Source organism: Micromonospora sp. NPDC050795, from assembly GCF_044456785.1.
In the GTDB taxonomy this organism is placed as follows: Bacteria; Actinomycetota; Actinomycetes; order Mycobacteriales; family Micromonosporaceae; genus Micromonospora.
In genome coordinates this window covers 113823-165410 of the sequence record NZ_JBITGE010000014.1, presented here as the reverse complement: position 1 = coordinate 165410, position 51588 = coordinate 113823, and the positions used below count along the sequence as shown (strand labels likewise).

54 protein-coding genes and 1 tRNA gene (1 of these 55 cut by a window edge) are annotated in these 51588 nt (G+C 71.1%); 27 read left to right on the top strand and 28 right to left on the bottom strand.

The features are described from left to right. From ACIBEF_RS15305 to ACIBEF_RS15295, 3 genes are all read left to right on the top strand, one after another. Positions 1 to 195, top strand: a 195-nt coding sequence (locus ACIBEF_RS15305) for a transposase family protein (RefSeq protein ID WP_396793933.1), incomplete at its 5' end; no start/stop codon positions are given. 138 nt (positions 196 to 333) lie between these two features. After that, a complete protein-coding gene (locus ACIBEF_RS15300) occupies positions 334 to 573 on the top strand; it encodes a hypothetical protein (RefSeq protein WP_396793932.1) in 240 nt (79 codons plus the stop codon). Positions 574 to 588: 15 nt separating this feature from the next. Next, a complete protein-coding gene (locus tag ACIBEF_RS15295) occupies positions 589 to 1374 on the top strand; it encodes a phosphotransferase (protein ID WP_396793931.1) in 786 nt (261 codons plus the stop codon). 233 nt (positions 1375 to 1607) lie between these two features. Here ACIBEF_RS15295 and ACIBEF_RS15290 read toward each other — a convergent pair. Both ACIBEF_RS15290 and ACIBEF_RS15285 read right to left on the bottom strand, forming a co-directional pair. Then, a tRNA-Val gene (locus tag ACIBEF_RS15290) sits at positions 1608 to 1679 on the bottom strand. A 50-nt stretch (positions 1680 to 1729) separates the two neighbouring features. Beyond that, on the bottom strand, positions 1730 to 2371 hold the full coding sequence (locus tag ACIBEF_RS15285) for a PGPGW domain-containing protein (RefSeq protein ID WP_396793930.1): 642 nt from the start codon (positions 2369 to 2371) through the stop codon (positions 1730 to 1732). A gap of 273 nt (positions 2372 to 2644) precedes the next feature. Between ACIBEF_RS15285 and ACIBEF_RS15280 the strand changes: the two genes are divergently transcribed. Continuing rightward, positions 2645 to 3076 (top strand): SsgA family sporulation/cell division regulator, encoded by a 432-nt coding sequence (locus tag ACIBEF_RS15280; protein WP_007457244.1) that lies wholly within the window; start codon positions 2645 to 2647, stop codon positions 3074 to 3076. Between the two features lie 99 nt (positions 3077 to 3175). Here ACIBEF_RS15280 and ACIBEF_RS15275 read toward each other — a convergent pair whose 3' ends face one another. Then, positions 3176 to 3952, bottom strand: coding sequence for a glucose 1-dehydrogenase (locus tag ACIBEF_RS15275; protein WP_396793929.1), 777 nt, complete (start codon positions 3950 to 3952; stop codon positions 3176 to 3178). Between the two features lie 202 nt (positions 3953 to 4154). Here ACIBEF_RS15275 and ACIBEF_RS15270 point away from each other — a divergent pair, with 202 nt between their 5' ends. Beyond that, positions 4155 to 5147 (top strand): helix-turn-helix domain-containing protein, encoded by a 993-nt coding sequence (locus ACIBEF_RS15270; protein ID WP_396793927.1) that lies wholly within the window; start codon positions 4155 to 4157, stop codon positions 5145 to 5147. Positions 5148 to 5154: 7 nt separating this feature from the next. Further along, positions 5155 to 5610, top strand: coding sequence for an Rrf2 family transcriptional regulator (locus ACIBEF_RS15265; RefSeq protein WP_030333674.1), 456 nt, complete (start codon positions 5155 to 5157; stop codon positions 5608 to 5610). A gap of 12 nt (positions 5611 to 5622) precedes the next feature. On the opposite strand, the gene ACIBEF_RS15260 is transcribed toward ACIBEF_RS15265, so the two are convergent. The 7 genes from ACIBEF_RS15260 to ACIBEF_RS15230 all read right to left on the bottom strand — a co-directional run bounded on the left by ACIBEF_RS15260 (position 5623) and on the right by ACIBEF_RS15230 (position 11174). Continuing rightward, positions 5623 to 6234 carry a malonic semialdehyde reductase gene (locus ACIBEF_RS15260; protein WP_396793926.1) on the bottom strand — a complete coding sequence of 204 codons (612 nt, stop codon included), beginning with the start codon at positions 6232 to 6234 and terminating at the stop codon, positions 5623 to 5625. Continuing rightward, the gene (locus tag ACIBEF_RS15255) at positions 6231 to 6791 is read right to left on the bottom strand and encodes a flavin reductase family protein (RefSeq protein WP_396793925.1); all 561 of its coding nucleotides are present in this window, start codon (positions 6789 to 6791) and stop codon (positions 6231 to 6233) included. The genes ACIBEF_RS15260 and ACIBEF_RS15255 overlap by 4 nt, the downstream gene beginning before the upstream one ends. Continuing rightward, positions 6788 to 8122: an LLM class flavin-dependent oxidoreductase gene (locus ACIBEF_RS15250; protein WP_396793924.1), complete on the bottom strand. Its 1335-nt coding sequence runs from the start codon at positions 8120 to 8122 to the stop codon at positions 6788 to 6790. Before ACIBEF_RS15250 ends, ACIBEF_RS15255 begins: the two co-directional genes overlap by 4 nt. A gap of 11 nt (positions 8123 to 8133) precedes the next feature. Beyond that, complete coding sequence (locus ACIBEF_RS15245) at positions 8134 to 9006, bottom strand: ABC transporter permease (RefSeq protein ID WP_396793923.1); 873 nt, start codon at positions 9004 to 9006, stop codon at positions 8134 to 8136. After that, positions 8999 to 9928, bottom strand: a complete 930-nt coding sequence (locus ACIBEF_RS15240) for an ABC transporter ATP-binding protein (protein WP_396793922.1) — start codon at positions 9926 to 9928, stop codon at positions 8999 to 9001. The genes ACIBEF_RS15245 and ACIBEF_RS15240 overlap by 8 nt, the downstream gene beginning before the upstream one ends. Next, positions 9925 to 10956: an ABC transporter substrate-binding protein gene (locus ACIBEF_RS15235; RefSeq protein ID WP_396793921.1), complete on the bottom strand. Its 1032-nt coding sequence runs from the start codon at positions 10954 to 10956 to the stop codon at positions 9925 to 9927. The genes ACIBEF_RS15240 and ACIBEF_RS15235 overlap by 4 nt, the downstream gene beginning before the upstream one ends. A gap of 140 nt (positions 10957 to 11096) precedes the next feature. Continuing rightward, complete coding sequence (locus ACIBEF_RS15230; RefSeq protein WP_349881247.1) at positions 11097 to 11174, bottom strand: putative leader peptide; 78 nt, start codon at positions 11172 to 11174, stop codon at positions 11097 to 11099. Between the two features lie 248 nt (positions 11175 to 11422). On the opposite strand from ACIBEF_RS15230, the gene ACIBEF_RS15225 reads away from it, so the two are divergent. After that, positions 11423 to 11602: a DUF4236 domain-containing protein gene (locus ACIBEF_RS15225; RefSeq protein ID WP_030333600.1), complete on the top strand. Its 180-nt coding sequence runs from the start codon at positions 11423 to 11425 to the stop codon at positions 11600 to 11602. A gap of 299 nt (positions 11603 to 11901) precedes the next feature. On the opposite strand, the gene ACIBEF_RS15220 is transcribed toward ACIBEF_RS15225, so the two are convergent. After that, positions 11902 to 12786 carry a hypothetical protein gene (locus ACIBEF_RS15220; protein ID WP_396793920.1) on the bottom strand — a complete coding sequence of 295 codons (885 nt, stop codon included), beginning with the start codon at positions 12784 to 12786 and terminating at the stop codon, positions 11902 to 11904. 24 nt (positions 12787 to 12810) lie between these two features. Then, entirely contained in the window at positions 12811 to 13332 is a 522-nt protein-coding gene (locus tag ACIBEF_RS15215) for a VOC family protein (protein ID WP_396793919.1), read from the bottom strand. Between the two features lie 49 nt (positions 13333 to 13381). Here ACIBEF_RS15215 and ACIBEF_RS15210 point away from each other — a divergent pair, with 49 nt between their 5' ends. Both ACIBEF_RS15210 and ACIBEF_RS15205 read left to right on the top strand, forming a co-directional pair. Beyond that, positions 13382 to 13843: a MarR family transcriptional regulator gene (locus ACIBEF_RS15210; RefSeq protein ID WP_357201485.1), complete on the top strand. Its 462-nt coding sequence runs from the start codon at positions 13382 to 13384 to the stop codon at positions 13841 to 13843. 57 nt (positions 13844 to 13900) lie between these two features. After that, positions 13901 to 15529 carry a tetratricopeptide repeat protein gene (locus ACIBEF_RS15205; RefSeq protein WP_396793918.1) on the top strand — a complete coding sequence of 543 codons (1629 nt, stop codon included), beginning with the start codon at positions 13901 to 13903 and terminating at the stop codon, positions 15527 to 15529. Positions 15530 to 15837: 308 nt separating this feature from the next. On the opposite strand, the gene ACIBEF_RS15200 is transcribed toward ACIBEF_RS15205, so the two are convergent. Together ACIBEF_RS15200 and ACIBEF_RS15195 are read right to left on the bottom strand one after the other, a co-directional pair. Beyond that, positions 15838 to 17262 (bottom strand): sensor histidine kinase, encoded by a 1425-nt coding sequence (locus tag ACIBEF_RS15200; RefSeq protein ID WP_396793943.1) that lies wholly within the window; start codon positions 17260 to 17262, stop codon positions 15838 to 15840. Between the two features lie 74 nt (positions 17263 to 17336). Beyond that, entirely contained in the window at positions 17337 to 17993 is a 657-nt protein-coding gene (locus ACIBEF_RS15195) for a response regulator transcription factor (RefSeq protein WP_355007020.1), read from the bottom strand. Between the two features lie 95 nt (positions 17994 to 18088). Between ACIBEF_RS15195 and ACIBEF_RS15190 the strand changes: the two genes are divergently transcribed. Further along, positions 18089 to 19216, top strand: coding sequence for an outer membrane lipoprotein carrier protein LolA (locus tag ACIBEF_RS15190; RefSeq protein ID WP_396793917.1), 1128 nt, complete (start codon positions 18089 to 18091; stop codon positions 19214 to 19216). A gap of 67 nt (positions 19217 to 19283) precedes the next feature. Here the strand turns inward: ACIBEF_RS15190 and ACIBEF_RS15185 are convergent, their stop codons facing one another. Continuing rightward, positions 19284 to 19910 (bottom strand): SGNH/GDSL hydrolase family protein, encoded by a 627-nt coding sequence (locus tag ACIBEF_RS15185; RefSeq protein ID WP_357201494.1) that lies wholly within the window; start codon positions 19908 to 19910, stop codon positions 19284 to 19286. A gap of 146 nt (positions 19911 to 20056) precedes the next feature. On the opposite strand from ACIBEF_RS15185, the gene ACIBEF_RS15180 reads away from it, so the two are divergent. Then, positions 20057 to 22387 (top strand): HelD family protein, encoded by a 2331-nt coding sequence (locus ACIBEF_RS15180; protein ID WP_396793916.1) that lies wholly within the window; start codon positions 20057 to 20059, stop codon positions 22385 to 22387. A 97-nt stretch (positions 22388 to 22484) separates the two neighbouring features. Here the strand turns inward: ACIBEF_RS15180 and ACIBEF_RS15175 are convergent, their stop codons facing one another. Continuing rightward, positions 22485 to 22904: a hypothetical protein gene (locus ACIBEF_RS15175; protein ID WP_396793915.1), complete on the bottom strand. Its 420-nt coding sequence runs from the start codon at positions 22902 to 22904 to the stop codon at positions 22485 to 22487. A 191-nt stretch (positions 22905 to 23095) separates the two neighbouring features. On the opposite strand from ACIBEF_RS15175, the gene ACIBEF_RS15170 reads away from it, so the two are divergent. Further along, the gene (locus tag ACIBEF_RS15170) at positions 23096 to 25138 is read left to right on the top strand and encodes a glycerophosphodiester phosphodiesterase family protein (protein ID WP_396793914.1); all 2043 of its coding nucleotides are present in this window, start codon (positions 23096 to 23098) and stop codon (positions 25136 to 25138) included. Positions 25139 to 25316: 178 nt separating this feature from the next. Next, positions 25317 to 25694, top strand: a complete 378-nt coding sequence (locus ACIBEF_RS15165) for a hypothetical protein (protein WP_145784774.1) — start codon at positions 25317 to 25319, stop codon at positions 25692 to 25694. A gap of 64 nt (positions 25695 to 25758) precedes the next feature. Here ACIBEF_RS15165 and ACIBEF_RS15160 read toward each other — a convergent pair whose 3' ends face one another. The 3 genes from ACIBEF_RS15160 to ACIBEF_RS15150 all read right to left on the bottom strand — a co-directional run bounded on the left by ACIBEF_RS15160 (position 25759) and on the right by ACIBEF_RS15150 (position 28216). Next, positions 25759 to 26721, bottom strand: a complete 963-nt coding sequence (locus tag ACIBEF_RS15160) for a sporulation protein (RefSeq protein WP_396793913.1) — start codon at positions 26719 to 26721, stop codon at positions 25759 to 25761. A gap of 422 nt (positions 26722 to 27143) precedes the next feature. Next, positions 27144 to 27356, bottom strand: a complete 213-nt coding sequence (locus ACIBEF_RS15155) for a DUF397 domain-containing protein (protein ID WP_396793912.1) — start codon at positions 27354 to 27356, stop codon at positions 27144 to 27146. Further along, positions 27353 to 28216, bottom strand: coding sequence for a helix-turn-helix domain-containing protein (locus tag ACIBEF_RS15150; protein WP_396793911.1), 864 nt, complete (start codon positions 28214 to 28216; stop codon positions 27353 to 27355). Before ACIBEF_RS15150 ends, ACIBEF_RS15155 begins: the two co-directional genes overlap by 4 nt. Before the next feature lie 329 nt (positions 28217 to 28545). On the opposite strand from ACIBEF_RS15150, the gene ACIBEF_RS15145 reads away from it, so the two are divergent. Together ACIBEF_RS15145 and ACIBEF_RS15140 are read left to right on the top strand one after the other, a co-directional pair. Then, entirely contained in the window at positions 28546 to 28818 is a 273-nt protein-coding gene (locus tag ACIBEF_RS15145; RefSeq protein WP_357231512.1) for a DivIVA domain-containing protein, read from the top strand. 41 nt (positions 28819 to 28859) lie between these two features. After that, entirely contained in the window at positions 28860 to 29141 is a 282-nt protein-coding gene (locus tag ACIBEF_RS15140) for a hypothetical protein (protein WP_396793942.1), read from the top strand. A gap of 21 nt (positions 29142 to 29162) precedes the next feature. Here the strand turns inward: ACIBEF_RS15140 and ACIBEF_RS15135 are convergent, their stop codons facing one another. Both ACIBEF_RS15135 and ACIBEF_RS15130 read right to left on the bottom strand, forming a co-directional pair. Continuing rightward, entirely contained in the window at positions 29163 to 29939 is a 777-nt protein-coding gene (locus ACIBEF_RS15135; protein WP_396793910.1) for a DeoR/GlpR family DNA-binding transcription regulator, read from the bottom strand. 1 nt (position 29940) lies between these two features. Beyond that, positions 29941 to 31959 (bottom strand): beta-galactosidase, encoded by a 2019-nt coding sequence (locus tag ACIBEF_RS15130; RefSeq protein WP_396793909.1) that lies wholly within the window; start codon positions 31957 to 31959, stop codon positions 29941 to 29943. Positions 31960 to 32241: 282 nt separating this feature from the next. Here ACIBEF_RS15130 and ACIBEF_RS15125 point away from each other — a divergent pair, with 282 nt between their 5' ends. From ACIBEF_RS15125 to ACIBEF_RS15095, 7 genes are all read left to right on the top strand, one after another. Next, positions 32242 to 33570, top strand: a complete 1329-nt coding sequence (locus tag ACIBEF_RS15125) for an ABC transporter substrate-binding protein (RefSeq protein WP_396793908.1) — start codon at positions 32242 to 32244, stop codon at positions 33568 to 33570. A gap of 21 nt (positions 33571 to 33591) precedes the next feature. Then, a complete protein-coding gene (locus ACIBEF_RS15120; protein WP_357263776.1) occupies positions 33592 to 34548 on the top strand; it encodes a sugar ABC transporter permease in 957 nt (318 codons plus the stop codon). Then, positions 34545 to 35459, top strand: a complete 915-nt coding sequence (locus tag ACIBEF_RS15115) for a carbohydrate ABC transporter permease (protein ID WP_396793907.1) — start codon at positions 34545 to 34547, stop codon at positions 35457 to 35459. Before ACIBEF_RS15120 ends, ACIBEF_RS15115 begins: the two co-directional genes overlap by 4 nt. Further along, positions 35456 to 37591, top strand: a complete 2136-nt coding sequence (locus tag ACIBEF_RS15110; protein ID WP_396793906.1) for an alpha-galactosidase — start codon at positions 35456 to 35458, stop codon at positions 37589 to 37591. Before ACIBEF_RS15115 ends, ACIBEF_RS15110 begins: the two co-directional genes overlap by 4 nt. A 94-nt stretch (positions 37592 to 37685) precedes the next feature. Then, complete coding sequence (locus ACIBEF_RS15105; protein WP_396793905.1) at positions 37686 to 38087, top strand: YciI family protein; 402 nt, start codon at positions 37686 to 37688, stop codon at positions 38085 to 38087. Positions 38088 to 38090: 3 nt separating this feature from the next. Next, the gene (locus tag ACIBEF_RS15100) at positions 38091 to 39377 is read left to right on the top strand and encodes an RNA polymerase sigma factor (RefSeq protein ID WP_396793941.1); all 1287 of its coding nucleotides are present in this window, start codon (positions 38091 to 38093) and stop codon (positions 39375 to 39377) included. 637 nt (positions 39378 to 40014) lie between these two features. Continuing rightward, on the top strand, positions 40015 to 40335 hold the full coding sequence (locus ACIBEF_RS15095) for a multidrug efflux SMR transporter (RefSeq protein ID WP_112585076.1): 321 nt from the start codon (positions 40015 to 40017) through the stop codon (positions 40333 to 40335). Positions 40336 to 40390: 55 nt separating this feature from the next. Here the strand turns inward: ACIBEF_RS15095 and ACIBEF_RS15090 are convergent, their stop codons facing one another. Further along, positions 40391 to 41740: a cellulase family glycosylhydrolase gene (locus tag ACIBEF_RS15090; RefSeq protein ID WP_396793904.1), complete on the bottom strand. Its 1350-nt coding sequence runs from the start codon at positions 41738 to 41740 to the stop codon at positions 40391 to 40393. Between the two features lie 375 nt (positions 41741 to 42115). Here ACIBEF_RS15090 and ACIBEF_RS15085 point away from each other — a divergent pair, with 375 nt between their 5' ends. Genes ACIBEF_RS15085 through ACIBEF_RS15075 form a run of 3 tightly spaced genes read left to right on the top strand, consistent with a single transcriptional unit; the run spans position 42116 to position 44075 of the window. Continuing rightward, the gene (locus tag ACIBEF_RS15085) at positions 42116 to 43078 is read left to right on the top strand and encodes a TIGR03557 family F420-dependent LLM class oxidoreductase (RefSeq protein ID WP_396793903.1); all 963 of its coding nucleotides are present in this window, start codon (positions 42116 to 42118) and stop codon (positions 43076 to 43078) included. Next, entirely contained in the window at positions 43075 to 43950 is an 876-nt protein-coding gene (locus ACIBEF_RS15080) for an alpha/beta fold hydrolase (RefSeq protein ID WP_396793902.1), read from the top strand. Before ACIBEF_RS15085 ends, ACIBEF_RS15080 begins: the two co-directional genes overlap by 4 nt. Next, entirely contained in the window at positions 43947 to 44075 is a 129-nt protein-coding gene (locus tag ACIBEF_RS15075) for a hypothetical protein (RefSeq protein WP_256443305.1), read from the top strand. Before ACIBEF_RS15080 ends, ACIBEF_RS15075 begins: the two co-directional genes overlap by 4 nt. 13 nt (positions 44076 to 44088) lie before the next feature. Here ACIBEF_RS15075 and ACIBEF_RS15070 read toward each other — a convergent pair whose 3' ends face one another. The 6 genes from ACIBEF_RS15070 to ACIBEF_RS15045 all read right to left on the bottom strand — a co-directional run bounded on the left by ACIBEF_RS15070 (position 44089) and on the right by ACIBEF_RS15045 (position 49375). Then, positions 44089 to 44898: an endonuclease/exonuclease/phosphatase family protein gene (locus ACIBEF_RS15070; protein WP_396793901.1), complete on the bottom strand. Its 810-nt coding sequence runs from the start codon at positions 44896 to 44898 to the stop codon at positions 44089 to 44091. A gap of 11 nt (positions 44899 to 44909) precedes the next feature. Further along, on the bottom strand, positions 44910 to 46400 hold the full coding sequence (locus ACIBEF_RS15065; protein WP_396793900.1) for a phosphatase PAP2 family protein: 1491 nt from the start codon (positions 46398 to 46400) through the stop codon (positions 44910 to 44912). Positions 46401 to 46468: 68 nt separating this feature from the next. Further along, positions 46469 to 47470 carry a YihY/virulence factor BrkB family protein gene (locus tag ACIBEF_RS15060; protein WP_396793899.1) on the bottom strand — a complete coding sequence of 334 codons (1002 nt, stop codon included), beginning with the start codon at positions 47468 to 47470 and terminating at the stop codon, positions 46469 to 46471. After that, positions 47463 to 48467: a diacylglycerol/lipid kinase family protein gene (locus ACIBEF_RS15055; RefSeq protein ID WP_396793898.1), complete on the bottom strand. Its 1005-nt coding sequence runs from the start codon at positions 48465 to 48467 to the stop codon at positions 47463 to 47465. Before ACIBEF_RS15055 ends, ACIBEF_RS15060 begins: the two co-directional genes overlap by 8 nt. A 93-nt stretch (positions 48468 to 48560) precedes the next feature. Then, entirely contained in the window at positions 48561 to 49139 is a 579-nt protein-coding gene (locus tag ACIBEF_RS15050; protein WP_396793897.1) for a Clp protease N-terminal domain-containing protein, read from the bottom strand. Then, positions 49139 to 49375, bottom strand: coding sequence for an HTH domain-containing protein (locus ACIBEF_RS15045; protein WP_030336062.1), 237 nt, complete (start codon positions 49373 to 49375; stop codon positions 49139 to 49141). The genes ACIBEF_RS15050 and ACIBEF_RS15045 overlap by 1 nt, the downstream gene beginning before the upstream one ends. A gap of 152 nt (positions 49376 to 49527) precedes the next feature. Between ACIBEF_RS15045 and ACIBEF_RS15040 the strand changes: the two genes are divergently transcribed. After that, positions 49528 to 50388, top strand: coding sequence for a universal stress protein (locus tag ACIBEF_RS15040; protein WP_396793896.1), 861 nt, complete (start codon positions 49528 to 49530; stop codon positions 50386 to 50388). Positions 50389 to 50456: 68 nt separating this feature from the next. Further along, a protein-coding gene (locus ACIBEF_RS15035) for a phosphoketolase (protein ID WP_396793940.1) crosses the window boundary here: on the top strand, positions 50457 to 51588 show its start. The gene runs 1262 nt beyond the window's last position; 1132 of the gene's 2394 nt are visible here — the first part of the coding sequence; its start codon is at positions 50457 to 50459; its stop codon lies off the right edge, out of view.

Genomic DNA, 51588 nt, shown 5'->3' with positions numbered 1-51588 from the left:
CCAAAGCTGTCACGCAGGCAGAAGGCCGTGAACCGGGCCCACGCGAAGATCCGCGCCCGCGGAGAACGAGCGATCTCCACCCTCAAGACCTGGAAGGTCCTGGTCAAGCTGCGCTGCTGTCCACGCCGAGCCACCGCGATCGCGCAAGCCATCCTCGTCCTGCACCACGTCGAAGCGAACCGCTACGCAGGATGAAAATGGCTCAATGACACTGGACGGGATATGCACGTCGAAGAGGCCCGAAGGACCAGCCTGATGGTGGTGGTGGTTGCCCCTGAACACGCGCACGATCAGCGGGAGCCGACGGATTAGTCCTTAAACCGACGGTGATCCGTGGCTTCCGTCGCAGATCCGACGATATTCGGCACTTCGCCGGGCATCGGTGCAGCAGACCCGATCGCGGGCCACTACGTGCGCCATCGGCCGATCGTGACCGAGGCCATGCAGGACGCCACCGCCATCACCTACACACTCGCGGGGCTGCACGCGACCGGCTACCGGGTCGACATGGAATTCTGGGGCGGCGAGGCCGAGTCCTGCTGTCCGCCGAATCCGCCTCAACCGGGCACGTAGCAGAGGGGAGATCCGATGCGCAGCGACTGGACCGCTCTGCCGGAGAGTGTCACGGCAGGGATCGCCGAACGGGTCGGCGGAACCTTCGACGTCACCTCGGCTTCCAGTGGCAACCACGCCGAGATCGCCTCGACGGTGACCGGACCCGCCGGGCGGATCTTCGTCAAGGCAGCCTCCGGCGAGCTGAGCGTTCGGTCGCTGCGCTACGAACTCGCGGCCACCCGAGCCATCGACCGGCACCCGCCCGCGGTCTTGTGGCAGTTCGAATCCGATGGCTGGCTGGTGGTGGGGACCGAACATCTTGCCGGCCCCCACCCCGACCTGTCACCCGGCAGTAGAGACCTCGATCTGCTCCTCGCCGCGCTGAAAGCACTTCAAGAGACGCCTGCGCCTGGCGAGATGTGGTTCACCCCGGCAGCCCGGCTCGGGTTCGCGCACCCGGCGATGGATGGCGAGACGCTTATCCATTCCGACCTCAACCCGGCCAACTTGATCGTGACGCCACGCGGCCTACGGATCGTCGATTGGGCGTGGGCAACCAAGGCCGCGGCATGGGTCGAACTCGCGCTGCTCATCCCATGGCTGATCGGCAGCGGCCACCGCGCGAAACAGGCAGAACAGTGGCTGGCCGAGCTTCCCGCATGGACGGCGACTGACCGTCAGGTCCTGGACCACTTCGCGTCAAAGAACGCAACAAAGTGGGCCGTCAAGTCCCGGCAGAGCGCCGAGCTCTGGGTACACGACCTCGCCTTATGGGCCACCCATCGGACCTACGGCCGCCGGTCACCCCATGAGCCATAACCGGGGCCACCCTCTCGCCGCGCGGCACCGGCAGCGGTCGGCCCAGCTCCTCAACTAGCCGGCAGGCCCGCTCGGCACCGCACGTCAGGTCACTCAACCGGACGGGTCCATGGCGGCCCGAACCCAGAAGCAGCCGCGCTGCTCCCAATCTGCTCCCAGTGTAAGCAGCACTTACGGCGAAGCCCGTTACCGACTGATCCGGCAACGGGTTTCTGACCTGCGAAAACTGAGAGTGGGCGATGCTGGTATCGAACCAGCGACCTCTTCGGTGTGAACGAAGCGCTCTCCCACTGAGCTAATCGCCCTCAGCGCCACTGACTCTACCCGATCGTGGAACCGGACCGGAAATCCGGGGTCAGTGCGTCGCCAGGTACTGCATCGCCTCGGCGACCACGTCGATGCCGAGGCTGTACTTGAGGGACAGCCAGACCACCGTGGCCACGAAGACCAGGCCGACGGAGCCGAGCACGATTCGCACCAGCAGCGACTGCCTTGTCACCCAGCGTGTCCAGCCGTGGACGTGGCGGCGGGTGAAGCCGAGCAGCCGTCGAGCCCAGTGGTATTCGACGGCCCAGATGCCCAGGCCGGCGATCACCAGCAGCCAGCCCGGCCCGGGGAGCGGGATGAGGGCAATGCCGATGGTCACCACCAGCGCCCCGGCGATCGCGATGAAGATCTTGAGTGCGATCCGCCCGGTGGGGTTGGCGCGGATGAGGTCGAGGGTCAGCGAGATCCGTTCGCGCCAGCGAGGCCGGCGCGGAGGATCCTGCACGGCGATTCCGCCACCACCAACGGCGGCGTCGCCACCGGTGGCAGCGTCGTCACCACGACCAGCACCGGCGCCACCACCGGACCGACCGGCGTCGGACGCCGGCCGACCGGCCCGTTCGGGCTGCTCCATCGGCACTCCGTACCCCCGCTTTTCGGCTGCTCGGACCGCGACTTTCGGCGGGCCGGGTGCCGCCGCCGGATCCACTGAGGATTGCTTGGTCACCATTTCACCCCCCAGTGTCGCTCGGGCCCGTCACTGCAACGGCCGACTGGACGTTACCGGAGTAAGTCGACGACTGAGCCACCCGATACCGGGCGGGATCACGCACTGGGCAGAACCGGAAATCCTACATGAATGCTCACATTCACGCGGCCTTTCCGTCCCCCTTCCCACCACTGGGTGAAGTCAGCGTATGGCGGAGCGTAGCCAGAGGTAGCACCTGAGTATGGGAAAAGCGGGACACGCGCGTTCCGCAGCGGTGCCGGGGGGAGAACGTCCATGAGTGTCATCCGACCGACGACCGTAGAGGTCGAGACGTCGCTAAGGCTCGTCGCACCTGACGCCACCGCCTTGCCGGTGCGTGCCAGTCTGCGTTACGACCCTGCTGACCCGTATGCGGTCCATGTCCTGTTCCATGCCGAATCGGCAGGGGGCGAGGCGGTGAGCTGGTCGTTCGCTCGCGAACTTCTGGTCACCGGCCTGGACGAGCCGGCCGGCATCGGGGACGTTCGGGTCTGGCCCTGGGCCACACCGCGCGGCGACTTCGTCGCGCTGGCCCTCTCGTCACCGGACGGCAACGCCCTCTTCGAGGTGCCGCGCAGCGTCCTGGTGCGTTTCCTTCGACGGACCTACGTCGTCGTCCCGCGCGGCCGTGAGGCCGAGCACCTGGACGTCGACACGGCGGTGAACCGGCTGCTCGCCGGTCGCTGACCGCCCGAACGGGCAACACCGGCCACACCGGGGCCGCGCGGATCTGCCGAGTCCGCGCGGCCCCGGCACGCGGGCAGCCCGCCCCGGGTCGGCCGGTGCTCAGCCGTGCGTGGTGATGCCGCCGTCGACGGGGATGACCGCTCCGGTCAGGTACGAACCGGCGCGCGACGAGAGGTAGATGGCCGTGCCGGCCATGTCCTCGGGGCGCCCGATGCGGCCGAGCGGCACCTGCTGCTCGATGGCGGCCCGGCTCGCCGGGTCGTCGAGCGCGAACGCCATCATCTTGCTCTCGAACGGGCCGGGCGCGATCGCGTTGACGGTGATCTGCTCCCCGGCGAGCTGGTGAGCGAGACTGCGGGTGAGCATGTGCACGGCGGCCTTGGTGGCCGAGTAGGCGTACACCTCCATCATCGGCACCCGGATGCCGTCGATCGACCCGATGTTGATCACGCGGGCCGGGTCGTCGGCGCTGGCGGCGGCGCGCAGCGCCGGCAGCAGCGCGGTGGTGAGGCGGAAGACGGCCTTGACGTTGACCGCCCAGAGCTTGTCGAACGCGGCCTCGGGGTAGTCCTCCAGAGGTGCGCCCCAGGTCGCTCCGGCGTTGTTGACCAGCACGTCGAGGCGGCCGAAGCGCTCGCGAACGGCGGCGGCCAACGTCTCGGCGCCGGCGTCGTCGCCGAGGTCGGCGGGGATGGCCTCGCAGCGACCCTCGGTGGACAGGGTGGTGGCGACCGCCTCGCAGACGTCAGCCTTGCGGGACGAGATGATCACGTGTGCGCCCGCTCGGACGAAACCCTGGGCGATCATCAGCCCGATCCCCCGCGAGCCGCCGGTGACCAGGACCGTCTTACCTTCGACCGAGAACAGCTGCGTCATGCCCATCCCATCGCGAGTCGGCGGGTGCCGCCGGCTGGTCGGGTGACCGGCGGATACCGGGTGGACCGCGGACCGACGGCGCTACCGCCGGGTAACGTAGCCCGGCCGCCGGGACCGGGACAAGCCCGCAGCTTGCCGCGGATTCCGCTGCGAACGTCGATCGGGATGCGGTGACCTGCGGTTCGGGCTACCGTCGCAGGCGATGGTCTCCACCGATCCCTCCCCCGCGCCATCGATCGGAACGGCGTCTCCGGTCACCGACGAGATAGCCACGTTCGCGCTGGCCGATCTTGCCGGTGCCCCGGGCTGGCGTCGGCCGGTGATCGTCGAGCGGGAGCTTCTGATTCTCACCACGCGTGGGCACGGCGACGCGGAACTCGACTTCCACCTGCTGCCGTGCCGGCCCGGCACGCTGCTGCGGGTCCGCCCCGGCCAGGTGCTGCGCTGCGCCGGCCCCCAGTTCGACGCCACAGTGGTCGCCTGGGACGCCGAGGCGCTGCGCGGCCTCGACGTCGACCTGACCACGACCGCGACCTGGCGGCAGTTGGCAGGAGAGGACGAGGACGCGGTGATCAGCGAGGTGAGCCAGTTGGCGGTGGACTGCCGGCGGCACCCCGACAGCCCCACCGCCCGCGCGCTGCTCCGGCATCAACTGGCCGTGCTGCTGCTGCGGCTGGCCGTGGCCCGCGACGACCGGCCGCCCTCCCGACCCGAGGACGAGACGTTCCGGAGGTTCCGCCGCGAGGTGGAGAACGGCTACCCGCAGACCCGGCGGGTGGAGGATTACGCGGCCGGGCTCGGCTGCTCGGTGCGGACCCTGACCCGGGCCTGCCTGGCCGTCACCGGTCGCAGCGCCAAGCAGGTCATCGACGAGCGGGTCGCGTTGCAGGCCGGCCGGTTACTGGCCGCGACGGATCAGCCGATCGCCCAGATCGGACGGCGGCTCGGCTTCTCCGAACCCACGAACTTCGGCCGCTTCTTCACCCGCGAGGTCGGGGTCAGCCCCGGCGCGTTCCGGGCCGCCCGGGATCAACCGGCGGCCGGCCGGGTGGTCCGGCCTCGACCGCCGGCCGAGTCGACGGGCGTCAACAGCGGCTGGTTCCGCCCCGGCACCCTCGGCGAACCCGCCAACGGGGGGCACGCCACGAGACCCGGGCCGCCCGCCGGAGGGCTGGGCGGCACCGGCCGGGCATGATGGCAGGGTGCAGATATCCGCGCGCGGCGACTACGCGGTACGGGCGGCGTTGAGCCTCGCCACCGCGTACCCCTCGCTGTTGTCCACCCAGGCCATCGCCGCGGAGCAGGACATGCCCCGCAAGTTCCTGGAGGCGGTCCTGGCGGATCTGCGCCGGGCCGGCATCGTCCGCGCCCAACGCGGCGCCGAGGGCGGCTACACCCTCGCCCGCCCACCCCGCGAGGTGACCGTCGGTGCGGTGCTGCGCGCCGTCGAGGGCCCATTGGCCGGGGTACGCGGGCTGCGCCCCGAGGAGACCCGGTACGAGGGCTCGGCGGAGAACCTGCCCGGCCTGTGGGTGGCGGTCCGCGCCGCCGTGCGGCGGGTCGTCGACGAGGTGAGCCTCGCCGAGATCGTCAGCGGTCGACTGCCCGCGCACGTCCGCAAGCTCACCGCGCTACCCGATGCGTGGGAGCCCCGCTGAGCGTCGGCCGGCTCACAGCGTCCACACCACCTCCTCGGTGCTGAGCCGGGGCAGCCGCCGCTCCCAGGCGTCCGGGCCCGGGTGGCCCAGGTTGAGCAGCAGCAGCGCCTCGTGCCGGCCGTCGGGAAAGAACTCGCGGGTCACCCCTGCCGCGTCGAACCCGGCCATCGGGCCGGCGGCCAGCCCGGCGGCGCGTACGCCCACCAGCAGGTAGCCGATCTGGAGGGTCGCGCTGAACCGGGCCTGCTCGGCGCGAGCGGGACGGTCACTGAGCCAGTCGCGGGCCTGCGGCCGGTGCGGGTACAGCTCGGGCAGCCGCTCGTGGAAATCGACGTCGGCGGCGAGCACCGCCACCAGCGGCGCCGTGGCCGTCTTCGGCCGGTTGCTCGACGACACGTACGGCAGCAGCCGGGCCCGGGACTCCGGCGAGCGCAGCAGCAGCACCCGCAGCGGCTGACCGTTGTACGCGGTCGGCCCGTACCGGATCAGGTCGTGGATCGCCGCGACCTGGGCGTCGGTGACCGGCTCGTCGGTGAACGTGTTGGCCGTGCGGGCCGCCCGGAACAGCAGGTCCTGGGCGGCCCGGTCCAGCGCGAGCAGGTCCTGCTCGGCGGGTGCGGTCATGCCGGAGCAGCCGTGGTGTAGCCGCCCCGGTGGTGGACCAGTGGCGGGCCGTCACCGCCGTCGCCGAGCGCCAGCGGCTCGGCGATCACCAGTGTGTGGTCGCCGGCCGGGACCCGGTGCACCACCCGGCAGAGCAGCCGGGCCAGCACCCCGTCGAGCAGCGGCACCCCGAACGGCCCGGACGTCCAGTCCGGGTACGCGGCGAACCGGTCGATGCCGCTGGTCGCGAAGACAGTGGCGGCCTCCCGCTGCCCGGCGCCCAGCAGGTGCACGGCGACGTGCTCGGCGCGGGCGAGCACCGGCCAACTCGACGACGCCACCCCGAGGCAGAACGAGACCAGCGGCGGGTCCAACGACACCGAGGTGAACGAGGTGGCGGTGAAGCCCGCCCGGATGGGCGCGCCGATCCCACCCAGGCAGGCGGGGTCGGTGCCGCGGGCGACCGCGGTGACCACCGTGACGCTGCTGGCCTGCCGCCGCAGCAGAGCTCGGAACAGGTCCCGGTTCACCGGTCGCAGCTCGGCGATGTCCGCCGAGGGGCGCTCCACGGTGGTCACGCCGACACCAGGGTCGACGCGGCGTACGCGCTGGCCGGTCGGGGCAGGCCGTAGTGCTCGCGCAGCGTCCGACCGGTGTACTCGGTGCGGAACAGCCCACGGGAGCGCAGCACCGGCACCACGTGGTCGACGAAGTCGGCGAGCCCGCCGGGCAGGTGCGGCGGCATGATGTTGAACCCGTCGGCGGCCCCCTGGGTGAACCACAGCTCGATCTGGTCGGCGATCTGCTCCGGCGTACCGGCGACGACCCGGTGACCCCGGCCGCCGCCGAGTCGGCCGATCAGCTGCCGGATGGTGAGCTGTTCCCGGCGGGCCAGCTCGGTGACGAGCTGGTAGCGGCTCTGGTGGGCCTGCACGGTGCCGGCGGTCGGCAGCTCCGGCAGCGGACCGTCCAGCGGCAGACCGGTCAGGTCGGTGCCGAGCATCCCGGAGAGCTGGGCGAGGGCGTAGTCGGGGACGATCAGCTCCTCCAGCTCAGCGGCGAGCGCCAGCGCCTCGGCCTCCGTGCCGCCGAGCACCGGCGCGATGCCGGGCAGGACCTTCACCAGGTCCGGGTCCCGACCGGCGGCGGTGACCTGTCGGCGCAGCTCGGCGTAGAAGCTCTGCCCGTCGGCGAGGGTCTGCTGCGCGGTGAAGACCGCCTCGGCGTAGCGGGCGGCGAAGGCGATGCCGTCCGGCGACGAGCCGGCCTGCACCAGCAGCGGTCGGCCCTGCGGCCCCCGGGGGATGTTCAGCGGGCCGCGGACCTGGAACTCCGGCCCGCGGTGCGCCACCTCGTGCACCCGGTCGGTGTCGGCGAACACCCCGGCGCCGGTGTCGAAGACCAGCGCGTCGTCCTCCCAGCTGTCCCAGAGCTTGATCGCCACGTCGACGAACTCGGCGGCCCGCCGGTAACGGTCGGCGTGTTCGGGGTGGCTGTCCCGGTTGAAGTTGACCGCCTCCCGCTCCTGGGCGGAGGTGACGATGTTCCAGCCGGCGCGACCGCCGCTGAGGTGGTCCAGCGAGGCGAACTTGCGGGCCACGTGGAACGGCTCGTTGTAGGTGGTGGAGACCGTCGCGATGAGACCGATGTGTTCGGTCACCGCGGCGAGCGACGCGAGCAGGGTCAGCGGTTCGAAGACGGCCTGGATGTTGTGCCGGGGGTTCGGCCCGACCGAGAGACCGTCGGCGAGGAAGAGCGAGTCGAGGGTGCCGCGTTCGGCGATCCGGGCCAACTCCTGGAAGTGGCGTACGTCGGTGACCCGACGCGGGTCGGTGCGGGGGTGCCGCCAGGCGGCCTCGTGGTGGCCGACGCCCATCAGGAACGCGTTGAGGTGCAGGGTGCGGGTCATTGGTGACCGTCCTATCCGGCAGAGACGTCGACGCGCCAGGTGGAGAAGCGACGTTCGAGGGCGACGAGGAGCTGGTTGACGACCAGGCCGATGGCGGAGATCGTGATGATCCCGGAGTACATGTCGGCGATCGCGAAGTTGTACTGCGCGTAGTTGATGAGGTAGCCGAGCCCGGCCTTCGCGCCGACCATCTCGGCCGCGACGAGGACCAGGATCGAGTACGCCCCGGCCAGTCGGACGCCGGTGAAGATGGTCGGCACCGAGGCCGGCAGGATCACCTTCTGGAACAGCCGCAGGTGGTTGAGCCCCATCGAGCGGGCCGACCGGATCAGCAGCGGGTCGACGCCCTTCACCCCGGCGATGGTGTTCAGCAGGATCGGCCAGGAGCACGCGTACAGCACCAGGGCGATCTTGGAAGTCTCGCCCAGGCCGAGGATGAGCACGAACACCGGCAGCAGGGCCAGCGCGGCGGTGTTGCGGAACACCTCCAGCAGCGGGCTGAGCAACTCGGCGAGCGGCCGGTACCAGCCGATCAGCAGCCCGAGCGGGATGGCGGTGAGCACCGCCAGGCCGAGCCCGGCCAACGACCGGGTGAGGCTCGCGCCCACGTGCTCGGCGAGCTGCCCGCTGCGCAGCAACTCCCACCAGGCCACCAGCACCTCCGACAGCGGCGGCAGGAAGACCCGGTCCACCAGCCCGAGCCGGGGTGCGCCCTCCCAGATCGCGGCCAGCGCGAGAATCGCGACGCTGCGGTGCAGCGCCTTTCCGCCGACGCCGAGCAGCCGACCGGCAAGGCCACCGGCACCGGGCCCGGCGGCGGCCACCGCGTCCGGCACGGCCGCCGGGGCCGCCAGCCGGGTGGGACGTTCGGCGATGTCAACCAACGCGGGCCTCCTCGGTGTGGGCCGCCGCCGGCGCCGCGCGCCGCGCGTCCGCTCCGGCGACGACGGGAGTACGAGCACCACCTGTTCCGGTGTGGGCGGTGCGGCTGCCGGTGGCGCTCTCGGCTGCCTGGGCGGCCCGCACCTCGTCACGCAGCAGGGTCCAGATCTGGTGGCGGTGGTGGCGGAACGCGTCGGTGGAGCGCACGTCCTCGACCGCGTCCCGGTCGCCGAGGTCGATGTCGATGACCTGTTTGAGCCGCCCGGGCCGGGACGTCAGCACCGCCACCCGCTGACCCAGGTAGACGGCCTCGTCGATGCCGTGGGTGATGAACACGACGGTCTTGCCGGTGCGGGCCCAGATGCGCACCAGCTCGTCCTGCAACGAGTCGCGGGTCTGCGCGTCCAGTGCGGCGAACGGCTCGTCCATCAGCAGCACGTCCGGGTCGCACGCGAGGCTGCGGGCGATGGCCACCCGCTGCTTCATCCCGCCGGACAGCTCGTGCGGGTAGCGGTCGGCGAAGCCGCGCAGGCCCACCAGGTCGAGGTGGTGCTCGATCAGGGCGGCGCGCTCGGCGCGGGGCACCCCCTTGGCCTCCAGACCGAACGCGACGTTGCCGGCGGCGGTGCGCCAGGGCAGCAGCGCGTACTGCTGGAAGACGATGCCCCGGTCCAGACCGGGACCGGTGACGGGCCGACCGTCGACGAGCACCCGCCCCGCAGTCGGCTCGGTGAGCCCGCCGAGCAGGTCGAGCAACGTGGACTTGCCGCAGCCGCTGGGGCCGACGACGACCAGGAACTCGCCGGGGCGTACCCCGAGAGTGACCTCGTCCAGCGCGGTGACCGCGCCGGCGCCACCACGCCGGCTGGCGCGGACCGGGAAGGTCTTGCTCACGCGGTCGAAGAGGATCTTGTCGGCGCTCACGCGTTCCCCCCGTCGACAAAGGGGTTGAACCGGTTGGTGTAGATGTCGGCGGGCTTCGGACGGTCGCCCTTGAGCTCGCCCTCGGCGGCGAGCCAGTCGATCCAGGTGGCGAACTCCTGCTCGCCGATCACACCGCCACGGCCGGCGACGCCACTGCTCTTCCAGTACGCGACCAGCGACGGGTCCTCGTTGCGGCCACGCATGCCGATGATGTCCCGCATCCGGGCGACCACAGTCTCCCGGGGTTGGGTGCGGGCCCACTCGATGGCCTTGCCGACCCCGGTGACGAACGCCTTGACGGTCTCCGGGTTGCGCTTGATGAAGTCGTCGCGGAAGACGTAGGTGCCGCCGCTGAAGGCGCCGAGCAGCTCGTAGTCGGTGAAGATGGTGCGGATGCCGCCACCGGCGACCGCCTTGTCCCGGATAACCCCGCCGAGCACGGCGACGTCGATCTGCCGCTGCCGCAGCGACTGCTCGGTGTTGACAGGTGGCAGGGCGACCAGCTCGACCTGCTTGATCTCGGCGGGGGTGAGCCCGCCGCGGGCGAGCCAGGTCTTGAGCACGGCCTCGGCGTGCGCGCCGAGGGTGTTCATGCCGACCTTCTTGCCGATCAGGTCACGGGGGCCGCGGACCGGGCTGTCGTCGAGCACGTAGTAGCCCTGGAAGGTTTGCGCGTCCGAGCCGTAGTAACTGATCACGGCGGTGATCGGGGCGTTGGCGGCGGCGAGCTTGACGATGGCGCCGTTGAACGCGCCGCCGAAGTCGCTCTGCCCGGTGGCCGTGGCCTGGATGTCCTGCGGACCGCCGGTGACGTTGCCGATCCAGTTGAGCTTGACGTCGCCGAGGTAGCCGAGGTCGGCGGCGAGTTCGGGAAGGGTGACCTGGCCGACCGAGCCCTGGTAGCGCAGCTCGCTGGCCTGGGCGCCGTCGGCTGCCGCGTCACCGCCGCAGCCGGCAGTGGCAGTGAGCGCGACCAGCGCGGCAACGGCGGCGAGGGTACGCAGAATGGCACGACGGGGTGGGGACATGAGGAGTCTCCTGATCTGTCCACGATGGGAGCGGGGACGCCCGGATGAGGGCGTGCGGGCACGCTGCTCCGCGTTGAGCGGGCGGGCGGGCGGGCGGTGGAGAGTGCGGCGCTGGAACCGAGCCGGATGGACCGGTCAGCTCAACAGAGCGCGCTCGCGTGCCGGACCAGGTCGACGTGCACACGAGCGGTGAGGAGAAGCTCATCCCGCTGCGACATGACCCCATGCTGCCCGGGATCGGAGCGAGCGGTCAACGGCCTTCCAGAAGATGAGACTTCTATCGCTGCCGATGTTACGAAGCGCCCCGGCCAGCGTTTACCGTGCCGCAACACCTATCTGTTGGATAGAGATTGCGATGCCCGCCTGGCGACCGTCCAGGACGGACGGCGAGAGGGTTTCAAAAGTCGCCGGTTCGGGAATGTTCGATCTCGACACGGCAGGGAACGGTGACGAGGGGAGACCTCCGATGGGCCTCATGTTTCGCAAGCGCAAGAAGTACGGTCCGATCATTCTGAACTTCACCGAGAACGGCTTCTCCTCGTGGAGCATCAAGATCGGTCGCTGGTCCTGGAACTCCAAGGCCCGTGCACACCGGGTCGACCTGCCGGGTCCGCTCTCCTGGAAGCAGGACAAGTCCCGGTCGTAATCATCCCGGGAGTCGAGCGGGGTGCCGGTGATTCACCGGCACCCCGCTCGGCGTCTACACCCCCCACCCAGTCCCCGCCCGTCCCCGCGCGCCCCGCCCGCCCGCGCGCCCCGCGCGCCCCGCGCGCCCCGCGCGCCCCGCGCGCCCCGCCCGCCCCGCCCGCCCCGCCCGCCCCCGCGATCTTGCAGTTTCGGTTGCCGATTCGCGAGGGATGCCCCATGTGTCACCGCAGAAAGTGCAAGATCGCGGGGGCGGGGGGCGGCGGGGACGGGGTGGGGTGGGGACGGGGTGGGGTGGGGTTAGGGGATTGCTCTGAGGGTTTCGTCGCCGGCCAGGCGGCGGGTTTCGCGGTCGCGGCTCAGGGCGCCGGCGTCGAGCAGGGTGGTGAGGGCGCGGTTGGCGTCGGCGGCACGGTAGACGGTCGCGGTGAGGGTGTGCCGGCGGAGCTCGGTGACCTGCCGTGGCCCGCCCGCTCGCAGCTCGGCCAGCAACTCGTGGGCCAGCGGTTCGAGGTCGGGGTCGTTCACCACGTCGACAGTCGTGCCGGTCGGGTCGAGTGGGTCGCGCAAGCGTACGTCGAACTGCGTGCCGACCGTCCAGAGCGCGTCGCGTACCGCCTCCAGACTCCGGTCGGAGCGGCTGCCGAACGCGACAACGCCGGCAGCCTCCCCGTCGGGCAGCACCGGCGCCACCTCGGCGACCAGGGGAAAGCCGGCGGAGACGAGCACGTCTCGGGCGCTGTCGCCGGTGTGCAGCAGCAGCTCACCGGTCCGGCCGTTGGCTGCGGCGGTGAGCACCTTCGGCGTCACCGCGCCGGGCAGGTCCACGAAGGAGAACAACGGCGCGCCGGCCGCCCCGGCGGCCTTCACCGCGACCGGCAGCCGGTAGGCGTCGCCGGGCAGCAGGTGTACGGTGACCTCGGCGGGCAGCTCCGCCTCGATCGGGCCGAGCCGGGTTGGCAGCTCCGGCGCGCCGTCGGCCAGCACCACCACCGTCACCTGCCGGCCGCGCACCTGGTCGCCGTGCCCGCCGACCAACCGGAGCGCGGCCTCGGTGGCTGCCGCGTCGACCCCGGCGAGCGCGACGGTGGCCCGCCGGGAGCGGTGCAGGGCCGCGGGCAGCCAGGTCGTCAACTGGCGGACCAGCAGCTCGCGGAGGAAATCAGTGGTCCGGTCGGTCGGCATCGGTCCGTTCTACCCTACGGGCGGTCAGACCGGGACGGAGATCCCCACCCCGCCCCGGGTCTGCCCGCCGTAACGCTGCCGCTCGGCGTTCAGGTCGAGACGACCGATCTGCTTGCGGGCGGCCAGAGCGGTGTCGTCGAGCAGGTCGGCCGGGATCAGCCAGACCACCTCGAACTCCAGGCCGTCCGGATCCTTGCCGTAGAGGCTCTTCGTGGTGCCGTGGTCGGAGCTGCCGGCCAGTGCGCCGGCCGCGGCGAGCCGCTCGGCGGTGGCGGCCAGCTCGTCGAGCGTGTCCACCTCCCAGGCGAGGTGGTAGAGGCCGACGGTGGACCGACCGGCGGTGGACCGACCGGCGCCGGCGCCGATCTCGAAGAGGCCGAGGTCGTGGTCGTTGGTGGAGTCGGGGGCCTGGAGGAAGGTGGCGCCCCGGAAACCGTCCGGGGTCATCGCCACCGGGCGGAAGCCCAGCACGTCGCTGTAGAACGCAACGCTGCGGGCGAGGTCACTGACGTAGAGGACCGCGTGGTTGAGCCGGTGGATACCCATGATCCGAGACTAGCGCGGTTTAGTTGAGCTTTCAACTATCGAGGGTATGATGGCGGTCATGACCCGCTGGTTGGACCCCGACGAGCAGCGCACCTGGCGCGCGTACCTCACCGCCTCCCGGGTGCTGATGGACACTCTCGACCGCGAGCTGCAACGCGACGCGGGCATGCCGCACGCGTACTACGAGATCCTGGTCCAGCTCTCCGAGGCCCCCGGTCGTCAACTGCGCATGAGCCAGTTGGCGCAGGCCGCTGGGTCATCCCGCAGTCGGCTCTCGCACGCCGTGGCCCGACTGGAGGCCGCCGGCTGGGTGCGCCGCGAGGACTGCCCCACCGACCGGCGGGGGCAGATCGCGCTGCTCACCGACGAGGGTTTCGCCACCCTCGCGGCCGCCGCACCCGGCCATGTCGAGGGGGTACGCCGACACCTGTTCGACGCGTTGAGCCCCGCCCAGGTCGATCAGCTGCGCCGGATCAGCGAGACCCTGGCCGAGCATATGACCGGATCCTGACCAATCGACACCGGCGCGGGTCTTGTACTTACCGTCGTCGAATGAGCACGATGGGGCGTGTCTTCCGGCTTCGGTGAACTGACTGATCAGGCGCACCACCTCGTGTCCTCCGGCGATCTTGCCGGCGCACAGCAACTGCTGTCCGACGCGCTCACCGACGCCGACCCCCGCCCGGCCAACGCCACGCCCGAGCTGGCCGACGCGGCCAGCCTTCAGGCGCGGGTGCTGATCGCCCTCGGCGAGCCGCACTCGGCCCGGGGTTGGGCCGCCTTCGCGTACGCGGCCACCACCCGCCTGCACGGCCGCGCCGACCCGCGCACGGTGGCCGCGGCGGCAACTCTGGCCGCTGTGCTGCACCGGGTCGGCAGCCACTCCCGGGCGGCGCGGCTCTACCAGGAAGTCATCATCGAGCTGACCGCACAGGACGGCCCGGAGTCACTGCGGGTGCTCGCCGCGCACGCCGACCTGGCCACCGTCGAATACGCGCGCGGCCAGTGCACCGTGGCCCGCGACCGCCTCCAGGACGCCTGGGAGCTGCACCGCGAGGTGTACGGCGACGGCCACCCCAGCGGCATCAAGATGCTGGCGCGGCTCGGGGCGATGCAGCGCGACTGCGGGCAGTTCGCCGAGGCACACGACAACCTGGCGCTTGCCCGCGAGCTATGCCGGCAGCACCTGCCCGCCGACGACCCGCTGGCCACCCAGGTGGCGGCCCTGGCCCGGGCGGCGGCCAATCCCGACCACGCCTGCGCCGACAACCCGCCGACAGCTCGGGACGCTCCGGTCGTGCCGGCCGCCCGCGTCCCACCGCACGACGACGGGCCAGCCGAATCCGGCTACCACCCGCAGGCAGCCGCAACCCACCACGCCGGGGCGGTGCCGAACCCCCGGCTGCCCTCCGACGAGGCGGTCGGATCGATGGGCAGCAGGTGGTCGCCCGAACCGGCCGACGACCCCTCACCCCACCCCACCGACCCTCCGGTGCCCCCGTCGGTGGTCGGGTTGGCCGGCGGCACGGAGGAGCAGCCCGGGGTGTACCGGCTGCACCGCACCGCCGACCCGTACGGGTCGCGCGACCCGAACCCACCCTCCGACCAGCACCAACCGTCCGACCCGTACGCCCGGCCCGACCCGTACGGGCAGGTCGAGCCGTACACGCCGTCGCGGCTTCTGCCGGTGCCCGTGCACCGCGCGCCGCCGGAGCAGCGCAACCGGCTGGTACCGGTGCTGGTGGCCGGTGTGGTCGTGGTGCTCCTCGGCGCGGCAGCGGTGATCGCCGGGGTGGCCCGGGTCGACGGCGACGACGAACCGACCCCGCCGCCGGCCAGCGCCTCCCCCACCGCCGGCGCGCCGGCCAGCACCGCGCCCGCCCCGGGCGGCACGGCACCTACGTCGGCTGCCGCCGCGGCCCCGCCCGGCACCCCACCCAGCGCGGTGACCCTGCGCGACACCCGGGACAGCATCGCGCTGAACTGGACCTACCCGGCTGGCGGCGAGGGCCCGGTGGTCATCGCGGGCGGTCGCACCGGCCAGTCCCACAACATCTTCGCGACGCTGCCCGCCGGCACCACCAGCTTCGTCATCTACGCCCTCAACCGCACGAACGACTTCTGTTTCACCGTCGCAGTCGCCTGGTCCACCGACACCGTGGCCCGGTCCAAGCAGGTCTGTACCCGCCGCCGCTGACCCGCCGCCGCTGACCCGCCAGCACTGCCCCGCCTCGTGGCCGCGCCGCGCCGACTTCACCGAGCGTGGCATTGGCCGTTGCGGAGCCCGCCGTGACAAACCGTCACCGCCGACGCACCGCACCGCAGTCCGGCACAGCCTTTGCTCTGCTTACCTATCTGCACCACCTCGGATGACCAGCTGAAACGTCTCGGCCACCGCTTCGACACGCGCCGACAGCCATCGCGTTGCGTAGCTGTCGCACCCGCGGGTGCAGAGCAAAGGGGAGCATCGGTGGGCGATGGGGGAGGGTCACCGTCACGGCCCGTCTACCTGTGGCCGTCCTCGGCCGGCAACGCTGGCAGGAGCAGGCACACCCGCAGGCCTCGCTGCTCCGGCGCGTCGGTCACTGTGATGGTGCCGCCCGCGCGTCGCACCAGCTCCCGGACGATGGCCAGCCCCAGGCCGGCGCCCCCGTCGTCGCGGGCCCGTCCGTCATCCAGCCGGGTGAACCGGTCGAAGACCCGCTCCCGGTCCGCCACCGCGATCCCCGGGCCGTCGTCGGTCACCGTCACCAGGTGGTACGTCCCGACGCCGGGTCCGAGCCCCGCCCCGGCCATCGACGTCTCGCCGGCCATCGACTTCTCGCCGGCCCCGGACATCGCCTCGCCCATCGACGTCGCCTCGGCCGCGAGCACGACGCTGCCGTGCGCGTGCCGTACCGCGTTGTCGACCAGGTTGGCCAGCACGCGACGCAGCTCCTCGACGGTGCCGATCGTCCAGAGCGGGCCCGTCGGCGGCGTCACCCGCACCGGCGACGACGGGTAGCGGGCGGCAACCTCGGTCAGCAACGCGCCCAGCTCCACCGGGCCGGTCCCCCGGGTCGGCGGAGTCTCGTCCAGGCGGGCCAGCAGCAGGAGATCGTCGACCAGGCGGCTCAACCGCTCGGTGTCGGCGAGCAGGTTGGCCGTCACCGCCGTCCAGTCCGTCCGGTCGGCGAGGTGCTGGGCCACCTCCAGCTCCGTCCGAATGTTGGTCAACGGGCTGCGCAGCTCGTGCGCGGCGTCGGAGACGAAGGCCCGCTGCCGGACGCGGGCGGACTCCAGCCGGCCCAGCATGCCGTTGAGGGTGACCGCCAGACGGTGGATCTCGTCGGCCGACGCCGGCACCGGCAGCCGGCCGGCGCCGGCCCTCCCGGTGATCTCCTCGGCACCTCGACGTAAGGCCTCGACCGGCCGCAGGGTCGCCCCCACCACCCGCCACGCAACCCCGGCCAGCACGGCCACCAGCAGCGGGAACGCCACCAGCAGGATGGTCCGGACCACGTGGGTGCTGTGCCGCACGTCGGCCATCGAGCGGGCGACCAGCACGGTGAGCGGGTCGGCCGCGGTGCCGGCGGGTACGGCGACCACCCGGACCGGGCCGACGAGCCCGACCCGCTCGGCCGGCACCTCAAGCCGCTGCCGACCGTCGCGGTTCAGCCGCTCCGGGCGGACCATCGGCACCAGACGGTCGGCGTCGATCGAGGCCGCCCGGATTCGGCCCTGCCCGTCGACGACCTGCACGCGGACCTGCCCGCCGGCCACCGGCAGCGGGTCGGGCAGCGCGTCCTCGGCGGCGAGCAGGGCGACCGCGTCGGCGGTGCGGAACGCCTCGGTGTCGACAGTGCGCTGGAGCACGAAGCCGAGCGCGCCGAGCAACACCACCCCGCCCACGGCCAGCCCGATGGTGAGACCGACCACACCGATCGCCATGAGTCGCCCGCGCAGCCCGAGGACCGGCATCCAGCCGGGCCTGGCCAGACGGGTGGTGGCCGGGCTGTCGACGGTCACGTCGCCAGCCGGTAGCCGGCACCCCGGACCGTCTCCAGCCGGTCCCGGCCGAGCTTGCGGCGCAGGTAGCCGACGTACACCTCGACCGCGTTCGGCGCGGTCTCCAGGCTGGCGTCCCAGACGTGGTCCAACAACTCGACCTTGGAGACGACCTGGCCCGGACGGCGCATCAGGTAGTCCAGCAACGCGAACTCCCGCGCGGTCAGCGCCACCTCGGTGTCCGCCCGGGTCACCCGTCGGCGGGCCGGATCCAACCGCAGGTCACCGACGGCGAGGACGGTCGGACGTTCCGGCGCGCCCCGACGCAGCAGGGCCCGAAGCCGGGCCAGCAGCACCACGTACGAGAAGGGTTTGGTCAGGTAGTCGTCGGCGCCGCAGTCGAGGCCGTCGGCCTGGTCGTACTCGCCGTCCTTGGCGGAGAGCATCAGCACCGGCAGCCAGTGCTGTTCCGCGCGCAGCCGCCGGACCAGCTCGTACCCGGAGAGGCCAGGCAGCATCACGTCGAGGATCATGGCGTCGTACCCGCCGTGCCGGGCGGCGTCCAGGCCCGCCGGGCCGGTCGTCGCCACGTCCACCGCGAACCCCTCCGCCTGGAGACCGCGTTGCAGCGCAGCCGCCAACCGGGCCTCGTCCTCCACCACCAGCACCCGCACAGCTCAAGGGTGCCACCCGGGTCAATCGGGGCGGTTCGCTGTCCTCAGCGCGTTCACAGCACGGACGAGGCAAGATGGCCGCAGGAGGTGCCACCATGTCCGTCCTGAGAAGCCGTTCCGTCCTTCGCTGGCTGGTTCCGGCCACCGCGGCCGTCGCCGTCATCGGCGGTGGCGCAGCGATCGGCACGTTCGCCGCCGAGGCCGAGCCGAGCCTGCCGCCCCGAACCGCCGCTCAGCTCCTGGTCGACCTGCAGACATCCCGGCTGGAGGGGTTGTCCGGGACCGTCGTGCAACGCGCCGACCTCGGCCTGCCGTCCCTCGTCGGGCTGGTTCCCGGCAACGAGCTGACCACCCTACTGACCGGCACCCACACCCTGCGGGTCTGGTATTCCGGGCCGGACAAGCAGCGGGTCGCGCTGATGGACACGCTGGGCGAGCAGGACATCATCCGCAACGGCCAGGACCTGTGGACGTGGCAGAGCCGCAGCAACACCGCCACCCACCGCGTGCTGGGCGGCGACGCCGGAGCCTGGAAGCCCGCCCCGGAACCGGCAGCGAGCCTGCCGGCCACCCCGCAGCAGGCCGCCGACCTGGCGTTGACCGCGATCGACCCGAGCACCGAGGTCAGCGTGGGCCGGTCGGCGACCGTCGCCGGACAGGACGCGTACGAGTTGGTGCTCCAGCCGCGCGACCAGGCCTCCCTGGTGCACCAGCTGCGGATCGCCATCGACGCCAAGCAGCACGTGCCGCTGCGCTTCGAGGTGCTCGCGAAGGGCAGCGACCGGCCGGCGTTCGAGGTGGCCTTCACCCAGGTCGACTACCGCCGCCCGGACACCGACCAGTTCCGCTTCAACCCGCCGCCCGGCGTGACCGTCGCCGAGGAGAAGGCCGAGCGCCCGACGGGCAAGCCCGGTCACGTCGGGCCAGCGGGTGACCCGCAGGTCCGCGCGGTGGGCGACGGCTGGACGACAGTGCTCGTCAGCCGCCTCGACGGGGCCAGTGCCGACCGGAAGCCCGCCCCGAAGCAGGCAACTCTCCCGGCCGGAGCCGCGCCGGACCTGGACATGTCGAAGCTGCTCGGCGGGCTGCCGGCGGTCAGTGGTGACTGGGGCAGCGGTCGCCTCCTCACCAGCAAGCTGTTCAGCGTGCTGCTCACCGACGACGGCCGGGTGCTCGCCGGAGCGGTGACTCCGGAGCGGCTCTACGAGGCCGCGCGCGGCTGATCTCCGCGGTGTTCGCGCCGGGTCGACCTCACGGTCGGCCCGGCGCTTCGCTGTGGGTCGGCCCGGGTCAGGAGACGCCGAGGGCGCTGAGATACGCGTCGGCGAGGACCGCGTGGCCGGGCAGGTACGGGTGGACCCGGTCGTCGGCCCAACGCGTCGCCGGACTCACCGCCAGCACCCGGTCGAACGCCGCCTGGTTGGGCACGTGCACCGCGTCGAATTCGGTCGCCAGCCCCGCCATGACCGCCGCGTACCGGTCGGTGTCCGCGCGTTGCGGGACGCTCCGGTCGGGCTCGATGAAGAACGGGTCGCCGAGGATCAGTCGGCAGCCGGTGGCGTCGACCGCCCGACGCAGCAGGTCGCGCAGCGTGCGCTCGTACTCCTCGATGCCGACTGCCTCATCCGGCCGGTCACCGTAGTGCCGCCAGATGTCGTTGATGCCGATCAGCACCGCGAGCCAGTCGGGGCGCTCGGCGATGGCGTCGTCGTCCCAGCGGGCGGCCAGGTCCCGCACCGTGTCGCCGCCCACACCCCGGTTGACCCATTCCAGCTCCAACTCCGGGTGCCGCGCGTCGACCAGGGCGCGCACGAGACTCACATATCCGCTGCCGTAGGGCGCGGCGACGTCACGTCGACCACAATCGGTGATGCTGTCCCCGATGAAAACCACCCGTTGGCCGGTCCGCAGGATCATCTGCCGTCACCTCGCGATCACCGGCGCGCCGGACCGCCCGGCTTGGTGAGAACCGGCGGAACGCGCTATCTTCAACAGTTCGAAGGCACAAAAAAGAACGGCTAAAAGCCGTTCCTGCAAAGGATTCTAATCTTTAGGGAGACGGCTTGTCAAGGCACTCCGGCGGTTCCGGCGAATTGCCGCTCGACGACGAGATCGGTCGCGAGCAGGAGTACGTCTCGATGCTCTACAACCGGCTGGACCAGCTGCGTCAGCAGGCCGCCCACCGGCTCACCGCCGAGCTGCACAACACCGGCGGCACCCTCCAGGACCGCTCGCAGCGCGACAGCTCGGTAGCGATGTACGCCGATCAGGTCGAACAGTTCTCCGCCGTGGAGAACGGGCTCTGCTTCGGTCGTCTCGACGGCGACGACGACTCCCGCCGCTACATCGGCCGGATCGGCATCTTCGACACCAGCGGTGACTACGATCCGCTGCTGATGGACTGGCGGGCACCCGCCGCCCGGCCGTTCTACCTCGCCACCGCCGCGAACCCGCAGGGCGTACGCCGTCGCCGGCACCTGCGTACCCGGCAGCGCAAGGTGACCGGGCTCAACGACGAGGTGCTCGACATCGACACCGCCTCCCCCGGCGCCCACGAGGAGCTGACCGGTGAGGCGTCGCTGCTCGCCGCGCTCAACGCGGGCCGTACCGGCCGGATGCGCGACATCGTCGAGACCATCCAGGCCGAGCAGGATGAGGTCATCCGCGCGGAACTTCCGGGCGTGATGGTGGTTCAGGGCGGCCCCGGCACCGGCAAGACCGCTGTCGCGCTGCACCGGGCGGCGTACCTGCTCTACACGCACCGGCGGGAACTCTCCAGCCGTGGCGTGCTGCTGGTCGGCCCGAACGCGACCTTCCTGCGCTACATCTCCCAGGTGCTGCCGACGCTGGCCGAGACCGGCGTGCTGCTGCGTACCCAGGGTGATCTCTTTCCCGGGGTGAGCGCCCAACGGACCGAGCCGGCCGAGACCGCGGCGCTCAAGGGCCGGGCGGTGCTGGCCGAGGTGTTGGCGCTGGCCGTACGGGATCGGCAGTGGGTGCCGGACGAGCCGCTGGAGATCGAGGTCGAGCGGGAGACGCTGACCCTCGATCCGGAGATCGTGCGCGCGGCCCGCGATCGGGTCCGGCGCGCCGACCGACCGCACAACCTGGCTCGCGCGTTGTTCGACGTGGAGATCGTGCACGCGCTCGCCGACCAGGTGGCCGAGCGGATCGGCGCCGACCCGCTCGGCGGGGACAACCTCCTCGACGAGGCGGACCGCGCCGAGATCCGTCGCGAGCTGCGCGAGGAGACGGAGATCCAGGCCGCCCTGGACCGACTGTGGCCGGTGCTCACCCCGCAGCAGCTGCTCGCCGACCTGTACGCCGACCCGGACCGGATCGCCGCCGCCGCGCCGATGCTCAGCGAGGACGAGCGGGCGCTGCTGCGCCGCGAGCGCGGTGGCTGGACGCCGGCCGACGTCCCGCTGCTGGACGAGGCCGCCGAACTGCTCGGCGAGGACGAACGCGCCGCCGCCGCCCGGCGGGACCGCATCCGGATGATGGAACGGGAGTACGCCGAGGGCGTGCTGGAGATCGCCAAGGGTTCCCGCTCGATCGACGTCGAGGACGAGGCCGAGGGCGGTGAGATCCTCGGCGTGACCGACCTGATCGACGCGGATCGACTGTTGGAGCGGCAGGAGGAGGCCGACCGGCTGACCACCGCGCAGCGGGCCGCCGCCGACCGCACCTGGGCGTTCGGCCACGTGATCGTGGACGAGGCGCAGGAGCTCTCGCCGATGGCCTGGCGGCTGCTGATGCGCCGCTGCCCGAGCCGGTCGATGACGATCGTCGGCGATGTGGCACAGACCGGGGCACTGAGTGGCACGCCGTCGTGGGCGGACGCGCTCGCCCCGTACGTCGAGCAGCGGTGGCGGCTCACCGAGCTGACGGTCAGCTACCGCACTCCCGCCGAGATCATGGCGGTCGCCGCCGAGGTACTGGCCGAGATCGACCCGGCACTGCGGCCGCCGCGCTCGGTGCGGGAGAGCGGCGTACCGCCGTGGGACCGGGCGGTCCCCGACGGTCGGTTGGCGGCGGAGCTGGTCGCCGAGGCCACCCGGGAGGCGGCCGGGCTGAGCGAGGGGCGGCTCGGAGTGCTCGTGCCGGCCGGCCTGGTGGGTGAGTTGGGTGCGGCGGTGACCGCCGCCCTGCCGGAGGCTGCCGTCGGCGAGCATCCGGAGCTGGAGAGCCGGGTGGTGGTGTTGACAGTCGCCCAGGCCAAGGGGTTGGAGTTCGACTCGGTGCTGGTGGTCGACCCCGACCGGATGGTGGCCGAGTCCCCCCGCGGACGCAGCGACCTCTACGTGGCCCTGACCCGCGCCACCCAACGCCTAGGCGTCCTCCGCCCCACCCCCACCCCCACCCCCACCCCCACCCCCACCCCCACCCGCTGAGTCGATCATGAGGTTGACGTGGACTGTGATCTTCCACAGCCACGTCAACCCCATGATCACGCCGTCAAGGGGGCGGTGGGTGGGTGGGGCAGTGGGGTTAGTCGGTTGATCTGTCTCTGATGGACTTTGGCGGGGCGGTCGCCGACGTGGATTGGTCGCTGGTGCCGCCGCCCATCGGGGTGCTCAGGCCGCCGGTGGTGGCGTCACCTGTGGTGGTCGGGGCAACCTTGCCGCGATGCCGCTCCGGCTGTCGGGCCACCCGGCGTACGCTCGCCGGCCCGGCGGTGCCACCGGTGGTGGTCACCGCGCCCTGCCCGCCGACCGGGCCACCGTCGCGCAGCACCTGTGGGTCGATCCGTTCCTTCGCCGGGTCGAACGGGTCATCGCGCTGGATCTGACTGTCCACATCGGTGCGGGGCACCGTCACCTCGTCGAGGGCGCCCTTGCCGTACACACCGCCGGCGATCCGATCCTCGGCCTCGCGGGCGGCGTCCTGCCGCATGTCGTCCTCACGCACGTCCATCACCTCGCAGAAGCTGTGGAACTGACTGCGTGCCCGACCGTCGGCCGACCAAACCCGGGGTGACCGGGAGGTCGTCCACGGCGGTTCACCGTCACGCTGCCCGCTGGCCGCCTGCCCGCAGCCCGAGATGTCCATGCTGTCCCGCGACCGGTGGGAGATGCCCGCCGGCAGGAGGGGATGACAGCGTGCGCACAGTACGCCGTACCGCCGTCGCGGCGCTGGTGGCCGCGACGGTGACGACCGGGCTCGCGGTGCCCGCTCAGGCGAAGCCACGACCGGACCGGACATTCGACGTGCAGGCCCACCGGGGCGGCCTCGGGCTGCGGGTGGAGAACACCCTCGCCTCCTTCGGCAATGCCCTCCAGCTCGGGGTGAGCACCCTCGAACTGGACGTGCAGATCACCGAGGACGGTCAGGCCGTCGTCACCCACGACCGGAAGGTCACCGGCACCAAGTGCGTCGACACCGCTCCGGTAACGCCCGGCGACCCGGAGTTCCCGTACGTCGGGAAGTACATCAACACGCTCAGCCTGGCCCAGGTGCGCTCGCTCGACTGCGGGTCGAAGACGCTGTCGGACAAGCCCGGCCAGGTCGCCGTCCCCGGTGCCCGGATGCCGCTGCTGCGTGAGGTCTTCGCGCTGGTCAACCGCTACCGGGCCAAGGACGTGAAGCTCAACGTCGAGACCAAGGTCGAGGCCGGCGCGCCGACCGAGACCGCCCCCCGCGAACAGTTCGTCCGGGTCACCGCGGGCGAGATCCGCGCCGCCGGGCTGCTCAATCAGGTCACCATCCAGAGCTTCGACTGGGGCGCGCTGATGCGCATGCGTCAGGTCGAGCCGAAGTTGCCGCTGGTCGCGCTGACCAACTACGACTTCCTCCAGACCGGTCAGCCGGGTGCGTCGCCGTGGCTGGGCGGGCTGGACATCGACGACTTCGGCGGCGACCCGATCACGGCGATCCGCAGCTTCGGCGCCAGCGCCTTCTCGCCGGTGCACGGCATGCCGCAGAACGGCACTGTCACCGACCCGGGCTACCAGCCGTACGTCACGAAGGAGATGGTCGCCCAGGCACACCGCTACGGGATCAAGGTGATCCCGTGGACGGTCGACGACGTGCCGACCATGACCAAGCTGATCGACGACGGTGTGGACGGCCTCATCACCGACTACCCGGACCGGTTGCGGGGCGTGCTGGCACAGCGCGGTTACCGGCTGCCGAAGGCGTACGCCGCGCCGTTCGACATCCAGGCGCACCGGGGTGGCCGGGCCACTCGGCCGGAGAACACCCTGCCGGCGTTCGCCAACGCGCTGTCCAACCGGGCCATCTCGACACTGGAGCTGGACACCAACGTGACGGCCGACGGCAAGCTCGTGGTGCTGCACGACCGCACCGTCAACGGGTCGCACTGCGTCGACACCAAGCCGGTGCGCCGCGGTGACCCGGAGTTCCCGTACGTGGGCAAGCCGGTGCACGAGTTGACTCTGGCGCAGCTCAAGACCGTCGACTGCGGCACGAAGACGCTGCCCGAGCTGCCCGCCCAGGTGCCCGCTCCCGGTGCCCGGATCCCGACCCTGGACGAGGTATTCGCCCTGGTGAAGGCGAGTGGCCGCACCGACATCGGCATGAACATCGAGACGAAGATCAGCCCGGTGGTGAACGACACCGAGCCGTACCGCAGCTTCACCCGCAAGCTCGTCGACGCGATCCAGCGGGCCGGCTTCACCAGCCGGGCCACCATCCAGTCGTTCGACTGGCGCACCATCACGTACGCACGGCAGCTCGACCGGCGGATCGGCACTGTCGCCCTGGTCTGGCAGTACGGCCCGGCCGAGTGCGCGACCCTCGCCGACGAGTGCTCGCTGGAGGCGGTCTACGGCAACCCGTCGGTGAAGAGCCCCTGGACCGGTGGACTGGACTGGTGGAAGTACCAGGACCTCGGCAAGCCGACCCGGGCCGCGGGCGCTGGCACGGTCTCCGCCAACTGGCAGGTGCACGACCCGAAGCAGGGCACTGTCGCCTCGGCCGACTGGTACCTGCGGGAGAACCCGGCATACTTCCACGGACCGGACGTCCGGACCCTCCAGACGCGCGACAAGCTGAAGGTGATCCCGTACACCGTCGATGACGCCACCGTGATGCAGCGGGTCATCGACCTGGGCGTCGACGGCATCATCACCGACGACCCGGGCCTTCTGGTGAGCGTGGCGATGCGCAACGGCCTGCGCTGACCTGCCGACCACCCGATCGCCGGCCGGATTTTTCCGGCCGGCGATCGGTGTTACCTGCTCCGGGGCCTCGGGTAGTCGGGGGTTGTCCCCGCCACGAAAACGAACCGTGCCGTGGCCGAAACGCGGTATCGGGGCGAGGAGATGCAGGTACGACTCATCGCATCCTGAGGAGGACCAGATGAGCACGCAGGCTGCTTCCACCCGGCCGATGAACCGGCCCATGAACGACCCGCAGAACCCCGCTCAGATGCGGGACATGCAGACCCAGCAGATGCCGGTCATGCATGACGGGCGCCGCAACGACATGCAGGCACCCGGTACGGAGACCAAGCAGGCGTTCAAGACTACCGAGTTCTGGATCTACCTGATCGCGGTGGCCGCCGTACTGGGCGCGTCGCAGGTCGTCGGGCAGAACTCCGCTGGGGTGGACATCTTCCGGGCCGACAACGCCTGGTTCCTGATCACCCTGCTGACGCTTGGCTACCTCGGTAGCCGAGGCCTGGCCAAGGCCGGCAGCAACCACCGCAGCAGCGAGGAGCGCAAGGCCCGGCACTGACCGGCCTTAGCTCACAGTGGCCTCCGGGAGACTCTCCCGGAGGCCACTGTCGTGCGTGGACCCGTTACTCGTCGCCGCCGAAGTCGCCGAAGTCGCCCTCGAACGCGTCTTCCATCATCTCGCCGGCGATCATGCCGCCGGCGACACCGAGCGCCGCACCGGCCACCACGCCACCAACGCCCATCCCGCCGCGGCCGTGACCGTGGCCCGAGCCGTATCCGTGGCTCGGACCGTACTGGGAGCGCAGGCTGCCGTAGCGGGACGTGGTCTCGCGCAGCCAACCGTCGACGACCTGCGCCCAGTCCACCCGGTCAGCGTCGGTGTGCGCCACCTGGTAGCGGCCGAACGCGTCGTGCCCGGCGCTGAGGAACCCACCGCGCTTGTCGCACTCCAGGATGACCTCCACACCGCGCTGGCTGGTCACGAAGGTCAGCTCGACCTCGTTGATGGTGCTCGCGTACTGCGGGGAGGCAAAGAACTCGATCTCCTGGTAGAACGGCAGCGTCTGCTGCACACCCCCAATGTGCCCACGCTCCAGGTCGGCGTGCTTGAACCGGAAGCCGAGCCGCTGGAACGCCTCCAGGATCCGCTCGTGCACCGGCAGCGGGTGTACCGCCACCTGGTCCAGGTCGCTCTTGTCCACGGCGCGGGCGATCGCCAACTCGGTGCGCAGACCCATCGTCATGCCGTGCAGGCGCTGGCCGTACACGTCGGTGATCGGGGTCTCCCACGGCACCGGCAGCTGGAACGGGATCGAGAGCTGCTGCTTCGGGGCGAGCTGGAGCGCACCGCTGACCGCCATGCGGTGGAACTCCATGGTGCCCGCGTACTCGGTGTCGTGTCCCTCGACCTCGACGCGGGTGACGAGACCGATCACCACCTGCTCGATGGCTGCTTCAGCGTCGCCGCCGACGAGGTTGACCTGCCCGTCGAGGGTCAGGCCGGGCCGGGTGTTGGGGTTGGTCAGCACGGTGTCCACGCTGGGACCGCCCACACCGAACGCGCTCAACATCTTCTTGAAGACCATCGGAACTCCTGTGCGACGCCGACCGCTCCAGGTTGGAGTCGGACGTTGACTCGAACGGCACCCTATCCGGCACCCCTGTGAGGTGGCTGTGAAGCGCCACGCGATGGCGCGTCCCGCTCGGGGCACTTGATCGATGCCCGCCTTCCGTTCAGCGTCGGCGGAGGGCGGACGTCAGTTGGTGAGCCTTTGGAGCTGATGTCGCAAACGAATCAGGCCCTCGGCCTTCCGCTGTGCAGCACAAAGGGACCGGTCGGAGCGTCGACGGCGACGCGAGCCGCCGAGCGCCGCTCCCGGCCAGGGTTCCGCACCGCCGGCATGCGGAAAGGTGGCACCTGCAAAGGTGATCGACTCGCGTTCACGGAAGTCGGGGTGTCCTGGTCGCGGTGATGCCCCGACTTCCTGCAACGCGAGTCGATCACGCATCACGGGGCGAAATCGCCGACCTTCACCCCGTTGACGAAGGCCATCCAGCCGCCGGCGGGGTAGACGAGGGTCGCTGCGGCGCGATCCTTGCTGTCGCGCACTGCCACTCGGCCGGAACCATCCAGGACGGGCCCCGCCTCCACACAGCTACCGCCGTTGCTGTCACTCCTGCTGCTGATGTGCCAAGCCACTTCAAACATGCTCTCGCTCATGACAACTCCTCCGCGATGCTCGTGATCAACTTCGTTGACTCGCTCTCGCTGAGCGCAGAATCCAGCAGAAGACCAAAGGCGCGAACGAAGCGCTCAGCCTTCGGCGACTCCAGGTAGAGCCGCCCTCCCAAGGACTCCACGTAGGCAACCGCAGGATACGGCTTTGGCAGACGGAATATCCAGAACGTACCGTCGAGCCCTTGGTGCAGGGCCATGCCGAACGGCATGACTCTGATTGCCACATTACCCAGTCGCTGCGCCTGCGAGAGGTGCTGTAGCTGTCGGCGCCACACCTCCGGCCCGCCGACCATCCTCCGCAGCGCAGCTTCGTCGATCACCGCAGAAATCATGAGTGGGCGGCGTCGCCTCAGTACCTCTTGGCGGGTCATCCGAAGCGCGACCCAGCGGTTGATCGTCGCTTCGGTAACCCCCGGTTCTGCCGCATTGCGAATCACGGCCTCGGCGTACTCACGGGTCTGAAGCAGTCCCGGCACCAGGGTGAGGTGAAAGCAGCAGACCTGCTCCGCGCGACCTTCCAGCCAGGGATATTCGATGAAGGACGCGTCCACGACGTCGCCGTAGTCCTCGTCCCACCGGTCGGTGCGCCAGACCTCCTCGGCAAGCGCCAGCAGGCGAGCCCGTTCGGCCGCGTGGTGAAATCCGTAGAGATCCAGCAGCGCGATCACGTCACCCTTGCGGATCGGCCAGTCCGCGCGTTCGTACCGACCAAGCGCGGACATGTCGCGTTGCAGATGCTCGGCGACCAACTTCAAGGTCATCCCCCGTTCCTCCCGCAGGATCCGCAATTGCTGACCCAGCCATTGCGCACGCAGGGTCCGGATGAACGGCTTGTGCGGCATGGTCCACCTCTCAATTCGTTGGCGACGCCCGCGTAGGAACCATTGCTCCAGTTCCGAGCGACTGGAAACGTGGCCTGCGGGTGAGGGTGATCGCCGGCCCCCGGGGACGCCCGGTGCAAACACGGCAACCGCGGCTGTGCCAACAGCCGAGAAGGTGACGAGAGACGGCCTCGCGAGTGGCATCCGCATACCGGCTCTCGTCGGGTCTCAACTAGAGCGTCGGGATGTGCGAATCCCGGCTCCGAACCGACTTGAACGAATAACTACCACGGCAAAGGGCCCTTCGCGACCCTGACCCGCCCATCGGTCGACGACGCGTGAGGTGATGAATGACCCGAGGGACGATCTACGACGGCACGCTCAACGGCAGCGCCCGGCTGGCTCGGCTGCACCCGAGCCAGGTCCGCGACCGGCACTTCACCGTCGTCGGTTTCGGCCGGCGAGGCCTGGACCCCGGGGAGGTACGACGGTTCCTGCACCGCGTCGCGCTCGACCTTGCGACGTTGCACCACGATGTCGCTCGGCTCAGCGAGGAGAACGCCCGGGTCAAGCGGGCGTTGCGCGACTGGCAGAGCGCCTGGTCCGAGCGGGGTCAGCCGTGAGCCCGGGCTGGGAGCATCAGTACAGCGGGCTCTTCACGCCGATGCCGCGGTTCGCCGTCGAGACGTACCCGCAGAGGCCTCGGCATGTGATCCACCTGCCGGTGGCGGTCACCGACCTGGCCGAGGCACTGGACCTGGCGCGGACGCTGGCCCGCTCGCTGGCCTCCACGCCGCAGGTCGAGATCGGCGGCACCACCGTCTCGGCCGAGGACGCGCAGCACGTACGACACTGGGTCTTCTGCGACCGGATCATGCCCGGTCGCCGCCGGTGTGCTCGGGAGGCCGACCACGTCGGCGTCTGCCTCCCCGACAAGGACCCCTAGAAAGCCAGCGCGGTCCGGTCGTCAGCCCGGTTCGACGATCACCAGCTCGCCTACCTGCTCGCCGATCGTGCAACGGGCCTCGGTCGGCAGCCCACGGTCGGTGATCAGCACGTCGGCGGCCTCCAGTGGGGCGATGGTGGCGATGCCGATCGTCTCCCACTTGGTGTGGTCGGCGAGCACCACGAGTCGACGGGCGGCACCGATGAGACACCTGTTGACCCCGGCCTCCAGCAGGTTGGGTGTGGTGAAGCCGGTCCGTGGGCTGAGGCCGTGCACGCCGAGGAAGAGCAGGTCGACGTTGAGCGCGCTGATCGCCGCCTCGGCCACCGGCCCGGTCAGCGCGTCCGACGGGGTGCGGATGCCACCCGTCAGCACGACGGTCTGGTCGGCGCGCGGGTTCTGGTAGAGCGCGTCGGCCACCGGGATCGAGTTCGTCACCACTGTCAACCCGCGTACGTCGGAGAGGAGCGTGGCCAGCGCGGCGGTGGTGGTGCCCGCGGAGAGCGCGATGGCCATTCCCGGCTCCACCATCGTCGCCGCCCGCTCGGCGATGGCCCGCTTCTCCGCCTGCTGGCGGATCGACTTCGCGGCGAAGCCGGGTTCCTCGGCCGAGCCGGGCCCGGCGAGGGTCGCGCCGCCGTGCACCTTGTCCACCAGGCCCCGGTCGGCCAACACCTCCAGGTCGCGCCGGATCGTCATGTCGGAGACGCCGAACCGACTGACCAGGTGACTCACCCGTACCCCGCCACGTTGGCGGATCAGATCGAGGATGGCGGTCTGCCGCTGCTGGGCGAGCAACTCAGGGAACCTCCTTCACACCGAAGGTATCGGCCCGGTCCTCACGGACGACCGCCACCTCACCGGCCGGCAGTGCCAGCTCACCGGCGCAGTATCCCCCGGTCAACAGCTCGACGCCGCGCGCCGGTAGGCGTACCTCGGTGTCGGTGTGGTTGATCGCGAACAGCCAGGTCCGGTCGGCGTCGCGGCGACGGACCACCTCGACGCCCGAGGGTGCCGACGCCGCCGGGCGGACGTCGGCCTCGGCGAGCAGCCGCGCCACCAACCGGTCGGTGGCCGGCTCGTCCAGCCGGGTGCCGACGTACCAGGCGGCGCCGTCGCCCACCCGGTGCCGAGTCAGCGCCGGCACGCCCGGCAAGGGCCCATCGGTGTACGAGGCGAGCACGTCGGCGCCGTCCGGGTGCACCCACTCGGTCCACACGTCGGCGGTGCTGCCGTCGTCCAACTGGACCTGCTCACCCTCGCGCAGCGGGAAGAACTCCTCGGTCCGGATGCCGAGCAACTCCCGGAACGCGCCCGGGTAGCCGCCCAGCCGGATGTGGTCGTCGGTGTCGACGATGCCGCTGAAGTAGGTGACCGCCGCCGTGCCACCGGCCTCGACGTAGCGGTGCAGCGCGTCGACGTCGGCGTCCCGGACCAGGTAGAGGGTCGGCACCAGGACCAGCCGGTAGCCGGTGAGGTCGGTCGACGGGTGGACGATGTCGGCCGTCACACCGGCACGCCAGAGCGAGCCGTAGAGGGCGTTCAGCCGGTCGGCGTAGGTGACGTCGGCGCTGGGGTGCGAATCCAGCTCGACACCCCACCACGCCTCCCAGTCGAACAGGATCGCCACGTCGGCGTCCACCCGGCTGCCGCGCACCTCCGCGAGGGCCTTGAGATCAGCGCCGAGCTGGCAGACCTCGCGGAACACCTTGGTGTCCGGCCCGGCGTGCGGGACCAGCGCGGAGTGGAACTTCTCCGCCCCGGCCCGGGAGGCGCGCCACTGGAAGAAGAGCACCCCGTCGGCACCGCGGGCGACGTGCGCGAGGCTGTTGCGGCGCATCTGCCCAGGCAGCTTGGCAACGTTGCGGGGCTGCCAGTTGACCGCGCTGGTGGAGTGCTCCATCAGCAGCCACGGGTCGCCGCCGGCAACTCCTCGGGTGTGGTCGGCGGCGAGCGCCAGCCCGAGGTGCGCCTGCGGGTCGGCGGCGGTCAGGTAGTGGTCGTTGGAGACGAGGTCCACGTCGGACGCCCAGGAGTGGTAGTCCATGTGCTTGACGCCCGTGCCGATCATGAAGTTGGTGGTGATCGGCTGGCGAACCAGCGTCTTGAGCACCTCGCGCTCGGCGCGCAGTTGGGCGCGCTGCTCGTCGGAGGAGAACCGCAGGAAGTCCAGTTGCTGCGTCGGGTTGGCGAAGGTCAGCGCAGCGCGCGGCGGGTTGATCTCGGCCCAGTCGCCGTAGCGCTGACTCCAGAACGCGGTGCCCCAGGCGTCGTTGAGCCGGTCCAGGTCGCCGTAGCGCTCGCGCAGCCAGCCGCGGAACGCCTCGGCGCTGACGTCGCAGTAGCAGTGCACGTTGTGGCAGCCCAGCTCGTTGGAGACGTGCCACATGACCACGGCGGGGTGCTCGGCGTACCGGCCGGCGACCGCGCGTACCAGCTCCAGTGACCGCTCGCGGAACACCGGTGAACTGGGGCAGTACGCCTGTCGTCCCCCCGGCCAGAGGATCGCGCCGTCGGCCCGGCGAGGCAGCGTCTCCGGGTGCGCGTGGGCCAACCACGGCGGCGGGCTGGCCGTGGCGGTGGCCAGGTCGACCTGAATGCCACCGTCGTGCAGCAGATCCAGCACCCGATCCAGCCAGCCGAACTCGAACCGCCCCGGCGTGGGCTCCAGCAAGGCCCAGGAGAAGATGCCGACGGAGACCAGGTTGACCCCGGCCTGGCGCATCAGGTCGACGTCCTCGGACCAGATCTCCTCGGGCCACTGCTCCGGGTTGTAGTCGCCGCCGAAATAGATGCTGTCACCCTGCCATCGCCGCATGACAGCCGAGGGTGCACCCGCTGGTCCACCAAAGTCAACAGGTTCCAACATCGAGCTTCTTTCCAACGTTTACCGGGTAACAGCCGGATCACGACTGGGTTATCAGAGGCGAACTGCCCTCTTGACACGGCCCGACCGCAGGGTAGCTTGAGGCCCCAATGGCCGATCGTGTTCGCCAATGTGGATTCTCGGTGGATCCCAACATGTGATCACGACGCTGGACCTGCCCTCACCACCCTGAGGCCCTTGGGCGTAGCTCCTTCTCATCCGCAGGAGGCACAGATGTCCCGTCCCCAATCCCAAGCCGAGTACCTGGCTCGGCTCGTACCGCCCTCAGTCGCCGGCATCAACCGACGATCGTTGCTGGCCGGCGCGGCCGGCACGGGCGCGCTGCTCGGCACCGGCCTGCTCGCCGGCTGTGGCGACGGCTCCGGCTCCGGCGGGTCCAGCAAGGACGTGTCGCTCGGCTCGAACCAGTCCGACCCGAAGCCGAAGGACGTCCTGGTCAAGGTCACCGACGGATTCAAGACCTCGTCCGGTGTGCAGGTCGCGATCAATACGGTCGACCACAACACGTTCCAGGAGAACATCAACAATTACCTACAGGGCAAGCCGGACGACGTGTTCACCTGGTTCGCCGGCTACCGGATGCGCTTCTTCGCGCAGAAGGGCCTGGCCAGCGATGTCAGCGACGTGTGGAGCAAGCTATCCGGCTACTCCGAGGCCTTCAAGAAGGCATCGACCGGCGACGACGGCAAGCAGTACTTCGTTCCGGCGACGTACTACCCGTGGGCCGTCTTCTACCGCAAGTCGGTCTGGCAGCAGCGCGGCTACCAGGTGCCGAAAACCATCACCGAGTTCACCGACCTCGGCGCGCAGATGAAGAAGGACGGCCTCATCCCGATCGCCTTCGCCGACAAGGACGGCTGGCCGGCGATGGGCACCTTCGACATCCTCAACCTGCGGATCAACGGCTACCAGTTCCACATCGACCTGATGGCCGGCAAGGAGACCTGGACCTCCGACAAGGTCAAGAAGGTCTTCGACACCTGGGCCGGTCTGCTCCCCCTGCACCAGCCGGACAGCCTCGGCCGCACCTGGCAGGAGGCCGCGCAGTCGTTGCAGCAGAAGAAGAGCGGCATGTACCTGCTCGGCCTTTTCGTCGGCCAGCAGTTCAGCAACGAGGAGCAGGACGACCTCGACTTCTTCACCTTCCCCGAGATCGACCCGGCCATCGGCGCCAAGGCGCTGGACGCCCCGATCGACGGCTACATGATGGCCCGCAAGCCCAAGAACGAGGACAACGCGCGCAAGCTGTTGGAGTACTTCGGCGGCAAGGCCGCCGCGGACATCAACCTCAAGAACGACCCGGCCGTCCTCGTCGCCAACAGTGGCGCGGACGTCGGCGGCTACACCGCGCTGCAGAAGAAAGCCGCCGAGTTGGTCGGCTCGGCCACCGAGATCGCCCAGTTCCTCGACCGGGACACCCGGCCGGACTTCGCCTCGACGGTGATCATCCCGGCGCTCCAGCAGTTCATCAAGAACCCCAAGGACATCGACGGCCTGACCTCGTCCATCGAGAACCAGAAGAAGTCGATCTTCACTGACTGACGGCGGAAGGGGGAGGACATCGTGTCCGACCTGCCCCTGATCCAAGCGGATCGCGCCGTGCCGCCGCCGGCCACGACCACCTCCACGGGTGGTCGTCGTCGGCGGCTACGGCTCCTGTCCCGCACCGACCGCGTGGTCATCACGCTGATGGTGCTCGTCCCGCTGCTGCTCGTCACCGGGTTCGTCTGGTTGCCGGCGGCGGCCACCGTGCTGCTCTCCGGCACCAACTGGGACGGCATCGGCCCCCTCAACGAGATCGAGTTCGTCGGCGCCCGCAACTACAGCGACGTGGTGAACATCTACCCGCCGTTCGTGCCGGCGATCCAGCACAACCTGCTCTGGCTGGCGTCGCTGTTCGTGGTCGCCACCCCGTTCGGCATGTTCCTGGCCGTGCTGTTGGACAAGGAACTGCGCGGCAGCCGCTTCTACCAGACCGCGCTCTACCTGCCGGTGGTGCTCTCGCTGGCGCTCATCGGCTTCGTCTGGCAACTGCTCTACTCCCGGGACCAGGGGCTGATCAACGCCGTCTTCGGCAGCAGCATCGACTGGTACGGCGACTCGAACGTCAACATCTGGGCGGTGATGGTCGCCTCCGGGTGGCGGCACGTCGGGTACATCATGCTGCTCTACCTGGCCGGTCTGAAGGGCGTCGATCCGTCGTTGCGCGAGGCCGCGGCGGTCGACGGCGCCTCGGAGCGCAGGACGTTCTTCCGCGTCGTGTTCCCGGTCATGCGGCCCATCAACATCATCGTGCTGGTGGTGACCGTGATCGAGTCGCTGCGCGCGTTCGACCTGGTCTGGGTGGTCAACAAGGGCCGCAACGGGTTGGAGCTGATCTCCGCGCTGGTCACCCAGAACGTCGTGGGTGAGGCGAGCCGGATCGGCTTCGGCTCGGCACTGGCAACGATCATGCTGGTCGTCTCGCTGGTCTTCATCACCATCTACCTGGCGACCGTGATGAGGGAGAACCGGCAATGAGCACCGCGACCGTCACCCGGCGCACCGAGGGCGGGGCCGACGCGCCCCGGCCCCGCCGCAAGCTGACCCCGTTACGGATCCTGCTGCACGGCTTCCTCATCGTCGTCTCGCTGGCCTGGCTCTTCCCGATCGCCTGGGCGGTGCTGACCTCGCTGCGCTCGTACGACTACACCGCCGCGAACGGCTACGTCTCGTTCGGCGGCTGGACCTTCGACAACTACGTGACCGCCTGGCGGACGGCGGAGTTCGGACAGCACTTCCTCAACTCGGTCTACATCACCGTGCCGGCGGTGCTGCTGACCCTCTTCCTCGCGTCCTGCGTGGCGTTCGTCATCGCCCGGTTCAGTTGGAAGCTCAACCTCGTCCTGCTCGGGGTCTTCACCGCGGCCAACCTGCTGCCCCAGCAGGCGCTGCTCATCCCGCTGTTCCGGCTGTTCACCGAGGTGCCGCTGCCGGAGTTCATGAGCGACTCGGAGCTGCTGTACGACAGCTACTGGGGCCTGATCCTGATCAACGTGGCCTTCCAGTGTGGTTTCTGTGTCTTCGTGCTCAGCAACTACATGAAGGCGCTGCCCCGTGACCTGTACGAGGCGGCGATGGTCGACGGGGCGAGCATCTGGCGACAGTACTGGCAGGTCACCATGCCGCTGTGCCGGCCGGCCCTGGCCGCGCTGGCGACGCTGGAGGTGACCTGGATCTACAACGAGTTCTTCTGGGCCACCGTCCTCATGCGCACCGGCGACAAGTTCCCGGTGACCAGCTCGCTCAACAACCTGCGCGGTGAGTTCTTCACCGACAACAACCTGGTCTCCGCGGGCAGCGTGCTCGTCGCGATCCCCACCCTGGTGATCTTCTTTATGCTCCAGCGGCACTTCGTTCGGGGCCTGACCTTGGGAGCTTCCAAAGGATGACGATCCTGCACCTGCGCCGCGCGCGGACCAGCCTGGTGCTCGACGCGCGCGGCCCGGGGCTGCCCCGGGTCGTGCACTGGGGCGGCGACCTGGGCGCCCTCGACGACGACGGCCTGCGCCAGCTCAGCGACGCGACGGTACCGCCGGTGGTGCCGAGCAGCTTCGACGAGCCGACAGTGCTGTCGCTGCTGCCGGAGGCGAGCGCCGGCTGGAGCGGCCGACCGGGTCTGGCCGGGCACCGCGACGGACGGGACTGGTCCACCGCGTTCCGGCTGGACGGGTTGGACGTGCACGACACCGGGCCGGGCGGGGCACTGCTGACCGTGCGCGCGTCGGACCCGGCCGCCGGGCTGACCCTGACCATCGAGATCACGCTCGACCCGTACGGCCTGCTGACCGTTCGGCACCGGCTGCGCAACGACGGCGACAGCGCGTACGAGCTGCGGGAGCTGACATCGGCGCTGCCGGTGCCGGCGGTCGCCACCGAGCTGCTCGACCTGACCGGCCGGTGGTGTCGGGAACGGTCCCCGCAGCGGCACCCGTGGCAGCACGGCACCTGGGTCCGCGAGGGCCGGCGCGGCCGTACCGGGCACGACGCCACTCTGCTGCTGGTCGCCGGGACCGCCGGGTTCGGCTTCGGCCATGGGGAGGTCTGGGCGGTGCACACCGCCTGGAGCGGCGACCACGTCACGTTCGCCGAACGCCGTCCCACCGGCGAGTCCACAGTGGGCGGCGGTGAGCTGCTGGCTCCCGGCGAGGTCCGGCTCGGCCCTGGCGAGTCGTACGAGACTCCCCTGCTCTACGCGGTCTGGTCCGACGCCGGGCTGGACGGGCTCAGCGACGTGCTGCACAGCCACCTCCGGGCCCGTCCCGGGCACCCGCGCTCCCCCCGCCCGGTGACCCTCAACGTCTGGGAGGCGGTCTACTTCGACCACGACCTGGAACGGCTGCGGGCGCTCGCCGACCGGGCCGCGCAGATCGGCGTGGAGCGGTTCGTGCTCGACGACGGTTGGTTCCGCGGCCGGCGCGACGACACCGCCGGGCTCGGCGACTGGTACGTCGACGAGGGCGTCTGGCCGGACGGCCTGCAACCGCTGATCGAGCACGTCACCGGCCAGGGCCTCCAGTTCGGCCTCTGGGTTGAGCCGGAGATGGTCAACCCCGACTCGGACCTGTTCCGCGCGCACCCCGACTGGGTGCTCGCCGTGCCGGGGCGGCTGCCGCCGGCCTGGCGTCACCAGCAGGTGCTCGACCTGGGCCGCCCCGAGGCGTACGACTACGTGCTGGAACGTCTCGACACGCTGCTCACCGACCACCCCGGCATCCGGTACCTCAAGTGGGACCAGAACCGGGACTTCACCGAGGCCGGGCACCACGGCCTCCCCGGGGTGCACGGGCAGACCCTGGCGGTCTACCGGCTCTTCGACGAGTTGCGCGGTCGACACCCGGGCGTCGAGATCGAGAGCTGCTCGTCCGGCGGAGCCCGGGTGGACCTCGCCATCCTGGCGCGTACCGACCGGGTCTGGGCCAGCGACTGCAACGACGCCCTGGAGCGGCTCAGCATCCAACGCTGGACGGGGCTGCTGCTGCCACCGGAGCTGATCGGCACCCACGTCGGCCCGGAACGCTCACACACCACCAACCGCGTACACGACCTGGGTTTCCGGGCGGCGACCGCGCTCTTCGGCCACCACGGCATCGAGTGGGACATCGCCTCGATCAGCGCTGCCGAGCAGACCGAGCTGGCCGCCTGGGTGGCGCTGCACAAACGGCTGCGCCCGCTGCTGCACGCTGGTCGGGTGGTCCGGGTCGACCACCCGGACCCGGCCGTCTGGGCGCACGGAGTGGTCGCCCACGACACCACCCGAGCGGTGTACGCGGTGGCCCGGCTGACCACATCGGTGACGCAGGTGCCCGGCGCCGTGCGGCTGCCCGGCCTCGACCCCGGCCGGCGGTACCGGGTGCGACAGGTGTCGGACGTACCGGGCCCGGCGAGCATCGACCTGTCCCCGCCCACCTGGCTGGCGGGTGGTCTCACCCTCAGCGGGGCGGCGCTGGCCCGGGTGGGTGTGCAACTGCCCGCCCTGCACCCGGAGCAGAGCCTGGTGCTGGAGGTCGACGCCGTCGGATAGAAATTTCTGTGCTCGGGGTGTCGAGAACGGCAGGGCCGGCTTCTACCTCAGGGTGAGAGCACCGACGACGGTGCCCAGGCGTGAGGAGCCAACAATGAAGTACATGCTGCTGATGCAGTTCAGCGCCGCCGGGACCGACTTCCCGGCTATCGACACCTGGACCCAGGACGAGGTCCGGGCGCACATCGCGTTCATGGGCGAGGTCAACGCCAAGCTCACCGCCGCCGGTGAGTGGGTCGACGGGCAGGGTCTCGGCGGCCCGCAGCAGGCCCGGATCGTCCGCGCCGGCGAGGGCGGAGCACCGGTGGTCACCGAGGGGCCGTTCGCCGAGACGAAGGAGTTCCTGGCCGGCTTCTGGATCGTCGACTGCGAGAGCCCGCAGCGGGCCGTGGAGTTGGCCGCGCACATCTCCACGGCGCCCGGCCCCGGTGGTCGTCCGCTGAACATGCCGATCGAGGTGCACCCGGTGATGTCCGCCCCGGCACAGGAGCTGTGAGGGCTGAACACCGATCCCCGCATCGAGGACCTGCTGCGCGAGTTGGCGCCGCAGGTCCTCGGCGTGCTCAGCCGCCGCTTCGGTGACTTCGCCACCGCTGAGGACGCGGTACAGGAGGCGCTGCTGGCCGCCGCCACCCAGTGGCCGGCCGAGGGACTGCCGGCGAACCCCCGCGGCTGGCTGATCCAGGTCGGCTACCGGCGGATGATCGAGCTGGTCCGCGGTGAGCAGGCCCGACGCCGCCGGGAGGACCTGGTCGCCCGCCGGGATCCGGACGACCAGCGGTACGCGCCGGCCCCGGACGAGGAATTGACCGCCGAGCGGGACGACACTCTGGTGCTGCTCTTCCTCTGCTGTCACCCGGCGCTCGCGCCGACGTCGGCAGTGGCGCTGACCCTGCGCGCCGTCGGTGGGTTGAGCACCGCCGAGATCGCCCGCGCGTTCCTGGTGCCCGAGGCGACGATGGCGCAGCGGATCAGCCGGGCCAAGCACCGCATCCGGGTATCCGGGCTGCCGTTCCGGATGCCCGAGCCGGCGGATCGGGCGGACCGGTTGGTCGCCGTACGGCAGGTGCTCTACCTGGTCTTCACCGAGGGCCACACCAGCACCACCGGCCCGGACCTGCGTCGCGTCGACCTCGCGGCGGAGGCGATCCGACTGACCCGCGCGCTGCACACGCTGCTGCCGAACGACAGCGAATCAGCCGGGCTGCTGGCGTTGATGCTGCTCACCGAGGCCCGCGGACCGGCGCGGACCGGGCCCTCCGGCGAGCTGATCTCACTGGCCGATCAGGACCGCAGCCGATGGGACGCGACGGCGATCGCCGAAGGCGTCGCACTGGTCACCCGCGCCCTGCCGCGCGGGCCGGTCGGCCCGTACCAGGTGCAGGCCGCCATCGCCGCCCTGCACGACGAGGCGCCGAGCACCGAGCAGACCGACTGGCCACAGATCCTGGCGCTGTACGAGGTGCTGGAACGCTTGGCAGCCAGCCCTGTGGTGGCCCTCAACCGGGCCGTGGCAACTGCCATGGTGCACGGACCAGCCGCCGGCCTGGCTGCCCTCGACGCGTTGACAGACGACCCGCAGTTGGCCGGACACCACCGGCTGGCCGCCGCCCGCGCCCACCTGCACGAGATGGCCGGTGACCAGGCCCAGGCGATCGCCGACTATCGGATCGCCGCTGCCCGCACGAGCAGCCGCCCCGAGCAGCTCTACCTGACCATGCGAGCAGCCCGACTGGCCGCCCAGCCCGGGGACGGCCCGCCTCCAACGGTTGCGGCCGAACCGTGAACGACCGGTCTGCCTCGGTGGCTCTACCCGTCGAACGATCGTCGGTCGGCGACGTGTCGCGGCGCGGGTGGTCGCCGTAACGAAAGGGCCCCGTCGAGGTGCGACGGCAGCAGCCTCACCCGCCACGGCTGACAATCTTGGACAGTTTCCGTCAGCACGAAACGGAAAGTGTCCAAGATCTACCCTGCCGACTCCTTCGCACGCCCCTACCGGCGTCGCCGGCTTGGTCGGGACCAACGGGCGGGCCAGCGCCCGCCACTCGACGCGGATCAGCGGGCGGGTGTGTGCCGGGCCGCCTTTGGAGTTGATGCCACAAACGATTCATCCATGGCCTGAGCGTCGCGGCGGCGCGGCCCGGCGGCGCGGCGGCCCGGCGGCGCGGCGGCCCGACGGCGCGGCGGCCCGCGGCGCGGCGGCCCGCGGCGCGGCGGCCCGCGGCGCGGCGGCCCGGCGGCCCGGCGGCCCGGCGCAGGGGCGCTGTGTGGCCGATTCGTTTGTGACATCAACTCCAAAGGCATTCCGTGGGAGGTGCCGGGGGTGCACGGACGTCACGTGCACGGGCCCGCCGGGCGGGGACCTCGCCGGCACTAGCCTGGGTGGCGACGGGCTCATCGATCACGAAGGACCGAGGGGACGCATGGCGTACGTGCTGCTGGGGATCGCCATTCTCGCCGAGGTGGTGGCGACCAGCCTGATCAAGAGCACCGCCGGCTTCAGTCGGCTCTGGCCGACGGTGGCGTGCCTCGGCGGCTACGCGCTGGCGTTCCTCCTGCTGGCCCAGGCCGTCAAGGAGATCCCCGTCGGGGTGGCGTACGCCCTCTGGTCGGGTCTGGGCACCGCGGCCATCGTGGCGATCGGGGCGGTGTTCCTGGGTGAGTCGGTGGGGCTCGCCAAGCTCACCGGCATCGCACTGATCATCGCCGGGGTGGTCATCGTGAACCTCGCCGGGGAGCACTGACCGGGACGGTTTCCGGTGGCCGGGCCCGGTGCGGACCCGGCCACCGGTCCGACGGTCAGCTCGCCGTGCAGCTCACCGCCGGCAGGCTGTTGGTGCCGGTCCAACTTCCGAGGAAGCCGAAAGTAGCGCTGCCGCCGGCGGCCAGTCGTCCGTTGTAGTCCGTGTTGCGGGCGGTCACCGTGCTTCCGCTGCTGGTGAGCGCCGCATTCCAGGACTGGGTGACGCGCTGGCCGTTGGCGAAGGTCCACCCGGCGGTCCAGCCGGTGATCGCCCTCGCGCCGGCGGTCACCCGTACCTCACCCTGGAAGCCGCCCTGCCACTGGGTGGTCACCGTGTACGTCGCCGTGCAGCCACCGCTGGGGGGCGGGGGCGTCGTCGGGGGTGGGGTGGTCGGCGGGGGCGTCGTCGGCGGTGGGGTGCCGCCGAAGACGGTGGCCTCGCGGGCGGTCTGCCGGATGCCGTTGACCCCGTTGAAGAGGCGCTGACCCCAGTCGGTCAGGCTCGCCGGATTGAAGTTGGTGGCCAGGTCGAGATACTCGACGCCGCCGCCGTTGCCGCTCCACGACCAGCCCAGCCAGCCGATCCCGTTGGCCTGGCTGTACGCGAGGATGGCGTCCTCGTCCGGGTTGCCGTCGGAGTGGTTGAAGCCGAACTCACCAACCACGATGGGCAGCCCCGCCGTGCGGAACCGGCCCAGGTAGTCGCTGATCTCCGCGGCGGTGTCGAAGACCCCGTACATGTGGATGGAGAACACGGTGTTGCGGGCCGGGTCGGCGGCGAAGACCGACGCGGCGTTGTCGCGCATGGTGAACGACCAGTCCTGCCCCCAGTTCGGCGCGTCCACCATGATCGTGTGGGTCAACCCGCCGGCCCGCAGGCGCTTGATCGCGTTGGCGTTGTCGGTGGCCCACGAGCCGTAGTTCTGGTTGCCGTACGGCTCATTGCCGATGTTGACGATGACGTACCTCTCCTGGCCGGCGAGAACGTCGGCGAGGCTGAGCCAGTAGTCGACGGCGCGGTCGAGGGTGATCGCGCCGCTCTGCTCGCCGTACCCGGTGGTGTCGTGCACCTCCAGCACGCAGATCAGCCGGTTGGCCTTGCAGAGCGAGATGACGTTGGCGACGTCGGCGTTGGTGTTGCGGGTCCACCGGTCGCCGCTGGAGAGCACCACCCGCACGGTGTTCGCGCCGAGCGCCTTGACGTCGGCGAACGAACTGGTCTGCTGCGGGTACCAGGTGTGCGCGTGATTGACGCCGCGCATGATGAATTCGGCGCCGTTGGCGTCGTACAACTTGCCGCCAGCGACGGAGAACCCAGCCGCGGCGTGTGCCGGCTGGCCGAACGCCAGCACGGTGACGAGCAACGCGAGCACTGTCGCGCCGGCGGCGGAGAGTCGAGTCTTCATGGCCTTCCTCAGGGAGGACCCCCGGTGCCCGACAGGGGTGGGGATGTGACAGGGGAAGGCGGCTGCAGCCCGGCAGCCGCGCCCGGCTCCCGGCGCAGGCATCAGCGTAGGACGATGGATCGGTCCTCGCAACCGGTTCAGTTGACAGGCCCGCAGCCCGGACAGCCGCAACGGCCCACGCGGACGCGGGCCGTCACGGGGCGGTCATCCCCACCACAGGATGTGCGCCACACCCGGGTCTTAACCGGTTAAGAGCGACGGTAGGCAGGCGTTCGGCTTCCGTCAAGCATCCCGGCAGCCGAACCGGACGGGAGGGTTGACCGCCGTGCACCGGGGTATCCCGGGAACGATCCGTCAGTGAGAGGGGATACCAGGATGGTCAGCGTCGGCTACACCCTGATGAGCGAGCAGGCCGGGCCCAAGCAGCTGGTGGACCATGCGGTACGGGCCGAGGCGGCTGGCTTCGACCAACTGGTGGTGTCCGACCACTACTACCCGTGGCTGGACTCCCAGGGCCACTCCCCGTACGCCTGGTCGGTGCTCGGCGCTGTCGCCCACGCCACCTCCCGCGCGGAGCTGATGTCATTCGTGACCTGCCCGATCCGCCGCTACCACCCGGCTGTGGTGGCCCAGAAGGCCAGCACCGTCGGCGCGCTCTCCGACGGCCGGTTCACCCTCGGCCTGGGTGCCGGGGAGAACCTGAACGAGCACGTGGTCGGCGGCTGGCCGCACGTCCGGCAGCGGCACGAGATGTTCGAGGAGGCGTTGCAGATCATCCGGCCGTTGCTCAACGGCGAGACGCTGACCTTCTCCGGCAACCACTTCGACGTGCCCGACGCCTACGTCTGGGACCGCCCGGAACGGCCGGTGCCGATGGCCGTCGCCGCGTCCGGCCGACAGTCCGCGACGTTGGCCGCCGAGTACGGCAACGGCCTCATCTCCACCGAACCCGACCGGCACATCATCGAGATGTACGACGACGCCGGGGGTGCCGGCCAGCCCCGCTACGGCCAGGTGGCCATCTGCTACGGCCCCGACGAGGCGGAGTGCCGCAAGATCGTGCACGACCAGTTCCGCTGGTTCGGGATGGGTTGGAAGGTCAACGCCGACCTGCCCGGCCCGGAGTCCTTCGCCGCCGCCACCCAGTTCGTCCGCGAGGAGGACGTCGCCGAGGGCATCTCCTGTGGCCCGGACGTGGACGCGCACGTCGAGGCGTTCCGCAAGTTTGTCGACGCCGGCTTCACGCACGTGGCGATCATCCAGGTGGGTGGGGAGACCCAGCCGTTGTTCCTGGACTGGGCCCAGGAGCAACTGCTGCCCCGACTGCGCCAACTGTGAACCGGTCCGCGACCCGTCCGCCGGTCGGGTCGGCCCGACCGGCTCGGACCAGCCGGTTCGGGCTGGCCGAACTGCGGCTCGGCATGGCCGCGCCCCGGCCAGCCGCAGGACTCACCAGCGAGTGGCGGCTCGTCGACGGACTGCGTACCCACACCCGCCGCAGCGCCGACCCGGGGACCGGCACGCCACCCGTGGTGCTGGTGCACGGCCTGGCCGTCTCGCACCGGTATCTGACCCCGCTGGCCGTCGCGCTCTCCACCACCCATCAGGTGTACGTGCCGGACCTGCCCGGCTTCGGGCTGACCGAACACCCCCGGGGCGCGTACGACGTTCGCCGGCACGCCGAGCACCTGGCCGCCTGGCTGGCCGCGTACCAATTGCCTCCGGCCTGCCTGCTGGGGCACTCGTTCGGCGCGGAGGTGGTCGCCGCGGTCGCCGCTCGCCACCCCGACGCGGTCCACGCGCTGGCGTTGGCGGGACCGACGAGCGACCCGGCGGCCCGAACCCGGCGGCGCCAGTTCGGTCGGTGGCTGGTGGACAGCCTCCACGAGGCGCCGCTTCAGGCGCCGGTCCTGGTGCGGGACGTGTGGAACGCCCGGCCCTGGCGGGTCCTCGCGACGCTGTCGCACTCGGTGCGCAACGCCATCGAGGCGGACCTGGTCCGGATCACCGCGCCCACAGTGGTTCTCGCCGGCGAGCGGGACCCGATCGCCCCGCCGCGGTGGCGGGACCAGATGACCCGGCTGGTGCCGGACGCCGCCCTGGTGGTCGTTCCCGGCGCCCCGCACAACGTCGCGACGACCGACCCGCTGGCGGTCGCGGACGCGATCCGGCAGTTGCTCGCCGCTCATTCCGCACTCACGGACAGGTGACCATCATGCGCTTCGGCAACACGGAGATCCGCCCGCTCGGCGGTGGCCTCGGCTGCCTGCTGATGATCCTCTTCTCGATCGTGGCGTCGGTGGTGCTGACCGTTCTGCTCAACCTGGTGCTCTGAGGGGCCGGTACCGTCAGCCTGCGGACAGATCCAGCGTGGCGAGCAGCGGGTAGTGGTCGGAGGCGGTGGCCGCCACGCCGTCGCGGATCACCCGGCAGTCGCGCACCCGCTGCGCCACAGCGGTGCTGCCGAGCAGGTAGTCCAACCTCATCCCGGCGAACTCGGCCCCACCCAGCCCGGTGGGCACCGTGTAGCCGGCGGCCTCCGGGGCGTCGGCGTTGCCCGACGGCCAGAGGTCGACGAGACCCGCGGCGAGCAGCCGGGCGACCGCCCGGGTGTCCACCGTGTCGCCGGAGCGACGCAGATGCCGCCGCCGGTAGAGGGTGGGCATACCGGCCAGCCGGTCGGTGTGGTCGACGGTCGGATCGAGCGAGTTGAGGTCACCCGTGATCAACGACAACGGCCCCTGGTTGCGGCGCATCGCGGCGATCAACCAGTCCACCTCCATCCGCCGCCGACCCCCGGAGTACGGGTAGAGGTGGGTGCCCAGCACAGTGAGCGGGCCGGCCGACGTGGCCACCACGACGCGGGCGGCGGCATGGTGGAACGGCCGACGCACCGGCCTCGCGTCGACGACCCGGTACGGCCGCCGGACCAGCACCGCCACCGGCTGCCCGAAGCAGGACCTGGCCAGGTGGGGGACCATCCCCACCCGGCCCGCCACGCCGGCCATCAACCCGTCCCTGTCGAAGCCGCGCAACTCCTGCAACGCCAGCACGTCCGGTGCCTGCTCGTCGACGACCTGGACCACCTGATCCAGCCGGTCGAGGCCGCCGCGATCCCGGCCGCCGGTGCGGATGTTCCAGGTCATCACCCGCAGCACGACGGCGACGCCTAGTCGGCTCGGCCGGCCCGCGCCAGCTCGTCGTCGAGGGTGTCCACGTCCTCCGACTCGATGGCCGGCTGGTTACCTTCCTTCAGATCCTCGTTCGGGCGGATCACCAGGTAGAGCAGGCCGATCCAGAGCGCGGAGAGCACGATCGCGCCCATGAAGTCGGTCGGGTGGTGCATCCCCCGATACATCCGGGACGTCGCCACCCCGACCGGCATGAGCACGGCCAGCCCCACGAAGATCCAGCGCCACCACCGGTCGGTACGCGGGAACACGATGAGGGTGATCGCCAGCCAGACGCAGATCGTGGCCGCGATGTGCCCGGACGGGAACGACGAGGTGGGCATCTGCCCGTCCAGGTTCTCCACCGGGGGACGCGGCCGGTCCACCGCGCGGGCCGACGCGAGGAAGAGGGTCAACTCCCCCACCATCGCCAGCACCACGAAGAGCACCGGGCACCAGCGCCGCCACACCGCCAGCACCAGTGGGCAGAACACCAGCGAGATCAGCAGGATGGCGTGGGTGTCACCGAACTTGCTCCACCACCAGCTGATGTCGGTCAGCACCTCGGTGTGCCGTTCGGCGAACCACCGCGGCACCTCCGTGTCGAGGGTGTCGAAGAAGGTGCCCTTCGCGTGGTAGCTGACGTACGTGCCGAAGCCGTACAGCGCGCCGAACACGATCACCCAGCCGACCAGCAGCTCGGCCACCGCTGAGCGGGGATGGGCCAGCACGTGTTCCTCGGCCGGGGCCGGGGCGATGTCGTGCCCCGCCTCCGGCTCCAGGCCCTCGGTCAGCGGCGGCACCGGCTTCCCCCGCTCCCGCCGCCACAGGCGGAAGGCGTACGCGGTGACGCCCAGCCAGGCGGCACCGAGCAGCCAGGCGGCCAGCACGTCGGAGACGAAGTGCACGCCCAGCGCGATCCGGGTCAGCCCGACCAGTGCCACCAGCACACCGACGCCCACGATGGCCGGCTTGCGCCAGCGGGGTGCCATCGCCGGCAGGAACACCAGCAGCAGCGCTCCGTACGCGACGAACGAGCCGAGCGCGTGCCCGCTCGGGAAGCTGTTGCCGGGCGCGCTGGCGATCGGCACGTCCACCACCGGGCGGAGCCGGCCGACAAGCGTCTTCAGTGACGGGTCGAGAATCAGGCCACCGACCCCCGTGATGATCAGGTAGACGGCGAGTCGGGGCTGCCGCCGGATCAGCAGCCCGACCACGGCGATGGTGACCAGCCAGATGAGGATCGGCCGGCCGCCCAGGTCCGTCACCGCCTGGAGCACGGTGACCAGCGCGTGGTGTGGGGCGACGAGCCCGTTGAACCACTCGGCGAGCCCGTGGTCGGCGTCCTGCAACGGGCTCCACTGCACCCGGACGAGCAACAGCAGCAGCCCGAAGGCCACTCCGGCACCGGTGACGGCCACCAGACCGGCAATGCTCCGTTCGGCGAAATGACCGACCGGACGGTGCGCCACCTCTTTGACCGCGGCCACCCCGCACCTCCCTTTCCTGTCTGGCGAGGCGCTTTACCCGATCCGCGTCCGTCGTACACGCCACAGCGTCAGAGCGCCGACATGTCCCCGGTGTCGTACAGCTCGGCGCGGTCCGGGTCGGGCTCCCACAGATCCGGTTGGGCGGGCTCCCGCGCGCCGATGCGCAACGCCTCCAGTTGGGCGGCGAAGGACAGCCCGCCGAAGAGCGCCATCCCGGTCAGGTTGGCCCAGAGCAGCAGCGCCATCATGCCGGTCAGGGCGCCGTAGGTCTGCCCGAAACCGTCACTGAACCGCACGTACGCGGCGAGCAGCAGGCTGGCCAGCCACCACAGCGCGGTGGCGATGCCGGCCCCGAAGAACAGCCAGGACAGGCCGGGCTGGTTGCGGCGCGGCGCATGTCGGAACAGCACGGCGACGGCGACGACGGTCAACCCGAGGCTCAGCGGGAAGCGGATCACGTCCCAGATGACGTGGGCGAGCGCGCCCCACTCGTAGTGTTTGCGCACCGAGTCGCCCATCGCGCCGCCGCCGACCAGGATCAGGAAGCCGGCGAGCGCGGGCAGGCCGGCGGTGACGGCCAGCACGGCGGCCCGCAGGTACTTGCGCAGCGCCGGGCGGTCCCGCTCGACGCCGTAGATGCGGTTGGCGCCCCGCTCGATCTGGGCCATCGTGGTGGTGAGCGCGAACAGGCCGGTGAGCAGACCGAGGGTGAGCGCCAGCTCCCCGGCGTCCTCGACGCGCTCGCCCTCGCCGAGCAGTTCGGCGACCATCTGCGCGCTCTGGCCGGGGGTGAGCGCCAGGACGGTGTCGGCGACCACCTGGCCGCCCTCCTCGACGCCCAGCTCGCTGATCAGGCCGGTGAGCGCGATCAGGAACGGCACCACGGCCAGGCAGAGTTGCAGCGCGAAGGCCCGGGCGTGGCTGAATCCGTCGCCGTAGCGGAACCGAATGAAAGCGTCCCGCAGCAGGTGCCAGCCGCCCTGCCGGCGCAGTGTGTGCCAGGCGTCGTCGGCGGACAGCTCCTCGTCGGCCATCAGCCGGGTCTCCGGCACGATCCGGGTGCTACTCACGACGCGCTTCCTCGATCAGCTGCTCGCCCCGCTCCCCGGCGCTTCGCGCATCTTCGGCCAGGTCGGGGGCGTCCTCGGGTTGCGGGACGCAGAGCCAGAGTGCCTGGGGCCGGATTTCTGCCTCTAGTCGCCGGCCCGGGGAGATGAGGTCGCCGTCCAACTCCCGGGGCTGAGCACGGTTGCTGGTGATCTTCACGCGTCGGCCCCGGAACACTTCCATCCGCGGCACCTGGCCGCTGCGGCGGACCACCGCCCAGCCGAGCGCGAGCCAGTGCCGCAGGGTGTGCGGGGTGAGCACGGCGACGTCGAGCCAGCCGTCGTCCGGCTCCGCCTCGGTCAGCAGGGTCACGCCGCCCTGCAGCCGGCCCACGTTGGCGATCAGGACCGAACGGGCCCGGCGGCGCACCGGCGGCCTGTCGTCGATGCGGATCTGCACCCGCATCGGCCGGTCCCGTAGGTGACGGGCGGCACCCATCACGTACGCGGGCCAGCCGATGCGGGCCTTGGTGGTCTCGTTGGTGGCTTCGAGCATCTGGGCGTCGAAGCCCATGCCTGCCATCACCGTGAAGTACTTGTCCTCGACAGCGCCGACGTCGAGCAGCCGTCGGCCGCGTTCGACGGCGACCTGCAACCCGGCGGCCAGGTCGGTGGAGAGCCCCAGGTTGGCGGCCAGCAGGTTGCCGGTGCCCTGCGGCAGCACGGCGAGGGCCACCTCGGTGCCGACCAACCCACTGACGCAGGCCATCACGGTGCCGTCGCCGCCGCAGGCGAAGACCAGGTCGACGCCGGCCTTGACGGCCTCCTCGGTCTGGCCCCGACCGGGGTCTTCGACAGTCGTCTCGTACCACTGCGGCTCGGGCCAGCCGGCCGCGGCGAGGGCGTCGTCGACGGTGCGGCGCAGCTCGTCGAGATCGTCGACCTTCGACGGGTTCACCACCACGGCGGAGCGCAACCCGCCGTCGCCGCCGGCGGGCCGCCTGTCCTGTCCAGCATCCACGGCGTCAGTGTGCAGCACCCGGACGGCTTCAGCGACCCGGCGACCGGCGCGCGTCGGAAGTGCCACAGACAGGTTTCAACCCCGCGCCACCCGTCAGGCCGCCGCCCGCAGTGCGAGTTCCACCCGTCGGCGCAGATCGTCGAGGTCGATCCCGGACTCGGTGAGCACCACCGCTCCCAGCCCGTTGCCCTCCCGGAGCACCCCGAGCAGGATGTGCTCGGTGCCGATGTGTTTGTGTCGCAGGCGCAGGGCCTCCCGCAGGGACAGCTCCAGCGCCTTCTTGGAGCGGGGCGAGAACGGGCCGCCGAGGTAGCGCCTACGCCCCCAGCGGCGGCGCGGTGCCGGCACCGCCTCCCGTAGCGCGTCCGGTCCGAAGGACTGCTCGATGCGGGCCACGATCGCGGCCAGGTCGATGCCGATCTCCCGCAGCGCCGCCGCGTCCGCGTCGCCGAGGCCCGCGCCGCCGGTTTCGGTGTGCCGGCGTACGCGTTCGCGCAGGTCGTCGGCGCGTACCCCGGCGTCGGCGAGCACCCGGCTGGCCAGCCCGGCGTCGTCGGCGAGCAGGGCGAGCAGCAGGTGCTCGGTGCCGACCGGGCGTTGGCCCTCGACCCGCGCCTCCTCCAGCGCCCGTCGCACCACGTCGCGTGCCCGGTCGGTGAACCGTTCGAACATCACGCCTCCCAGGATGAGTTGACCGCCGGTCGCCCGGCGTGCTTCTTGTGCACTGCCTGCCGGCTGACCTCGAGCGTGTCGGCGATCTCCTGCCAGGACCAGCCCTGTCGTCGGGCGTTGTCGACCTGGACCACCTCGAGCCGCTCGAGGAGCCGGCGTAGCGCGCGGACGGCGCGCAGCCCGACCCGGGGGTCGGTGCTGCCGGCTGCCGCCGCTAGTTCTGTCGCCTGACTCATGCCGTCAACATACGTTGACAACTCCCCGCCTGTCAACCCTGGTTGACGAGTGGTGACCGTAGCGGATCGGACCCGCCACCGTGCACATCCGACTACCCTCGGTCAGGGACAGCTTGGTCGTGCCGGGCGCGACGCCCGGGAGGTGATATCGGATGGCCGCACCCGCCGACGCAGCGGTGCTGGTCGGCCTCGGGTCGGAACTCGACCTCCCGGTCGTCGAACAGGCCGCGCAGGAGGCCGCCGGACACGGCCGGCCACTGCACCTGCTGCACACCTTCGACTGGCGCGTGGCCTTCGCCGCGGACACCGTCGCCGCACCCCGCGACCAGGCCGAAAAACTGATCACCCGCGCCGCCCAACTCGCCCACCAGACCGAGCCAGGGCTGACCGTACGCGGAGAGATCGTCGAGAGCGCCATGCTGCCCACCCTCATCCGCCGCTCGGAGGGCACCTTCCTGCTGGCCGTCGGCGACAGCGGCATGGCGGGCAGCGGTCAGTGCGTTCCGTCCGATACGACAGCCGTGCAGTTGGCCGCACGCGCCGGCTGCCCCCTGTTGGTGGTCCGACGTGAACCGCCGCCGCAGGGCCCGGTGCTGGTCGGCGTCGACGGCTCCCCCAGCTCACACCTCGCCCTGCAGTGGGCCGTGCGGTGTGCGGCCCGCCGGGGCGCCCGACTGCTGGCGCTACGGGTGGTCGAGTACGACGAGGACACCGACGCTGTCGCCGAGCAGCTCAGCGAGGCACTGGCCCGGCACGCCGGGCGGGACCACACCGTGCCGACCGAGTGTCGGGTGGTGCGCGGCGACCCCGCGAACGTGCTGATCGACACCTCCCGCAACGCGCAGGTGGCGCTGGTCGCCGCCCGCGGCGACGAGCCGGGGCGGGCCATGCTGGGCGCGGTCGCCCAGTCTCTGCTCTACCACTCCCCGGCCCCGGTGGTCGTCGTCCGCGGCCTGGCCGAGGCGCCGCTGACCGGGCCCGGTGCCCGCCCGGCGCGGGACCAACGGCCCTGACCCCGGGGCGTCCGCACCGGCCAGGCTGGACGCCGGACGCCCCACTCCTACCCGCGAGAGGCAGCATGATGGAGACCGCTCTCGACGTGCACCACGCCCTCACCGACGACGAGCTGCGCCGGCTGGACGCCTACTGGCGCGCCGCGAACTACCTCACCGTCGGGCAGATCTACCTGCTGGACAATCCGCTGCTGCGGGAGCCGCTGACCCCCGACGACATCAAACCCCGACTGCTCGGGCACTGGGGCACCAGCCCCGGCCTCAATCTGATCTACGCCCACCTCAACCGCGTGATCGTGGCGCGCGACCTCAACGCCATGCTGGTCACCGGCCCCGGCCACGGCGGGCCGGCCATCGTGGCCAACACCTGGCTGGAGGGCACCTGGTCGGAGCGCTACCACGACGTGGCGCGCGACGAGGCCGGGATGTCCCGGCTGTTCCGCCAGTTCTCCTTCCCGGGCGGCATCCCCAGCCATGTCGCGGCGGACGTGCCGGGTTCGATCCACGAGGGCGGCGAGCTGGGGTACGCGCTGAGCCACGCCTACGGCGCCGCGTTCGACCACCCGGACCTGCTGGTGGCCTGCGTGATCGGCGACGGCGAGGCGGAGACCGGGCCGCTGGCCGGCAGTTGGCTCTCCGACGTGTTCCTCAACCCGGCGCGCGACGGCGCGGTGCTGCCCATCCTGCACCTCAACGGTTACAAGATCGCCAACCCGACCGTGCTGTCCCGGATCCCCGAGACCGACCTGCTCGACCTCATGCGCGGGTCCGGCTACCAGCCGTACGTGGTGGCCGGTGACGAGCCCGCCCGGGTGCACCGGACCCTCGCCGCGACCCTGGACCGTGTGCTGGGCGAGATCGCCGAGATCCAGCGGCGGGCCCGCTCCGGAGGCGTCGTCGAACGTCCCCGCTGGCCGATGATCATTCTGCGGACGCCGAAGGGCTGGACCGGCCCGCGTGAGGTCGACGGCACCCAGGTGGAGGGCACCTACCGCGCCCACCAGGTGCCGCTGTCGGGCGTACGCGACAACCCGGCGCACCTGGCCGAGCTGGAGCACTGGCTGCGCAGCTACCGGCCGGAGGAGCTGTTCGACGCGACCGGCGCGCCGGTGGAGGAGCTGCTGACGATGCCGCCGCGCGGTGACCGGCGGATGAGCGCCAACCCGGTCACCAACGGCGGCGTGGTGCTGCGCGACCTGA

Coding starts and splice junctions, on each gene's coding strand:
- ACIBEF_RS15295 (WP_396793931.1), top strand. CDS start 589: ATGCGCAGCGACTGGACCGCTCTGCCGGAGAGTGTCACGGCAGGGATC.
- ACIBEF_RS15285 (WP_396793930.1), bottom strand. CDS start 2,371: ATGGTGACCAAGCAATCCTCAGTGGATCCGGCGGCGGCACCCGGCCCG.
- ACIBEF_RS15280 (WP_007457244.1), top strand. CDS start 2,645: ATGAGTGTCATCCGACCGACGACCGTAGAGGTCGAGACGTCGCTAAGG.
- ACIBEF_RS15275 (WP_396793929.1), bottom strand. CDS start 3,952: ATGACGCAGCTGTTCTCGGTCGAAGGTAAGACGGTCCTGGTCACCGGC.
- ACIBEF_RS15270 (WP_396793927.1), top strand. CDS start 4,155: ATGGTCTCCACCGATCCCTCCCCCGCGCCATCGATCGGAACGGCGTCT.
- ACIBEF_RS15260 (WP_396793926.1), bottom strand. CDS start 6,234: ATGACCGCACCCGCCGAGCAGGACCTGCTCGCGCTGGACCGGGCCGCC.
- ACIBEF_RS15250 (WP_396793924.1), bottom strand. CDS start 8,122: ATGACCCGCACCCTGCACCTCAACGCGTTCCTGATGGGCGTCGGCCAC.
- ACIBEF_RS15235 (WP_396793921.1), bottom strand. CDS start 10,956: ATGTCCCCACCCCGTCGTGCCATTCTGCGTACCCTCGCCGCCGTTGCC.
- ACIBEF_RS15230 (WP_349881247.1), bottom strand. CDS start 11,174: ATGTCGCAGCGGGATGAGCTTCTCCTCACCGCTCGTGTGCACGTCGAC.
- ACIBEF_RS15225 (WP_030333600.1), top strand. CDS start 11,423: ATGGGCCTCATGTTTCGCAAGCGCAAGAAGTACGGTCCGATCATTCTG.
- ACIBEF_RS15220 (WP_396793920.1), bottom strand. CDS start 12,786: ATGCCGACCGACCGGACCACTGATTTCCTCCGCGAGCTGCTGGTCCGC.
- ACIBEF_RS15215 (WP_396793919.1), bottom strand. CDS start 13,332: ATGGGTATCCACCGGCTCAACCACGCGGTCCTCTACGTCAGTGACCTC.
- ACIBEF_RS15210 (WP_357201485.1), top strand. CDS start 13,382: ATGGCGGTCATGACCCGCTGGTTGGACCCCGACGAGCAGCGCACCTGG.
- ACIBEF_RS15200 (WP_396793943.1), bottom strand. CDS start 17,262: ATGGCGATCGGTGTGGTCGGTCTCACCATCGGGCTGGCCGTGGGCGGG.
- ACIBEF_RS15190 (WP_396793917.1), top strand. CDS start 18,089: ATGTCCGTCCTGAGAAGCCGTTCCGTCCTTCGCTGGCTGGTTCCGGCC.
- ACIBEF_RS15185 (WP_357201494.1), bottom strand. CDS start 19,910: ATGATCCTGCGGACCGGCCAACGGGTGGTTTTCATCGGGGACAGCATC.
- ACIBEF_RS15165 (WP_145784774.1), top strand. CDS start 25,317: ATGAGCACGCAGGCTGCTTCCACCCGGCCGATGAACCGGCCCATGAAC.
- ACIBEF_RS15160 (WP_396793913.1), bottom strand. CDS start 26,721: ATGGTCTTCAAGAAGATGTTGAGCGCGTTCGGTGTGGGCGGTCCCAGC.
- ACIBEF_RS15155 (WP_396793912.1), bottom strand. CDS start 27,356: ATGAGCGAGAGCATGTTTGAAGTGGCTTGGCACATCAGCAGCAGGAGT.
- ACIBEF_RS15150 (WP_396793911.1), bottom strand. CDS start 28,216: ATGCCGCACAAGCCGTTCATCCGGACCCTGCGTGCGCAATGGCTGGGT.
- ACIBEF_RS15145 (WP_357231512.1), top strand. CDS start 28,546: ATGACCCGAGGGACGATCTACGACGGCACGCTCAACGGCAGCGCCCGG.
- ACIBEF_RS15140 (WP_396793942.1), top strand. CDS start 28,860: ATGCCGCGGTTCGCCGTCGAGACGTACCCGCAGAGGCCTCGGCATGTG.
- ACIBEF_RS15130 (WP_396793909.1), bottom strand. CDS start 31,959: ATGCGGCGATGGCAGGGTGACAGCATCTATTTCGGCGGCGACTACAAC.
- ACIBEF_RS15125 (WP_396793908.1), top strand. CDS start 32,242: ATGTCCCGTCCCCAATCCCAAGCCGAGTACCTGGCTCGGCTCGTACCG.
- ACIBEF_RS15115 (WP_396793907.1), top strand. CDS start 34,545: ATGAGCACCGCGACCGTCACCCGGCGCACCGAGGGCGGGGCCGACGCG.
- ACIBEF_RS15110 (WP_396793906.1), top strand. CDS start 35,456: ATGACGATCCTGCACCTGCGCCGCGCGCGGACCAGCCTGGTGCTCGAC.
- ACIBEF_RS15105 (WP_396793905.1), top strand. CDS start 37,686: ATGAAGTACATGCTGCTGATGCAGTTCAGCGCCGCCGGGACCGACTTC.
- ACIBEF_RS15095 (WP_112585076.1), top strand. CDS start 40,015: ATGGCGTACGTGCTGCTGGGGATCGCCATTCTCGCCGAGGTGGTGGCG.
- ACIBEF_RS15090 (WP_396793904.1), bottom strand. CDS start 41,740: ATGAAGACTCGACTCTCCGCCGCCGGCGCGACAGTGCTCGCGTTGCTC.
- ACIBEF_RS15085 (WP_396793903.1), top strand. CDS start 42,116: ATGGTCAGCGTCGGCTACACCCTGATGAGCGAGCAGGCCGGGCCCAAG.
- ACIBEF_RS15050 (WP_396793897.1), bottom strand. CDS start 49,139: ATGTTCGAACGGTTCACCGACCGGGCACGCGACGTGGTGCGACGGGCG.
- ACIBEF_RS15045 (WP_030336062.1), bottom strand. CDS start 49,375: ATGAGTCAGGCGACAGAACTAGCGGCGGCAGCCGGCAGCACCGACCCC.
- ACIBEF_RS15040 (WP_396793896.1), top strand. CDS start 49,528: ATGGCCGCACCCGCCGACGCAGCGGTGCTGGTCGGCCTCGGGTCGGAA.